The sequence below is a fragment of the Streptomyces sp. NPDC006476 genome (genome assembly GCF_040612015.1).
GTDB lineage: Bacteria > Actinomycetota > Actinomycetes > Streptomycetales > Streptomycetaceae > Streptomyces > Streptomyces griseorubiginosus_B.
Genome location: NZ_JBEXPK010000007.1, coordinates 57,672 through 112,976, shown reverse-complemented (window position 1 = coordinate 112,976; position 55,305 = coordinate 57,672). Strand labels below are relative to the sequence as shown.

The following is a 55,305-nucleotide window of genomic DNA, read 5'->3' as shown; positions in this document are numbered from 1 at the left end:
GCTCCTGAGCCCGACGTTTCACGGCGCCGTCTTGATCGGGAGTTGTGGCGGGACCTCGGAGACCTCGGGTTCTTTTCGTTGCGGCTGTCCGAAGCCGAGGGGGGTGCCGGACTCGGGCTGCCCGAAGCCGTGTTGGCGTTCGAGGAGGCTGGGCGGGGGCTCGTGCCCGGGCCGTTGGTCGCCACGCACCTTGCCGCCGGGGTCGTGCCCGGTGCGGCTACCGGGGAGACCGTTGTCGCGGCTGTCGACGGGCGGCTGGTGGAGTGGATGGAGGAGGCTGACGTCGTGCGGGCGGGGGCCGAGGGGGCCGTGCCTGTGCGGTCCGTGGATCCGTTGACGCCCTTGCACCGGGTGCCCGCGCCCGGGCGTATCGATCCTGTCGCCGTTCTGCTCACGGCCGCCGAGCAGTTGGGTACCGCCACGCGCGTGTGTGAGCTGGCCGTGCAACACGCCCGGACGCGCGAGCAGTTCGGGCAGCCGATCGGGGCCTTCCAGGCGGTGAAGCATCTGTGCGCGCAGATCCTGGTGCGCGCCGAGATCGCCCGCGCCGCCGTCTACGCGGCCGCCGTCACGGCCGACGCGGCCGACATCGCCGCCGCGCGGCTGCTGGCCGACGAGGCGGCCGTGCACGGCGCCCGGGACTGTCTCCAGGTGCACGGCGGTATGGGCTTCACCTGGGAGAGCGAGGTTCATCTGCATCTGAAGCGGGCCTGGGTGCGGGCGCAGCGTGCGGGTGGCGGTACGGAGAGTGAGGAATTGCTCGCGGCGCAGCTGACGAGCTGACGGTGTGAAAGGCGGCTGGGCTGGGGATCGTCGCCGACACGCGCGCGTGTGTGTCGCGGATCGTGGCATACCGGAATCACGGAGCGTTGATATCGGGTTGTGTCCTATGCGTGACCCGTCACGGCCCGGAGTCGGCTGCGCGCTCCGGTACCTTCTGTGGGATGCGAGTGGTTCCGAGCACGCGCCACGCCGGTGTTGCCCCTGGGGCGAGGCCGGACCAGGCCTGTTCGACTGCTTGTGGTGAGCGTCGCACAGTATGCCGTACGGGTACTCCTTCCCGCTGGAATATGCCCGAAGCGCTTGTTGGGGTGACTGTACGTCAACCATGCTGTCGTGCAAGGGATTCACGTTCCGTGACCCCTGCCTTGGGCTCTGTTCTGGCTGTTGTTCTGGCCATGCAGAAAATGGCTACGATCGTGGCCCTCGTCGCGGTGCGTGCGTGGCGTGAGGTCATGTGTCCGCCGGTTCGGATGGTGTGAGCGGTGCAGGTGCTTCAGGTGCAGTTGGAAGTGAGGCCCGACCCCGCAGAGGTGGGGCGAGCCCGGAAATGGGCGCGTTCGCGTCTCGCCGGGCCCGGTGTCGGGGTCGACGACTCCCTTGCCGAGACGCTGATCCTGCTCGTCTCCGAACTCGTCACCAACGCCGTCGTGCACACCGGCCGGCCCGCCGTGCTGCGGCTGTCCCTGCCCGGCAGCGGGGCCGGTTCGGCCACCGTCCGCCTCGAGGTGGCCGACGCCAGTTCCCGGGCGCCGGTGCCCCGCTGTGTGGACGGCGACGCGACCGGCGGCCGGGGGCTCGCCCTCGTCGACGGGCTCGCGGACCGCTGGGGCTGGAGCCCCGACGGCGCGGGCAAGCGCATCTGGTGCGAGCTGGACCGGTGCGACGGGGCCGCGCGAGCCGCCGTGGCGTACCCCGGGAGCGCGTCGGCCTATGAGGGGCTGGCGTTCGAGGCGGTGTGACCGGACCGGTACGTCCGGTACCTCCGGTGCGTGGGTGCCGGTGCACGGGTGTCGGTGCGCGGGTGCGGCGAACGCCGCCGTACCCCGTACCGCGACGACCGTGCGCCGGGGTGTGCCTCCGTGCGCGGCGCCCGCAAAACGGGACATAAGTGGCAAATCTCCGAACGGGTGTTGACGCCCTGTGGCCGTCTGATCACGCTTGAGGGCATCGATTCGCCGCGAGGGGACGGCGAGGTCCCCGGTGACGGGTGCCCTCGGCGAGTGCGGGTCGTGGATCGGCGTCGGCGGTGCGCGGTGCGGTGCTCGGGGCGGGCAGCGCGCGCCGCCGTCCGGTGCGGGTGCGGGTGTCGGCGCTAGAGAACGGCGACGGGGGCCACCGGGGTTCCGGTCGCGCCGACGAAGGGTTCGGGCATCGCGGACAGCAGGAACGCGTACCGGCCGGTTTCTCCACAGGCTGTGGACAACTCCTCGAGATTCCAGTTCTGGCCCTGCAGCATCCCCATCTCCACCAGGTCGAGCGCGTGTACGGGCAGCCAGAGGTCCTCGATCTCGGGCGGGAAGATCTCGAACGTGAGGGTGTCGTTGGCGACCGCGGCCACATCGCGCGCGTGGAACCACTCCGGTGTACGCACCGACAGCCCCGGCGACGGGTAGCCGTACCCGTCCCGGTCCCCGGCGAGATACACCTGGATCTGCCCGGTCCGTACGAGCACGACGTCCCCGGCGCGCACGCGCGTACCGGCGAGGTCCTCGGCCGCCTCCAGGTCCTCCGGCGTGACGGCGTGCCCGCCCTCCAGCCGGTCCACGCCCCGCGCGCGGGCCACGTCCAGCAGCACCCCGCGCGACACGACGTGCCGCGCTTTGTCGATGCCGGCGAACTCGGCGCCGCCGTGGGCGGTCACGGTGTCGGCGGGGCGGCCGTTGTAGAGCTTCCCCGAGTGCGAGGCATGGGTCAGCGCGTCCCAGTGGGTGCCCGCCTGCAGGCCCATCGTCACGGCGTCGTCGCTGCACGCCACCGTGCCCGGGCCGAACAACTCCTGGTTGATCTGCACCATCGCGTGCAGCGGATTGACCCGGCCCGGGATCATCCCCGACTGCACCCCGTCCTGCTTCAGGGGCAGGGCGAGCGGGACGCGGCGGCCGGTGCGGACGGTCGCGGCGGCCTCGCGGACGACCTCGTCGGTGATCAGGTTGAGGGTGCCGATCTCGTCGTCGGCTCCCCAACGCCCCCAGTTGTTCACGCGCTTGGCGATCTCATGGAACTCGGCGGGCAACGACATCGGCCCTCCCCGGGGCTTGTCTCCAGGTATCTGACGCGCCATAAAATCTAACGGTCCGTCAGAAATCGCGGGAAGGGGCCGGGCGTGGGGAACTTCTTGGCAGGCAAGGTGGTCGCCGTGACCGGTGCCGGGCGGGGCATCGGCCGGGCGGTGGCGCTGGCCGCGGCGGCCGAGGGAGCGCGGGTCGTGGTCAACGACTACGGCGTTTCGGTGGACGGCGCGTCACCGACGAGCGAGGTCGCCGAAGCGGTCGTCAAAGAGATCGAGGCGGCCGGCGGGGAGGCGGTCGCGGTCGCCGACGACGTGTCCACGATGGCCGGCGGCGTGCGGGTCGTGGAGGTGGCGCTGTCGTCGTACGGACGGCTGGACGGGGTGGTCTGCGTCGCCGGGATCCTGCGGGAGCGGATGCTGTTCAACATGTCCGAGGCGGAGTGGGATCCGGTGGTCGCCACGCATCTCAAGGGCACGTTCACTGTTTTTCGCGCCGCGTCCGCCGTCATGCGGAAGCAGCGGGCCGGGACGATGATCGGGTTCACCAGCGGCAATCATCAGGGGTCCGTCTCGCAGGCGAACTACAGCGCGGCGAAGGGCGGGATCATCTCGCTGGTGCGGAGCGCCGCGCTGGGCCTGAACAAGTACGGGGTGACCGCGAACGCGGTGGCTCCTGTCGCTCGTACGCGGATGTCGGCCAATGTGCCGATGGAGCTCTCTGAAATCGGGGAGCCGGAGGATGTGGCCGCGCTGGTCGTGTATCTGCTGTCCGAGCGGGCTCGGGAGGCCGGGGTGACGGGGCAGGTGTACACGGTGGCCGGGCCGAAGATCGCGGTGTGGGCGCAGCCGAGGGAGTTGCGCGCCGCGTATGCCTCCGGCGGTTGGACGCCGGAACGGATTGCGGAGTTCCTGCCGGGGTCGGTGGGGGTGGATCCGATGCCGATGCTTGAGCGGTTGCGGGAGATGGAGAGGGCTGCTCGGGATGGGGCTCGGCCGAACGCCTGAGACCTCGGGGGGTGTTCTGGGCTGGCGGGTGCGGGTTGTTCGTGGCTTGTCGCGCAGTTCCCCGCGCCCCTGGGTGGGCGAAGTCGACCGGTGTTGAGAGGGGACGTCAGTGGAATTTGGATTCTCTGCTGAGGATGACGTGTTCCGCGACGAGGCCCGTGCCTGGCTCGCCACACACACCTCGGACTCGGATGACCGGCGTTCTTGGGAACGCGCCCTGGGCAAAGCCGGATGGATCGGGCTGGGGTGGTCCGAAGGGGGCTATGGGAACCGGACTGCCACCCTCACCCAACAGGTCGTCTGGGCCGAGGAGTATGCGCGGTCCGGGGCGCCTGTGCGGTCCGGGCACATCGGGGAGAAGTTGCTCGCGCCCACCCTCATCGCGCACGGCAGTGACGAGCAGAAGAGCCGCTTCCTCCCCCCGGTCGCCGCAGGGGAGGAGCTGTGGTGTCAGGGGTACAGCGAACCCGGGGCCGGGTCCGATCTGGCCGGGGTGCGGACCTCCGCCGTGCGGGAAGGGGCGGAGTTCCGGATCAGTGGGCAGAAGATCTGGACCTCGCTCGCCCATGAGGCGGACTGGTGTTTCGTGCTCGCCCGGACGGAAGTCGGGTCACGTCGGCATCACGGGCTGAGTTTTCTGCTCGTGCCCATGGATCAGCCGGGGCGGATCGAGGTGCGGCCGATCCGGCAGATGACCGGGACCAGTGACTTCAACGAGGTCTTCTTCGACGGGGCACGCGCGCGGGTGGAGCATCTGGTCGGGGGGGAGGGGCGGGGCTGGCAGGTGGCGATGAGCCTGCTGGGGTTCGAGCGCGGGGTGTCGACCCTGGCCCAACAGATCGGGTTCGCACAGGAGTTGACGGAGGTTGTGCGGGGCGCCCTGCGCAGTGGTGCGGCGGGGGATCCGGTGGTGCGGGAGCGGATCGTGCGGCTGTGGGCCGAGTTGCGGGTCATGCGGTGGAACGCCCTGCGCACGCTGGGGGGTTCCGGTGACGCGGGCGCGCCGAGTGTGGCGAAGCTGCTGTGGGCGAACTGGCATCAGCGGCTGGGGGAGTTGGCGGTGCTGGTGCGGGGGGCCGGGGCGGCCGTGAGTGGTTCGCACTGGTCGGCTTCGGCGTCGTACGAGCTCGACCCGGATCAGCACCTGTTCCTGTTCTCGCGGGCCGACACCATCTACGGCGGCTCGGACCAGGTGCAGCGCAACATCATCGCCGAGCGGGTGCTCGGCCTGCCGAGGGAGCCCAAGGGGGTCGTCTGATGCGCGGTGTGGTGTTCGACGGTAAGCGGGTCGAGGTCGTCGACGACCTGGAGGTGCGGGACCCGGGGCCCGGGGAGGTGCTGGTCGCGATCTCGGCCGCCGGGCTGTGTCACAGCGATCTGTCCGTGGTCGACGGGACCATCCCCTTCCCCGTGCCCGTGGTGCTGGGGCATGAGGGGGCGGGGGTCGTGGAGGCCGTGGGGGCCGGGGTCACGCACGTGGCGCCGGGGGACCATGTGTCGCTGTCCACGCTCGCCAACTGCGGCGCCTGCGCCGAGTGCGACCGGGGGCGGCCCACCATGTGCCGCAAGGCGATCGGGCGGCCGGGGCGGCCCTTCACGCAGGGCGGGCGGGAGGTGTACCAGTTCGCCTCCAACTCGGCCTTCGCGGAGCGGACCGTGGTGAAGGCCGTGCAGGCGGTGCGGATCCCGAAGGACATTCCGCTGCCGTCCGCCGCGCTCATCGGGTGCGGGGTGCTGACCGGGGTCGGGGCCGTGCTCAACCGGGCGCGGGTGGACCGGGGGGACTCGGTGCTCGTCATCGGGACCGGCGGGATCGGGCTGAACGTCATCCAGGGGGCGCGGATCGCGGGGGCGCTCAGGATCGTCGCCGTCGACGCCAATCCGGCGAAGGAGGAGGTGGCCCGGCGGTTCGGGGCCACGGACTTCCTGACCTCCACCGACGGGGTGAAGGAGATCCTGCCGGACGGGGCCGACCACGCCTTCGAGTGCGTCGGGCGCATCGAGCTGATCCGGCAGGCGATCGACCTGCTCGACCGGCACGGGCAGGCGGTGCTGCTGGGGGTGCCGGCAGCCACCGCGGAGGCGTCCTTCCTCGTCTCCGCCATGTACCTCGACAAGTCCATCCTGGGCTGCCGCTACGGCTCCTCGCGTCCGCAGCGCGACATCGCCCTCTACGCCGAGCTGTACCGGGCGGGACGGCTGCTGCTGGACGAGCTGGTGACCGAGACCTACCCCGTCGAGGACTTCGAGAAGGCGAAGGCCGACGCGGAGGCGGGGCGGGTGGCGCGCGGGGTGCTCACGTTCTGACCGCGCGGGGTGCTCAGGCCCTGACGCCGGTGCGGAAGGTCCGGCGGTACGCGGTCGGGGTCACCCCCAGGGCCGCCTGCAGATGCTGGCGCATCGACTGGGCGGTGCCGAAGCCGGCCTCCTGCGCCACCTGGTCCACCGACAGATCGCTCGACTCCAGCAGTTGCCGGGCCCGCTCCACGCGCTGCTGGGTGAGCCACTGGCCGGGACTGACGCCGACCTCCTCGCGGAAGCGGCGCGTGAAGGTCCGTACCGACATCGCTTCCTGGGCGGCCATGTCGCGCAGCTGGATCGGCTCGTGCAGCCTGCCCAGCGCCCAGGCGCGGGCGCCGGTCGTGGTCGCCACCTGGGGCTCGGGGACCGGGCGGTGGATGTACTGCGCCTGTCCGCCGTCGCGGTGCGGCGGTACGACCGTGCGGCGGGCCACCTCGTTGGCGACCGCCGTGCCGTGGTCGCGGCGGACCATGTGCAGGCACAGGTCGATGCCGGCCGCCACCCCGGCCGAGGTCAGGACGTCGCCGTCATCGATGAACAGCACGTTCGGGTCGACGTCTACCTTCGGGAAGAGGCGCTGGAGCTGGTCGGTCTCCGCCCAGTGCGTGGTCGCGGGGCGGCCGTCGAGGTAGCCGGCGGCGGCCAGTACGAAGACGCCCGTGCAGATCGAGGCGAGCCGGGTGCCGAGGCGGATGTGGGCGAGGGCGGCGGCCAGCTCGTCGGTGAGGACGCCCTCCTCGAAGACCGGGCCGAGTTCGTACGACGCCGGGACGATCACCGTGTCGGCGGTGGCCAGCAGCTCCGGGCCGTTCTCGACCTGGATCGAGAAGTCGGCGTCCGTGCGCACCGGGCCGGGTGGCCGGACCGAGCAGGTGAGAACCTCGTAGAGGTGGCGGCCCAGGGTGTCCTTGGGACGGCCGAAGATGCGGTGCGGGATGCCCAGCTCGAAGGGGAGCAGGCCGTCCATGGCGAGGACGACGACACGGTGCGGGCGGAACTCCATGGATTCCATGGCCGTACCCCTGTCGGGACTCATGGCCCGATTCTAACGAATGCTGTCCTTCGGGCCAGTGGTGACGACCGGTTCCGGCCAGGATGCTCTATGTCGTGACCCAGACAACCGAGGCGGCAGCCGCCGCAGAGGAAACCCCGTCCACCGGAAAGACCCACCGCATCCACCGCGCCTGGTTCGTCGCCGCCGTCACCTTCGTGACGATCATCGGTGCGGCCGCCTTCCGCTCCCTGCCCGGGCTGCTGATCGACCCGCTGCACCAGGAGTTCGGCTGGTCGCGCGGCACGATCGGCGCGGCCGTCTCGATCAACCTCGCGCTGTACGGCCTGACCGCGCCCTTCGCGGCGGCGCTGATGGACCGCTTCGGCATCCGCAAGGTCGTCGCGGTGGCCCTGACGGTCATCGCCCTCGGTTCCGGTCTGACGGTGTGGATGGACTCGGCCTGGCAGCTGCTGCTGTGCTGGGGCCTGCTGGTCGGCCTGGGCTCGGGCTCGATGGCGCTGGCCTTCGCGGCCACGGTCACCAACCGCTGGTTCACCGAGCGGCGGGGCCTGGTGACGGGCATCCTGACCGCCGCGTCCGCCTCCGGCCAGCTGATCTTCCTGCCGGTGCTGTCGTGGATCGTCGAGCACCACAGCTGGCGTCCGGCGGCGGTCACGGTCGCCCTCGCGGCCCTGGCCGTCGTGCCCTTCGTCTGGCTGCTGCTGCGGGACCATCCGGCGGACGTGGGGGTGAAGCCGTACGGCGCGAAGGAGTTCGTGGCGAAGCCGCCGCCCGCGCAGGGCGCCGCCCGCCGCACCGTGCGGGTGCTGGCCTCGGCCGTCCGCACCGGCCCCTTCTGGCTGCTGGCCGGCACCTTCGCGATCTGCGGCGCCTCCACCAACGGTCTGATCCAGACCCACTTCGTGCCCGCCGCGCACGACCACGGCATGCCGGTGACGGCGGCGGCCTCGCTGCTCGCGGTGATCGGGGTGTTCGACGTCGTCGGCACGGTCGCCTCCGGCTGGTTCACCGACCGCTTCGAGCCGCGTCGCCTGCTCGCGGTGTACTACGCCCTGCGCGGCATCAGCCTCCTGTTCCTGCCGATGCTCCTGGCGCCCTCGGTCCACCCCCCGATGCTGTTCTTCATCGTCTTCTACGGCCTCGACTGGGTCGCCACCGTCCCGCCCACCGTCGCCCTGTGCCGCGAGCACTACGGCGACGACAGCGCCATCGTCTTCGGCTGGGTCCTCGCCTCCCACCAGGTCGGCGCCGCCCTCGTGGCCTTCCTGGGCGGCGTGGCCCGGGACGTCTTCGGCTCCTACGACATGGTCTGGTACGCCTCAGGAGCCCTGTGCGCGGCGGCGGCCCTGATGGCGTTGGTGATCAGGCGGAGGCCGACGGCGAAAGTGCCGCAGCTCGCGTCGGTCGCTGCTTAAGGACCCCTTAGTCCTGCAGGCGGCCGAAGTGGCCCCGGTGGAAGAGCAGGGGGGTGGGCTCGGTGTCGGAGGTGCCCAGGGCCTCCACCCGGCCCACCACGATCAGGTGGTCGCCCCCGGTGTGGACCGCGTGGATCGTGCAGTCGATCCAGGCGACCGCGCCGGTCAGGCGGGGTGAGCCGGTGGCCGGGGCCGGGTCGTGGGGCACGCCCGCGAACTTGTCGGCGCCCCTCACCGCGAAAGCGCGGCACAGGTCGCCCTGGTCGGCGGCGAGGATGTTGACGCAGAAGACGCCGGCGCGGGCGATGCGGGGCCAGGTCGTCGAGGTACGGCCGACCATGAAGGCGACCAGGGGCGGGTCGAGGGAGAGCGAGGAGAAGGACTGGCAGGCGAAGCCGGCCTCGGGGGGCGCCGTCACGATGGTGACGCCGGTCGCGAAGGTGCCCAGAACGCGGCGGAACTCGGTCTGGTCGACGGGGGCGCGCTCGTCCTCGCCGACGCACCGCAGCTCAGGGCGCGGCAGCGGCTCCACGGGGGCCGTGGCCCCGGTCGACCTGAGGTATCGGACGGCGGCCGCGGCCGCTCCTGCGTGTCCCATCACCCCTCCATTGAAGCTGACGGTTCGTCAGATGGGAAGGTCAACGACCCTGGTAGTCGGGGCTTCTGCGCTCCACGAAGGCGCGTACCCCTTCCTGGGCGTCCCGCGTCGTCATGTTGATCTCCTGCGCGGCGGCCTCGGCGGCGAAGGCGGTCGCGCGGTCGGTGTCCAGGGAGGCGTTGACGAGCTGTTTGGTGAGGGCGAGGGCGCGGGTGGGGCCGGTGGCGAGGCGTTCCGCCCAGGCGCGGGCCGTCTTCTCCAGCTCCTCGTCGGGGACGACCCGGTTGACCAGGCCCAGGCGTTCGGCGTCGGTGGCGGAGAGCGCGTCGCCGAAGAACATCAGCTCCTTGGCGCGCTGCGGGCCGATCAGACGGGGGAGGAGGTACGCCCCGCCGCCGTCCGGGACCAGTCCCCGGCGTACGAACACCTCGATGAACCTCGCCGACTCCGCGGCCAGTACGAGGTCGCAGGCGAGGGCGAGATGCGCGCCCAGGCCGGCCGCCGTACCGTTCACCGCCGCGATCACCGGCTTCTCGCAGTCCAGGACGGCGGCGGTCAGCCGCTGGGCGCCAAGACGCAGGACGCGGGCCACATCCCCCGCCACCCGCTCACCGGCCGCCGCGCCACCACGCAGGTCCGCGCCCGCGCAGAAGCCGCGCCCGGTCCCGGTGATCACCACCGCCCGGACCTCCGGGTCGGCCGACGCGTCCGCCAACAGCTGGATGAGCAGGTCCCGTTGGTCGGGGGTGAGGGCGTTGAGGGCCTCGGGCCGGTTGAGGGTGAGGTGGGTGACGTGGCCGTCGGTCGTGTGCAGGATCCCGGTCACCGGCACACCGCCAGCGCGTCCAGCGCCACCGCCCCCTGCCCCCGGGGCAGCACCATCAGCGGGTTGATGTCGAGCTCCGCCAGCTCGTCCCCGAGTTCCATCGCCATGCGCTGCACCCGCAGGACGACCTCCACGAGCGCGTCCACGTCCGCCGGCGGCCGCCCCCGCACCCCCTCCAGCAGCGCCCGCCCGCGCAGGTCGGCCAGCATGGCGTGCGCCTGGTCCTCGCCGAAGGGCGGCACGCGTACGGCGACGTCGTGCAGCACCTCCACCAGCACCCCGCCGAGCCCGACGGTCACCGTCGGTCCGAAGAGCTCGTCGTGGGTGACGCCGACGACCATCTCCACGCCCCGCTCGACCATCTGGCAGACCAGGACACCGTCCAGCGAGACGCCCTCGTAGCGGGCGATGTCGGTCAGCTCGCGGTAGGCGTCCCGGACCTGGCTGGCGGAGGTCAGGCCCACCTTCACCAGGCCCAGCTCGGTCTTGTGGGCGATCTGCGCGCCGGACGCCTTCATCACCACGGGGTAGCCCACCAGCCCGGCCGCGCGTACGGCCGCCGCCGCGCTGGTCACCAGTTGCTCGCGCGGCACACGGATGCCGTACGCCCGCAGCAGCTGCTTCGCCGCGTGCTCGCTGAGCTGCTGCCCCGGGCGCATCAGCGCCTGCGCCTTGCGGAAGGAGGGCGAGGTGGTGCGCGGGGCCTCGTCGAAGGGGGAGCGGTAGTGGGCGACGAAGCGGTGGTGGTCGAGGTAGGCGCGGACGGCGGTGATGCAGTTGGCGACCGTGCGGAAGGTCGCGACGCGGGAGGAGCCCAACAGGACCTCGCGGTACGCCGGTTCGGTGCCGACCGGGGATCCCCACACCACGCAGACCAGCTTGTCCGTCCGCTCGGCCGCGTCCACCAGGTCCTGGACGAGCTTGTCGCTGAGCGGCGGGAAGGGGCCCGTGATCGGACAGATCAGCACGCCGACCGCCGGGTCGTCGAGGATCGCGTCGATGATCTTCCGGCCGCGTTCGTCGCCGACCGGGTGCCCGCCGTTGTCGACGGGGTTGGCCACGCTGAGGTACTCGGGTATCCACTGGTGCAGCTCGGTCTGTTTGGCTGCGGACAGCTGCGGCAGCGACAGCCCCGCCTCCGTCGCCAGGTCGGCGAAGTGCGCGCCGGTGCCGCCCGAGATGGAGTAGACGACGACCCCGTCGGCCCGCGGCGGCTTCGCCCGGGCCAGCAGGGCGGCGGTGTCCTGGAGTTCGTCCAGGCCGTCCACCCGGATCACGCCGAACTGCCGCATCGCCGCGTCCACCACCGTGTCCGCGCCGGTCAGCTTGCCGGTGTGCGAGGCGGCCGTGCGGGCGCCGGTCTCGGTGCGGCCCACCTTCACGGCGACGACCGGTACCTTGCGCCGGGCGGCGCGGTCGGCGGCGAGCAGGAAGGAACGGCCGTCCTTGAGGCCCTCGACGTAGCAGGCGATGGCGCCGACCTCGGGCCGCTCGGCGAAGTAGGAGAGGAAGTCGGCGGTCTCCAGGTCGGCCTCGTTGCCGGTGGGCGCCCAGTGGGAGAGCCGGATGCCGAGTTCCTGGAGGGAGAAGACGGGTCGGCCCTGGTGTCCCGACTGGGTGATCAGGGCGATCGCCGGTCCGTCGAGGTCGTCGCGGAACCGCTCGAAGGCGTTGAGGTTGGTGTTGGGCCCGAGCAGCCGCATCCCCGAGCGCCGCACGGCGAGCGCCAGCCGCTCCTGCGCGGCCGCGCCCTGCGCTCCCGTCTCGGCGAACCCGGAGGCGAAGACCACCGCGAACCTCACCTTGGCCTCGGCGAGTTCCTCGACCACGGGAAGCGGGTCGGCGACCAGCAGCACGGCCAGGTCGACCTGTTCGGGCAGGTCGGCGACGGACGGGGAGCAGGGTATGCCGAAGACGGACGCGCGGTGCGGGTGAACGGGGTGCAGCCGGGCGCCGACCCGCTCGGCCCAGGCCACCAGCTGCCGGGTGATGCCGGTGTTGGGCCGCCCCTCGGTGTCCGAGGCGCCGATGACGGCGACGGACTCGGGGCGGAAGAACCGGTCCAGGTCGGGGACGTCGGCGTACAGCGGTCGCCCGCCGACGTCCAGATCGTCGACCTCGGCGGGCCTGCCGTGGACGGCGGGCCCGGGTTGCTCGCCGCAGGCGATGACCCGGGCCCGGCGGGAGTCGGTGGTGAGGGTGCCGTGGGTTGATCCAAGCATCGGTCCGCCCGCTCCTCTGAGACAGCCAAATAACTGACGCTCTGTCAGATTACTGAACTGACGCAGTGTCAGGAATGGGCGTGCACCCAAAGTTGGTGAACCCGCAACCGATCAACCGGCTCAGAGCTCGGCCAGCACCTCCTTGGCCACCCGCTCGCCCGACCGCACGGCTCCGTCCATGTAGCCGTTCCAGTAGGTGGAGGTCTCCGTGCCCGCCCAGTGGATGCCGCCGACCGGCTTGCGCAGGGAGGTGCCGTAGTCGGTCAGGACACCGGGCGGGGCGAAGGCGACCGGGCCGCCGCGGGAGAAGCCCTCGTTGTTCCACCGCTGCAGCACGAAGGAGGTCGGCGACTTGGCCTTGTCGCCGAAGTAGTTGACGTAGTCCTTCAGGACGGCCGCCTTGACCTCGTCGACGCTCGAGGCGTCGTACGCCCGCATCTCGTCGGCCTCGATGAAGCCCATCAGGGCGCCGTAGGAGGCGTCCGGCGGGGAGTTGTCGAAGGTCGAGCGGACCACGCCGGAGTCGCTGACGACCTGGCCGTTGAGGCCGTCCGCGCGCCAGAAGGGGGTGTCGTAGACCGCGATCGCCTTGCCGATCGAGCCCATCGGCAGCCGCTGGCTGAGCTGGTCCCGGGCGGCGGGGAGCAGGGGGTCGTAGGTGATGCGGGCCGCCAGCGGGGGCGGTACGGCGACGACGACCTTCTTCGCCGTCACCGTGATCCCGTCGGCCGTGACGACGTACTTGGCGCCGGACTGCGCGATCGAGCGCACCGGCGCGCTCAGCACCACCCGGTCGCCGAGGGTGGCGGCCAGCTTGATCGGGACCTGCTGGGAGCCGCCGACGAAGCGGGACTCCTGGGCGCCGTTCGCGGTGTCGGTGAGGCGTTCCAGGGTGCCGACGTTGTTCTCGTCGCCGGCGGCGGCGATGTAGAACAGCACGTAGAGCAGGGAGAGTTCGCGGGGCTGCGCGGAGAAGATCGACGTACAGGCCACGTCCAGCAGGAACTTGGCCGAGGGGATGACCGCGTTGGCGTTCAGCCAGCTCTCGAAGGTCTGCTTGTCCCATTCGGCCGCCTTGGCGGCCGTCCAGGGCGCGTCCACCGGCACCTTCTTGGCCATGTCGTCCAGCGAGGCCTGCACGATCGCCGCGTTGGCGAGCCCGGCCACGTCGACCGGCGGGACCGAGCCGAGGACGCCGTCGGTGGCGTACGGGGTCCGGGTGCCGTCCTTGTACAGGAGGTTCTTGCCGGTGTTGTAGGTCGTGAAGGTCGCCACGCCCAGGGAGTCGGCGAGGGCCTTGATGCGGTTCTGAGTGGGGCCGATGAACTCGCCGCCGCCCTCGGTGAACCCGCCGCCTGGCAGTTGCAGGTTGACGACCCGGCCGCCGACACGGTCCCGGGCCTCCAGGACGGCGACCGTCTTGCCTCCGGCCACCAGGTCACGGGCCGCGGTCAGTCCGGCGAGGCCGCCGCCGACGATCGCCACGTCGACGTCACGGCTGGTCGCCGCCGACGCGGTTCCGGCGGCGGTGCCGGTGAGGGTGACGGCGCCCGCCGCCGCGGCGGCACCGCCGAGCAGGGAGCGCCGCGTCAGGGCGCGGGGGTGGGGCTGTCTTTCGCGTGCCACGTGCATCCTCCATATGGAGAGAGTGGGGAGAGAATGTGGAGCCGGAAAGCTGAGCAGTGTTCACATTCTGGCCCCGGAAGACGGCACGCTTCAACGCTTCCGCCACATCTGACACACAAGTAACGCGTATATGGATGAAGGAAGTTGAGGGTCGTGCAGGTCAGGAGGGCATCAGCCGGGCAGTCGGGACAGCGAGTTCCCGCCGGCCCGCACGATCGCCTTCGCGATCTTCTCGGCGTCCATCGCGACCTCGCGCAGGGTGCCGCTGATGGGTGTGGTGAACCCGGTGAAGTGCAGGCCGGGCGCCTGTTGCGGGGCGCGGGCGCCATGCGCCACCGGTCTGCCCCGCTCGTCCAGCACGCCCAGATGACCGACCAGGCCCTCCAACGCACGGACGTATCCGGTTGCGGCGACCACGGCCTCCGGGGAGACGAGGGTGCCGTCGGCGAGGACCACCTTGCCGCCCTCGAAGCCGTCGACGGCGGCCACGACCTCGACCTTCCCCTTGCGCACGGCGTCGATCAGACCGACGTCCTGCACGGGGATGGCACCCTCCTTGGCGCGGCTGTAGAGCCCGGAGTCCGGGCGGGGCAGCCCCTGCGCGGACAGGTCCGGCACGCTGAGCTTCGCCATCGGCCGGGCCAGCCGGTCCACGAGCCCGACCGGCAGCCGCCGCACCAGGACGCCCGTGTACTGGGCGGCCCAGCCCGCGGTGGAGCGGCGGACGATGTGCGGGGTCGTGCGCACGGACAGCCGTACCCGCGATGCGCCGCCCTCGACCAGGTCCACGGCGATCTCCGCGCCGGTGTTGCCGACGCCCACGACCAGGACGTCCCGGCCGGCGTACGGCTCGGGGTTGCGGTAGTCGCCGGCGTGCACGAAGTCGCCGGTGTACTGGCCGAGTCCGGGCCACTCGGGCACGTACGGCGTGTGGTTGTACCCGGTGGCGACGACCACGGCGGCGCCGGTCAGCTCACGGCCGCCGGTGGCGTGCAGCAGCCAGCCCGTGCCGTCGGGTGTGCGCTCGATCCGGGACACCTCGACCCCGGTGACGATCTCCAGCTCGTGCACCTCGGCGTACTTCTCCAGGTAGCGCACGACGTCGTCGCGGGCGACCCAGCGGCCGAAACGGCGCGGTATCGGCAGTCCGGGAAGGGCGGACAGCCGGCGGGTGGTGTGCAGGTGCAGCCGGTCGTAATGGCGCCGCCAGGCAGCGCCCACCTGGTCCGACTTCTCCAGGACCACCGCACGGATCCCCTTGGCCCGCAGCGCGTATGCGACGGAGAGCCCCGCGGGTCCGCCGCCGACGACGTAGACGGGACGGTCCGAAGGGCTCGGGGAGGGTGTGGAGTCGGCCATGAGCGCGAGCGTAATCACGCACCAGCTTGATGGGTCTCGGTCAAGACCGGAATTGGTTGCGGATTGATCACGCCTGTAGGAGGAGTGGGTGGGGCTTGTGGCGTAGGACACCTGGTTGTGGTCGTACGGCGATCGGCCCGGCCCCTGGCCCGGAACCGTGCGGATCCCGGGTTCCGGGAACGCGAGACCTGACGTACCGTCAGATGCATGACCCGTCACGATCTCCCGGAGGCCGACGCCTTCACGCGGACGTACTGGGACGCGGCGGCCGAGGGGCGGCTGCTGGTCCGGCGGTGCGGGGCGTGCCGGCGGGCGCACCACTACCCGCGGGAGTTCTGCCCGCACTGCTGGAGCGAGGACGTGGCCTGGGAGCCGGCGTGCGGCCGGGCCGCGCTCTACACGTGGTCCGTCGTCCACCGCAACGACCTGCCGCCCTTCGGCGATCGCACCCCGTACGTCGCCGCCGTCGTCGACCTCGCGGAGGGGCCGCGGATGATGACGGAGATCGTGGAGTGCCCGGCGGAGCGGCTGCGGGCCGGGATGGAGCTGGAGGCCGTGTTCCGGGAGGGGGTGCCGGTATTCCGGCCGCGTGGCTGAGGCGGGCGCGTTTGAATGGGCGCATGACCGGCATACACGAACCCACCCTCGCCCTCGAATCCACCGAAGTGCTCGGACACGGACTGCGGCTGCGCCCGTGGGACGCGGACTCCGGCGCCGACGTCGAGACCTTCTTCCGGGGCTGCGCGGACCCGGAGTTCCTGCGCTGGAACACTCCGCTCACGCCGGTCGCCGACCTTGCCGTGGCCCGCGCCTCGATCGCCGCGAAGACGGAGGACGCGCGGACGGGGACGGGAGTGGCGTTCTGCGTCGAGGACGCGGGCGACGGTACGAGGCTGGGCCACATCAGCGTCAGCGACATCCACACCCTCCTCAGCCACGCCCGCATCGGCTACTGGGTCCTGCCCGAGGCCCGCGGCCGGGGCGTCGCCACCCGCGCCCTCGCCCTCGCCGCGCACTGGGCCCACACCGACCTCCGGCTCAACCGCCTCGAACTGGGCCACGCCGTCGGCCACCAGATCTCCTGCAAGGTCGCCGAACGCTGCGGCTTCCGATACGAGGGCACCATGCGCGGCCAGATGTTCGAAGCAGACCGCCAGGACGCCTTCCGAGACGCCCACCTCCACGCCCGCCTGGCCACGGATCCGGAGCCCGAGGGGCTGTGAAGCGGGCGTAATTCGGAGGCGTTCCGGGGGGAGTGCGCGGCAGCATGAGGTATGGGATCCGATGACTGGTACCGCATCGACGACCTGGGCGTCTTCCTCTCCCGTGCCGGGGACTTCCTGCGCTCCCGGCCCGCCCCGCACACCCTTGCGCTGACGGTGACCGAGCAGTTGAGGACCCGGGGGACGGGGGTCTACGGGGACGAGGCGCCGTACTTCGGAGTGCTGGAGCGGCGGGAGACGGTCCGGGCGGTGTACTTCCGTACGCCTCCCTACCGCCTCAACGTCACCTCCCTCACCCCCGAGGAGGCCGGCGCCCTCGCCGCGCACCTGGCCGCCGACGGCCGTCCGCTGCCCGGCGTCTCCGGCGAGCGGGCTTCCGTCGCCGAGCTGGCGCGGGCCTGGGAGCGGCGCACGGGCGCGAGGGCGGCGGTGCGCCAGCGCCAGCGGCTGTACCGGCTCGACACCCTGACCGCGCCGGGCCCGGTGCCGAGGGGCCGGGCGCGGGTCGCGGGGGAGGCGGACCGGGAGCAACTGGTGCGCTGGTACGGCGAGTTCATGGCAGCCGTCGGCGAGGGCGCCGGGCAGCGCGCCGAGGGCTGGGCCGACGCGCGCATCTCCTACGGCGGCGTCACGTTCTGGGAGGACGCCGACGGCACCCCGCTCGCCATGGCCGGCGTCACCCCGATGGTCGCCGGGCAGGTGCGGGTGGCGCCCGTCTACACGCCGGCGCAACTGCGCGGCCGGGGCTACGCGGGCGCGGTCACCGCCGAGGTCAGCCGGGCGGCGCGGGCGTCGGGCGCCGACGAGGTCCTGCTCTTCACGGACCTGGCCAATCCGACCAGCAACGCCCTCTACCAGCGCATCGGTTACCGCCCGGTGGCCGACTTCGACCTGTACGACTTCGACGGGCACGACGTCACGCGCTGAGGACGTGGTGTCACGGCCAGAGCAGTTCGCGCTGCCAACCTGCGCCCTCCCGGCGGTAGTTCAGCCGTACATGCCGGCGTTGCTCGTCGCCCTGGAAGAACTCCGCCTCTTCAGGGCGCAGTCGGTACAGCGTCCAGGTCGGCACGGGTGCGTCCGGCTCCCGCTGGGCCCGTTCCCAGGCGGCCTGTGAGACCTGCGCCAACTCCTCGAGGGAGCCCAGGACCTCGCTCTGCCGGCCGGTGAGCGCGGCGGCGAGGGCGCCGGTGGAGCGGGCGTGCAGATCGCCCTGGGACGCGGCGGCCGGCGCGGCGGTGACGGTCCCACGCAGCCGCACCTGGCGGCCGAGGGCGGCCCAGTAGAAGCACAGGGCCGCCTGCGGGCGCTGTGCCAGCTGCCGGCCCTTGCGGCTGCTCGCATGCGTCGCGAAGGTCCAGCCCCCGGCGTCCGCGCCGTGCAGCATCACGATCCGTACGTCCGGGCGCCCGTCCGCGTCGGCCGTGGCGAGGGACATGGTGTGCGGCTCGCGCTGCCCGGCCGTGACCGCCTCCGCGAACCACGCGGTGAACAGGTCGAGGGGGTCGGCGGGGGCGGCCGCGGGGTCGAAGGGGCGCAGTTCGGTGACCGCCGGGTCCCACACCCGCAGCGACCTCAGCACCTCGTGTAGATCCGTTCCCATGCCTCAGACGGTACCGAGGTCCGAGGACAGCCACCGTTCGGGCCGCATCCGCAGGAACACCTGCTCGCCGTGGTTCTTCGAGGCGAAGTCGACGTACTCGTCCACCTTCTCGGCCGGCAGATACCGCGCGCTCATCTCCCGCAGCCGCTCGATCGTGCCGGGCGCGGTCTCGATCACCGGGCCCTCCACCGACACGTACCTGATGGTGGGCTCCAGCCGGTCGACCATCAGGGAGAAGCGGCCCGCGGCCTGGATCAGCTCGTACTTGCGGGAGGTGAGCCCGGTCAGGATCCACATCGTCCCGTCGGCGTCGTCGTACTGGTACCAGATCGGCAGCGTGAGCGGCGCGCGTCCCTCACCCGCGTCCACCGACAGGGCGGCGATGTGGGGCTCGGCCAGGAACTGTGCGCGCTCTTCACGGGTCAGGGCCATACGGGTCTCCTCCGGTGACTGGGCGGTACGCTGCGGGCCGGGAAGGGGCTCCCGCTGCAGCCTACGACCACCGTCACCAAGTGACCCCGGTTCACTCGCGCCCGAGCACCACCGTCCCGGCAGAGCAGAACCATCCGCCGGTCCCGGACGCCACTCCCAGCCGCGGCAACTCCCCGTCGCTCGCGCGTACTTGCCGGGCGCCCGCCTCCCCGCGCAGCTGCCTTACCGCCTCCACCAGCAGGAACAGCCCCCGCATCCCGGGGTGTTGGGCCGACAGCCCGCCCCCGTCGGTGTTCACCGGCAGTTCCCCGCCCTCGACCCGCAGCCGCCCCTTCTCCACGAACGCCCCGCCCTCGCCCTTCCCGCAGAACCCGAGGTCCTCCAGGGTCACCAGCGTCATGTACGTGAACGCGTCGTAGATCTGGGCGAAGTCCATCTCCGCCGGCCGCACCCCGGCCCGCTCGAAGGCCAGCCGCCCGCTCACCGCGGCCGGGGACACCGTGAAGTCCGGCCACTCGGACATCGCCGCGTGCGAGACGTGCTCCCCGGTGCCGAGCACCCAGACGGGGGCGGTACGGCAGTCCCGCACGTACTCCTCCGCGGCCAGCAGCACCGCCGCGCCGCCGTCGGAGCGGATGCAGCAGTGCAGCTTGGTGAACGGGTCGGCGATCATCGGGCCGGACAGGACGTCGTCCACGCTGACCGGGTCGCGGAACATCGCGTCCGGGTTCAGGGCGGCGTTCGCCCGTGCCTGCACCGCCACCTCCGCCAACTGCTCGATGGTCGTACCGTGTTCGATCATGTGACGGCGGGCCGCCATCGCGTACTTGGCGATCAGGGTGTGGCCGTAGGGCACCTCGAACTGCAGCGGGCCGCGCGCGCCGAAGGAGAGGTCGCCGGTGCGCCGGCCGGCCCTGATGTCGGCGCGGGCCGTGGAGCCGTAGACCAGGAGCACCGCGTTCGCGTGGCCGGCCGCTATCGCGTCCGCCGCGTGGGCGGCCATGACCTCCCAGGTGGAACCGCCGACCGAGGTGGAGTCGACCCAGGTGGGGCGCAGGCCGAGGTACTCGGCGACCTCGACGGGGGCGAGCGTGCCGAGACCGGCCGAGGCGAAGCCGTCGACGAGCCCGCGGCCGAGACCCGCGTCCGCGAGGGCGCGGCGGGCCGCCTGGGCGTGCAGGGCGTACGGGGTCGCGTCGTCGACGCGGCCGCAGTCGGAGAGGGACACCCCGACCACGGCCACTTTCCGGCTCCCGCGCGTCATGAGAGGCCACCTTCCCCTGGGCATATCGTTCCCGGACTCCTAATATGACGGCCCGTCAGATCCGGAGGGAAGAGCCATGGACGCCCGCTTCACCGCCGAACAGGACGAGATCCGCCGTACCCTGCGCGAACTGCTCACCAAGCGCTGCGGCCCGCGGGAGCTGCGGGCCGCCCTCGACACCCCCGACGGTCACGACCCCGTCCTGTGGACCGCGCTCGCCGACCAGCTCGGCCTGCCGGGGCTCGCCCTGCCCGAGGCCTACGGCGGTGTCGGCTGTTCGGCGACCGAGCTGGCCCTGGCCTGCGAGGAGACGGGACGGGCGCTGGCCCCCTCGCCGCTGCTCGCCACCGCCGTCCTCTCGGGGCCCCTCATCCTCGCCCTGGGTTCGGACACCCAGCGCGCCTCGCTGCTGCCCCGTCTGGCCTCCGGTGCCGTGACCGCCGCCCTCGCCGTGCCCGGCACCGCCCTGACCACCGCCCTCGCCCTGACCGGTGACAACGGCGGGGAGTGGGCCGGTGGCGGACGGGCCGGGGGCGTGCAGGCCAGACGGGCGGGTGAGGGGTGGCGGCTGTACGGGCAGGCCGAGCAGGTGCTCGACGGGCACAGCGCGGGGGTGCTGCTCGTCGCCGCGCACACCGGGGGGTTCGCCCGCTCCCGGACGCTGCTCTTCCTGGTGCCGGGGGATGCGCAGGGGGTGGTGCGGGTACGGCAGACCGCGCTGGACGCCACCCGGCCGCAGGCCCGCGTCCAGCTGCGGGACGTCGAGGCAGAGTTGCTGGGGGACGAGGGCGCCGACGTACTGGGCGCCCTCGCCGCGCTCGGGGACACCGTCGCCGCCGTGCTGGCCTGCGAGGCCGTCGGGGCCGCGGACCGGGCGCTGGAGCTGACGGTGGAGTACGTGGGACAGCGGGAGCAGTTCGGGCGGGCGATCGGCTCCTTCCAGGCGGTCAAGCACCGGCTGGCGGACGTGTACGTGCAGGTGCAGGCGGCGCGGTCGGCGGCCTACTACGCGGCCTGGGCGACCGCGAAGGGGGAGCGGGCCGGCGGGCTCGCGCTCGCGCAGGCCCTGGAGGCCCTGCGGGTGGCGTCCGCCGAGGGCATCCAGCTGCACGGGGGGATCGGTTTCACCTGGGAACACCAGGCGCATCTGTACTTCAAGCGCGCATCGGGCGACGAACTGCTCTTCGGGCCGGTGCATCGGTTGCGGGCGCGTGCCGCTCAGACGGCGCGGCTCTTCGAGGGCCGGGAGGTGGCGGTGTGATCGGCGAACGTGTCGTGCAGCGGGTGTCGTCGACGCGGGGTTTCGCGAAGGTGGCCCCGCATGTGATTCCGGCGCTGGACCGCGCCGTCCACCGGCTCACCCGGGGGAAGATGCTGCTGAGCGCGCAGATGCTGCCGGGGGTGATCCTGACGTCGACCGGGGCGAGGAGCGGGCAGCGGCGCCGTACGCCGCTCGCGTGCATGCCGGAGGAGGGCGGCCGCAGCTGGCTTCTGATCGGCTCGAACTTCGGCCGCACGGACCACCCGGCCTGGACCCACAACCTGCTCGCCCACCCGGACGCGGAGGTCAGCTGGAAGGGTGCGGACATCCCTGTCCGGGCCCACCTGCTGGAGGGCGAGGAGCGGACGGCGGCCTGGAAGGCACTGCTGGCCTTCTGGCCGCCGTACGCCACCTATCAGGCGCGGGTCGAGAGGGAGATCCGGGTCTTTCGGATCACCCGTCGTGATCAGTGAGCCGAGACCTGGGCGCAGGCCACGTCGTACTGGGAGACCGAGGCCGGGTTCTTGGAGTTCTGGGGCTGGGAACCGGCGTACTTGCTGCCGGCGACACCGCCCGGGTCCTCGTTGAACGCGGAACCGGGGGCGCTCGAGGCGTGGCCGGGGCTCGCGGGCTCGGCCTGGCAGGACTGGTTGGGCTGACCCGTCGCGAAGGCGGGCCCGGCGGCGATCCCTCCGACGCCGGTGAACAGGGCGACCGAGGCCACGGCGACGGCCGACGATGTTCAGCGGGTACGAGGTCAGGGGCCGGGCGGGGTCCGCACAGCGGAGCAGGCGGTGGCTCACGGAGTCGTCCGTGAACCACCGCCTGCAGACAGGACTTGGGGGGCCTGGAAAAAAGGGGGCGCGTTACTTCGTCGGTTTCTTGCCCGTCACGCCCAGGTGCACCAACAGGGCCAGGTTCGGCTTGAGTTCGGCCTGCTTGACGCCCCAGGTCTGGAAGCCCTTCTGGTGCGAGGCCACCGCCGCGAGCATCGCGACGAGCGAACCGGCGACCGCGGCCGGGTTCACGTCCTTGTCGACCCTGCCCTTGGACTGCAACTCGGCGACGGAGTCCGCCAGGGAGTTGTTGACCGAGTTCAGGATCTTCATGCGGATCTTGTAGAAGCGTTTGTCGCCCTCGGCGGCCCCGAGATCGACCACGCGCAGGATCGCGTCGTTCTTCCGCCAGAACTCCAGGAACCCGTCCACGAGTTCCTGCGCGGTCTGCCAGCCGGCCTTGCCGACCCATGAACGGCCCTCGAGCAGGGCGGTCAACTGCCCTCCCTCGGTGGCCATTTGCTCGGCGATCTCCAGGACGGCGCCCTCGACGTCCGGGAAGTACTGGTAGAAGGTCGCGGGCGAAGTGCCCGCCTTCCGGGCGACATCGATGACTTTGACGTCCCGGTACGGGGAGGAGCTGAGCATCTCGCTGAGGCAGTCGAGCAGCTTCTGCCGGGTCGCCTGCCCACGCCGACCCGCCACACGGCCGTCGACGGTACGCACTTGTCCTGTCATGCCGTCAGCTTACCGAGGGGTGATCGGAGCGCGATTCGGCCGACTGCAAATGGGGTGCATGGGGGTGCGGGGACAGGTGTGCCTGGTCCTGCGGGGGGCGCGAGGCGCCGTTAGTTTGGCGGTATGGCCGAAAACAGGGCATCCGCGTACGGAGAGGGCGTCCCCTGCTGGGTGGACGCGCAGCTTCCCGACGTCGAGGCGGGCAAGCGGTTCTACGGTGAGCTCTTCGGGTGGGACTTCGAGGACGCGTACGGGGGATCCGTCTGGGCGCGCAAGGACGGCGAGCCGGTCGCCGCGCTCGCCCGCAAGACGGACGGGCGGCTGCCCACCGTGTGGACAGTCTATTTCGCCACCCCGGACGCGGAGTCCCTGGCCGACCGGGTCTGGGCGGCCGGCGGACAGGTCGTCACCGCGCCCGTCCCGCTCGGTGACCTGGGGACGACCGCGCTGGTCACCGACACCGAGGGAGCCGTTTTCGGCCTTTGGGAGCCCGGCTCCCACCCGGGCTTCGGCAAGCGGCACGAGCCGGGCACCTTCGGCTGGGCCGAGCTGTACGCCCGTGACACCGAGGCCGCCAACACCTTCTACGGCGAGCTCTTCCACGACGCCCTGTTCGGACCGGACGCCCGCCCCGACTTCGGCCGCGCGCCCGTCTCCGATGTCTTTCCGGCCGAGATGCCGCCCCATTTCCTCGTCCACTTCGCCGTCGAGGACTGCGAGGCGGTCCTCGGCACGGTGAGCCGGCTCGATGGCCGTATTCAGGCACCACCATTCGAGACGTCGTACGGAAAGGTGGCGGTCGTCACAGACAATCAAGGGGCGTCGTTCGCCGTACTGGAGCGGCCCGAGCCCTGAGTCATGCGGTGAAACGCCCCGGTTTGCGGGGAGACACCCCGATTCGGGCCCGGGTTCGCAACCGGTGCTCCGGCCAGGAAGAATCGGGGTGCGTGCCGCCATGGCGGTGCGGTGGTGAGACGCTGCACTTCGGTCGCGTACATATGTGGGTGGCGCGGCTTGTACGGGGAGGTGGCAGGCAAGTGGTGGATCAGCTGACGCAGCACGATCCGCGGCGGATCGGGCCGTTCGAGGTGCTGGGACGGCTGGGTGCCGGCGGCATGGGGCTGGTCTATCTCGCGCGCTCGGCGTCCGGCCGGCGCGTGGCGATCAAGACGGTCCGGACCGAGCTGGCCGAGGACCAGCTCTTCCGCGTCCGTTTCACGCGTGAGGTGGAGGCGGCGCGGGCGGTCTCCGGGTTCTACACGGCGGCCGTCGTCGACGCCGACCCGCGTGCGGCGGTGCCCTGGCTGGCCACCGCGTACGTGCCCGCGCCCTCGCTCGAGGAGATAGTGAACGAGTGCGGGCCGCTCCCGGCCCAGGCCGTGCGCTGGCTCGCGGCGGGCGTGGCGGAGGCGCTGCAGTCGATCCACGGCGCCGGGCTGGTCCACCGCGACCTCAAGCCCTCGAACGTGCTCGTGGTCGAGGACGGCCCCCGGGTGATCGACTTCGGTATCGCCTCCGGCGTCTCGAACACCCGTCTGACCATGACGAACGTGGCCGTCGGCACCCCCGCCTACATGTCCCCCGAGCAGGCCAAGGACTCGCGGTCGGTCACGGGCGCGAGCGACGTCTTCTCGCTCGGCTCGATGCTGGTCTTCGCCGCCACCGGCCACCCGCCCTTCCACGGCGCCAACCCGGTCGAGACGGTCTTCATGCTGCTCCGGGAGGGGCCGGACCTGGAGGGCCTGCCGGACGAGCTGCGCCCGCTGATCGAGTCCTGCATGCAGATGGAGGCCACGGCCCGCCCCAACCCGGCCGACCTCCAGGCCAACCTGGCCCCCCACCTCTTCGGCTCCGGCTCCGACGACAGCGGTACGGCCTCGGCATGGCTGCCCGAGCGGGCGGTGAGCCTGATCGAGGCGCGCCGCAACGGCCGCCCGGCGGCCAAGCCCGGTCAGCAGGGCGGCGCCCGCAGCGGCGGGGGCCGCCCGCCCCTGCCGCCCCCGCCCTCGCACGACCCGGTGATCCCCACGGCGCCCCCGGTACCGGTCGGCGCCCCCGACACCGGCCCGGTCCGCCTCGCCGGCGCCCAGGTGCCCATCGGCCCCGGCCCCCGGGTCGCCGACGTGCGCGCCGCCGCCGTGAAGGCGCCCCCGCCGGAGGCCGCCCTGGCCGCCTCCTGGGCCAAGCCCCGCCCCGGCGTCAACGGCGCCGACCCGGCCGTGCCGGCGCCCCCCGCCCCCGCCCCGGAGGCCGCCGGCTGGCGCCCGTGGCGCTTCCGCATGTCCAACGACGTGTGGGGCACCCCCTCCGTCTTCGGCGACCTCGTCTACGTGACCTCCTTCGAGGTGCACGCCCTGGACGTGGCCACCGGGCGGCGGCGCTTCAAGACCCGGGACGTGGCCTGGTCGATGGCGGTCGCCGACGGCCGTATCCACGCCTCCGACGGGCCCACGCTGTTCGCCCTGGACTGCCGTGAGGGCGCCGACCTGTGGCGGCTGAACACCGACGCCTGGGTGTACTCCCTGCACGCCGACCGGGGCACGGTCGTCACCGGCACCCGCGGCGGCGGCGTCCAGGCCTGGGAGGCCGCGAACGGGCGGAAGCTGTGGGAGCTCACCGGCGCCCAGACCGACTTCGAGTCCCCGGAGGCCGGGCCCGCCGTGCACGAGGGCACGGTGTACGTCTGGCAGGACGCCCGGCTGCGCGCCCTGGACGCCCGTACGGGTGACGAGCGCTGGTCCTACCCGATCGGCGACGCCGCCTCCTGCGGCGGTGTGCCGATCCGGCTGACGCACGCCCCGGACGGCTACGTCTACGTCTCCGCCGGCACCCGTGTGCTGGCCCTCGACGTCGCCGGCGGCCACGTCAGGTGGCACTTCGAGGCACCGGCGGTGTTCCTCTCCCCGCCCACCTTCGCGCCGGGCCCGGCCGTCACCGGCGGCGGCATCTACCTCGCCGACTACCTCGGCACGGTCTACGCCCTCGACGCCACCGACGGCCGCGACCGCTGGCGCATCGCCACCGAGTCCCGGGCGTCCGTCGACCCGGTCCTGGTGGCCGCGGGCCATGTCCACGTCGGCAGCGGCAAGGGCCTCTACACCCTGGACGCGGTCACGGGCACGCCCAAGTGGCGCTTCCAGGCGGGCGGCGACATCGTGGGGGCGCCGGCCGTGGCGGACGGCCGTATCCACTTCGGCTCCACCGACCACCTCCTGTACACCCTGAAGGCCGACGACGGCCGGCTGCGCTGGAAGCTCGCGACCGGCGGCGAGATCACCGGGGCGCCGGTGGTCAGGGACAGGGTCGTGTACGCGTGCAGCAAGGACCGCTGCGTGTACGCCCTGGACGCCGAGAAGGGCACGGGCACCGCGCGCACCACCTGAGACCGAGCGGGGGGACGGCCGTCGTACCAGCTGCACGGAAGGGTGTGGACGGCGGCCGCCCGTGCCGACGCTACGCCCGCTGGGCGATGACCGCCATGCGGTGACCCGATCGGCTCAGCGGGTCCGGTGGGTGCCGCCGCGCCGCGCGAACAGCTCCGCCTGGCGTTCGCCCGGCAGATTCCCGAGCGCGACCAGATGGGCGGCCTGCGCGAACCCGGCGGCCACGGCGCCCTCCCGGGCCGCCCACAGCGCCCGCACGGTGCCCTGCACGCCCTCCGGCGGATACCCGGCGATCACGGCCGCGCACTCCGTGGCCGCCGTCAACGCCCCGCCGGGCTCGGTGAGTTCGGAGACCAGGCCGATCTCGTGGGCGCGTCTCGCCGAGATCCGTTCCGCCGTGCCCATCAGCATCATCCGCGCGACCTCCCCGTACGGCATCCGCTGGGCCAGCAGCACGGACTCGTAGGCGCTGACCATGCCGTAGGTGGTGTGCGGGTCGAAGAAGGCGGCCGTGGGGTCGGCGACGACGAAGTCCGCCTCGCCGAGCAGGTAGAAGGCGCCCCCGCAGGCCATGCCGCGTACGGCGGCGACGACCGGTTTCCACAGGTCGTTCGACTTGGGGCCCACCCGCAGCAGCGGATCGTCCGCCATGAAGGGCGAGCCGGGCTGCGGAACGACGGCGTCGCGGTCCAGGCCGGTGCAGAAGGCCCGCTCGCCCGCACCGGTGAGGACGACCGCGCGCACGGCGTCGTCGAACCGCAACTCCCGCCAGGTCTGCCGGAGTTCGTCCCGCATGGTCAGGTCGATGGCGTTGAGCCTCTCGGGCCGGTCGAGGGTGACGGTCGCGACGCCGGTGTCCTTGTCGACGGAGACGGTGATGGCCCGGGTCGTGGTCACGGCCGCTCCAGGACCCACTGCGGCAGACCGTCGTTGGTGAAGACGACCTGCACCCTCGCCCCGATCCGGATGCGCTCCGGCGCCACCGAGTCCAGGCGCGCGCCGGCCTCGGCGACCACGTTGCCGACCATTCGGATGCGCGGGGCGTCGGCGAGTTCGACGACGACCACGTTGTACGGGGCCTGCTCGGCGTAGTCGGGGAGGAGCGGCGGGTGCGGGAGGACGTAGGACCAGATGCGGCCCTGGCCCTCCATCCGGCGCCACTCGGCGGCGAAGGACTGGCAGTGCGGGCAGCAGGGCCGGGGCGGGAAGCGCGGCTCGCCGCAGTCGGAGCAGGCCTGGACGCGCAGTTCGCCCTGGCGGGCGTAGCCCCAGAAGGGGGCGCCGTCGGCGTCGGTGACGGGGCTCAGCATGTCAACTCCTCAGCAGCAGTGCGGACGTCGGGACTCCCTCACCGGCGGTGACCAGGCAGGTGGCGGCGTCCGGGACCTGGGCGGTACTGGTGCCGCGCAGTTGCCGTACGCCCTCGTTGATGAGGTTGAAGCCGTGGACATAGGCCTCGCTGAGCCCGCCGCCGCTCGTGTTGAGCGGGAGCCGCCCGCCGATCTCCAGCGCGCCCTGCTCGGTGAACGCACCGCCCTCGCCGCGCCCGCAGAAGCCGTAGCCCTCCAGGGACAGCGGGATCAGCGCGGTGAACGCGTCGTAGATCTGGGCGACATCGACGTCCTGCGGGGTGAAGTCGGCGTGTTTCCACAGGTGTCGGGCGGCGGCCCAGGCGGGGCCGGTGAGCGGGTCGTCGTTCCAGTAGTTGACCATGCCGTGGTGCTGGGCGGGCAGGCCCTGCGCGGCGGAGTGGACGTACACGGGGGTCTGCCGGCAGTCCCGGGCACGCTCGGCGCTGACGACCACGCAGGCCAACGCCCCGTCCGTCTCCAGGCAGTTGTCGAAGAGGCACAGGGGCTCGCTGATCCAGCGGGCGGTCATGTACATCTCGCGGGTCAGGGGCCGTTCGTACATCACGGCGGCGGGATTCTGGTTCGCCCGGTTGCGGCAGGCGAGCGCCACGTTGAACAGATGGTCCCGGGTGGCGCCGTACTCGTGCAGGTAGCGGCGGGTGAGCATGGCTATCTCGTCGGCGGGCCGGAGCAGGCCGAAGGGGCGGGTCCACTGGGCCGGGGTGGGGAGCTGGACGGTGGTGTTGGTCCAGGGCCGGGGACCCGAGCCGCGCTTGCGGGACCGCCAGGCGACGCCGACCGTCGCCTGGCCGGAGGCGATGGCGGCGGCGAGATGCGCGACGGTGGCGCACGAACCGCCGCCCCCGTAGCCCACTTTGCTGAAGAAGGTCAGGTCCCCGAAGCCGACGGCCTTGGCCAGCTCCACCTCGTCCGTCTCCTCCATGGTGTAGGAGGCGAGCGCGTCGACCTCGCCGGGCGCGATCCCGGCGTCGTCGAGGGCGGCGAGGACGGCACGGCAGGCGAGGGTTCTCTCGTCGTCCTCGAGATGCTTGGCGAACGGTGTCTGTCCTATGCCGACGATCGCGGTGGCGTCCTTGACTCCGCCCATGCTGGTGCACCTCCGCCTGCTGTCCCCTGAGCTGACAGGGCGTCAGGTTACAGCTAATCTGACGGTCAGTCAGCTACTGGTAGGGGGCTGTTGTGCGCGGTGACGTGGAGTGGGGGACGATCCCGGGCCTGGTCCGCTCGGCCGCCGAGCGGTACGCGGACGTCGAGGCGGTGGTGGACGGGCGGGTCCGGGTCTCTTACGCGGAGTTGGGTGCCCGCGTCGACCGGGCCGCCGCGGCCTGTATGGCGAACGGGATCGCGGTCGGCGACCGGGTGGGGATCTGGGCGCCCAACTCCCTGGACTGGATGGTCGCCGCGCTGGGCGCGGTGTCGGCGGGCGCGGTGCTGGTGCCCCTGAACACCCGGTTCAAGGGCGGCGAGACGGCGGACGTGCTGCGGCGCAGCGGGGCGCGGCTGCTGTTCGTGACCGGGACGTTCCTGGGCACGTCGTACGTGGCCTCGCTGCGCCGGGCGGCGGGAGAGGGACCGGGGTCCGGCCCCCTGCCCGGACTCCCTGACCTGGAACAGGTCGTGGTGCTCTCGGAGGACGCCCCGGCCGACTTCCGCACCTGGAAGGACTTCCTGGCGAGCGGGGAGGGCGTGGGTGAGCCGGAGGTACGGTCGCGCGCCGCGCTGCTGTCCCCGTCCATGCCCTCCGACATCATCTTCACGTCCGGGACGACGGGCCGCCCCAAGGGCGCGGTCATCACCCACGCGCAGACGCTGCGGGGCTACGAGATCTGGAGCGACCTCGCGGGACTGGTCCGGGGCGACCGCTATCTGATCGTGAACCCCTTCTTCCACACCTTCGGCTACAAGGCGGGGGTGATCGCCTGCCTGATGCGGGGTGCGACGATGATCCCGCAGCCGGTGTTCAACGTGGACACGGCCCTCGCCAACATCGCGGCGGAACGCGTCTCGGTCCTGCCGGGCCCGCCGACCCTGCACCAGTCGCTCCTGGACCACCCCGCCCGGGACGCCCACGACCTGTCCGCGTTGCGGCTGGTGGTGACGGGCGCGGCGGTCGTGCCGCTGCGGCTGGTGGAGCGGCTGCGCGGCGAACTCGGCGTCGGCACGGTCCTGACCGCCTACGGTCTGTCCGAGGCGAGCGGCATCGTCACGATGTGCCGCCGGGGCGACGAGCCGACGGTGATCGCGTCGACGTCGGGTCGGGCGATACCGGGCACGGAGGTGCGGGTCGAAGCGCCGGCCGGGGAGCCCGGGGAGGTCCTGGTCCGGGGCTTCAACGTGATGCGCGGCTACTACGAGGACGAGGCCGCGACCGCCGAGGTCCTGACGGAGGACGGCTGGCTGCGCACCGGTGACGTCGGCGTGCTCGACCCGGCCGGCAACCTCCGTATCACCGACCGCATCAAGGACATGTTCATCGTCGGCGGCTTCAACGCGTACCCGGCGGAGATAGAGCAACTGCTCGGCCTGCACCCCGACGTGGCGGACGTGGCCGTCATCGGCGTCCCGGACCCGAGGCTGGGCGAGGTCGGCAAGGCGTACGTGGTGCGGCGGCCGGGCTCCGTCCTGACGGCCGACGACCTGATCGCCTGGGCGCGGCGAGAGATGGCGAACTACAAGGTGCCGAGGACGGTGGAGTTCGTGGGGGAGCTGCCGCGGAACGCGAGCGGGAAGGTGGTGAAGGGGGAGTTGCGCAGGGCTGGTATCACCGGATAGCGAGGGTTGGTATCTGCTGATACCATCCCGGCATGGCCAAGACGCAGATCAACATCCGCATGGACGACGAGACGGCGGAGATGGCCCGACAGGCCGCAGCCACGCGGCGGATACCCGTCAACGAGTATGTCGAGCAGCTCATCCGGGACGACAACGAGCACCTGCGCGCCGTGTTCATGGCCGCCGCGCAGGAAGTGCTCGACGAGTACGGCGATCTCATCGATGAGATCGAGGGGGAAACCGGGGCGTGAATCCCAACGTGGACCTCGCCTGGATCCTGGAGGTCGCGCAGCGGGCGGGTCAGGAGGACCCTGTCATCGACGACTACGGCGTTCCCGTGGCCGCGGTCGAGCGTCATCGGGCGGTGCTGGTCGGGCAGGAGGTCTACCAGGGGATGCATGCGAAGGCGGCGGCCCTGGCGCATTCGCTGGGGCGTATGCGCTGGCTGGAGCGTTCGAACCTGCGGGTGGCGGTTGCCGTCGCTCATGCGTATCTGACCGCCGCCGGGGTCCCGGTCAAGCTCGATCAGCAGCGGGTTTCCGCGCTGGCGCGGGAGCTCAAGCGGCCGGAGAGCACGGTGCGCAGTGTGGCGGCCGTCCTCAAGGAGTGGACCGTGTGACGACGGGAACGAGTCGGCCGCGGCAACTCCCCTCCGGGCTGCCGCGGCCGTTCCCCGTCGGGGTGGTGGTCGTCAGGCCTTCTCGTCGGTGACGTGGATGTTGTCCGTCGTCACCTTGCCCGAGTCCTTCGCGGTGGCCGCCGTGAGCGGCTCGTCCGTGACGTGGATGTTGGCCGGGTTCACCTCGGCGCCGGCCGGCTCGTCGGTGACGTGGATGTTGTCGGTGGTGTTCTCGTCGCTCATCTGGTGCTCCCCTGAAAGGCTCGTGCGGTGGATGGACGAGACCCGCCCGGCAGCTCCCCCGAGGGCCGCCGGACGGATCATGAGGCCGGTTCACCTTAGGCCTGTCCGACAATTCCCGTCTGCCGCGCGCCGCCTGGCACGCCCGCTCGCCGCGATCGCACGCTCCCCCCACGCTCGAACAACCTCGCGCGGGGGACCCCCGTGACGCCGCGCGGCCCGCCCTCCGGGCGGACGACGGGAATTGCCGGACAGGCCCTGGAGGCCCGCCCCCGTGCCGTTCCGTCTGCCCCCCGACGCGACGGCCCGGCACGAGCAAGACTGCACTGGGGCGATAAACGAACGATGAACGCCCGCTCAGGCGACCGACGCCGGCGTCAGCAGTGCCCGGACCTCGTCCGCCTCCGGCGCCCCCAGCGCCTCGAAGATCTCCAGCGCCTCCCGCCAGCACACCTGAGCCCGGTCCAGCTGGCCGACGCCGTTGAGGGCACGCCCGAGCACCGTGAGGACGTTGCCCCGCCGCCACTCGCCGCCGATGCCCCGCAGCAGCGTCAGCGCGGTCTCCGCGTCCGCCGCCGCCTGCGCGGGCCGCCGGGCCGCGAGGTCCAGCTCGGCGAGCCGGAAGAGGGTCATCCCCTCCCACAGCCGCTGCCTGCTCTCCCGGAACACCTCCAGCGCCAGCTGAAGGCACCGGGTGGCCTCCGCCAGTTTCCCGCTCTGGGTGAGCGCGAGCCCCAGCGCGTACCGCCCGTTGGCCCCCTTCAGCGCGTGCCCCATGTCGTCGTACATCGCGGTGCCCTGCCGGGCCAGCGCGACGGCCGTGTCCGTGCGGCCGGTGGCCAGATAGGTCCGCGACAGGTTGCACAGCGCGCTCGCCTCGCCGGAACGGTCGCCCACCGAACGGAAATCCTCGAGCGCCCGCCTGAAGTACCGCTCGCCGTCGTCGTGACGGCTCTGGTACAACGCGATCGCGCCGAGGATGTTGTACGACCAGCAGCCGGCCAGCGGATCACCGGCCCCGTCCCCGGTCAGCTCCCGGGCCCGGCCGGCCTCCTCGTCGGCCAGGTCGAACCGGCCGGTGATGCTGTGCGCGTAGGCCAGCGAGATCAGCGCCCGGGCCTCCGCGCGCGAATCCCCGGCCTCCCGCGCCGCCTCGCGCAACGCCGACGCCACCGCCTCGTACTCCTTGGAGTTGGTCCCCGACTCGGCCAGGTCGACCGCCGCCCACAGCACGTCGACCGCGTGCCCGATCATTCCCGGGTGCGCGGACTGCCGTACGCAGGCCAGCAGGGAGACCGCCTCCGCGTACAGCCAGTCCTGCGCCGCGTGCCGGTCGGAGAAGGTCAGCCCCGGGTACTCCGGTGTCGCGAGGTGGTCGACCAGGCGGTCCCCGGGCCGTTCGATGAGATAGACCCCGCCGACGGTGGCCAGGTAGAAGTCCAGCAGCCGCGACAGCGCGGCCGCACGCTCGCTCGGCGGCCACTCGTCGCGCTCGGCGCACGCACGCGCGTAGAGCCGCACGAGATCGTGGTACCGGTAGCGGCCGGGCGCCGCCGACTCCAGCAGCGAGGTGTCGACCAGGGACTCCAGCAGGTCCTCGGTCTCCTCGACCGGGAGGTCCAGCACCGCCGCCGCCGCGGCGAGCGAGATGTCCGGGCCGTCCGCGAGGCCCAGCAGCCGGAACGCCCGCTGCTGGGCCGGCTCCAACTGGCCGTAGCCCAGCTCGAAGGTGGCCTTGACCGCGAGGTCGCCGGCCTGCAGCTCGTCCAGGCGCCGGCGCTCGTCGCCCAGCTTGGCGGCCAGCACCGAGACGGTCCAGGTGCGGCGGGCCGCCAGCCGCGAGGCCGCGATCCGGATCGCCAGCGGCAGGAACCCGCACGCGGCCACGACGTCCAGCGCGGCCTCGCGCTCCGCGGCCACCCGCTCCTCGCCCACGATCTTCGTGAAGAGCGCCAGCGCCTCCTCGGGGGACATCACGTCCAGGTCGACGAGATGGGCGCCGGCGAGGTCGACCATCCGCACCCGGGAGGTCACCAGCGCCGCGCAGCCCTCGGTGCCCGGCAGCAACGGCCGCACCTGCGCCGCGTCCCGGGCGTTGTCCAGCAGGACCAGCACCCGGCGCCCGTCCAGCACCGACCGGTACAGCGCCGCGCGCTCGTCCAGGGAGTCCGGGATCGCCGAGTCCGCCGTGCCGAGCGCGCGCAGGAAGGATCCGAGGACGGTCTCTGGTTCGGCCGGCCGAGGACCGGCGCCCTGCAGGTCGACGTACAGCTGTCCGTCCGGGAAGGCGGCCCGCGCCTGGTGGGCCACGTGCACGGCGAGGGTCGTCTTGCCGACGCCCCCGATGCCGGCCAGCGCCGAGACCGCCATCACGCGGCCCTCCGCCGAGGCCAGCACCTCGCCGAGCTCCGCCACGAAGGCCGCGCGGCCGGTGAAGTCAGGGACGGTGGCGGGGAGTTGGGCGGGGCGTACGGGGACGGCGGCGGGCTCGGCCTGCGGGGCGGAGGGCTCCGCGAGCCCCGGGTCCGCCCGCAGGATCCGCTGCTGGAGTTCGCTGAGGCCCGGGCGGGGGTCGACGCCCAGCTCCTCGGCGAGCAGCCGGCGGGTGTCGGCGTACACGGCGAGCGCCTCCGCCTGCCGTCCGCTGCGGTACAGGGCGAGCATCAGCAGCTCCCGCGGGCGCTCCCGGAGCGGATGCGCCGCCGTCAGCGCCGTCAGCTCGGAGACCGCCTCCGCGTGGCAGCCCTGCTCCAGGTCCATGTCCAGCCGGGATTCCAGCAGTTGCAGCCGCCACTCCTCCAGGCGCACGCGCTGCGCCTCGGCGTACGGCCCCGGCACTCCCGCCAGCGTCTCCCCGTCCCACAGGGCGAGCGCCCGGTTCAGCACCTCGCGCGCGTGGCACAGATCCCCGGAGGCTCGCGCCTTCTCCGCCTCGGCCGCGAGGTCCTGGGCGACGGCCAGGTCCAGCGCGCCTTCGCCGAGCCCGCGCACCGCGTACCCGCCCGACTCGCTGACCAGGACCCCCGGGTCCAGCACCTTGCGCAGCCGGGAGGCGTACGTGCGCAGCGCCGCCAGCGCCTGGGAGGGCGGCTCCTCGCCCCACAGGGCGTCGATCAGCTCGGCGGCGGTGGCCGTACGGCCCTCGCGCAGCAGCAGGGCGGCCAGCAGGGCGCGCTGTTGCGGTGAGCCGGTGTTCAGGGCCTCGTCGCCGCGCCGGGCACGCACCGGACCGAGCACGCCGAAGCACAGTTCCGTCGGCTCAGCCGGGCCGGGGCGCCTCTGCTCCGGCACCCGCGGTACATCGTCCATCGCCGTGTCCCCCTAGACCCCTGTGAGCAACCCCGTCAGTTTGCCTTGTTCCCGGCGGATGCGTCAGCTGTGGAGAGCTCCGTCACAGCCCGGCACGCGGGATCTCACCGAGCCCTCACCTCTTCTCCCCACTCGGCGACCCCCGGCACAGGGAGCTGACGGGTCGTCAGATCAGCGCTACCGTGAGCGCCATGGACTCCGAACTGACGCTCCCTCAGATCATCTCCGTCGACGACCACACCGTGGAACCGCCGAACGTCTGGCAGGACCGGCTCCCGAAGAAGTACCTGGACGTCGGCCCCCGCATCGTCCGCGCCCCGCTGAAGGAGATCAGCTTCCTCGGCGGCCGCTTCAAGCCCGTGATGGGCGCCCCCGGCGACGACGGCCCGATCGGCGACTGGTGGCTGTACGAGGACCTCCAGCGCCCGCTGACCCGTCTGGACACCGCCGTGGGCTACAGCAGGGACGAGATCAAGCTCGAGGTCATCACGTACGAGCAGATGCGCCCGGGGTCGTACGACGTCCCCCAGCGGCTGGCCGACATGGACGTCAACCACGTCCAGTCCGCCGTCTGCTTCCCGACCTTCCCGCGCTTCTGCGGGCAGACCTTCACCGAGGCCGCGGACCACGAGCTGGGGCTGCTGTGCGTGCGCGCGTACAACGACTGGATGGTGGAGGAGTGGTGCGGGCCCAAGGCCCAGGGCCGCCTCATACCGTTGACCCTCATCCCCCTCTGGGACGCCGAGCTCGCCGCCGCCGAGGTCCGCCGCAACGCCGCCCGCGGGGTCCGCGCGGTCGCCTTCTCCGAGATACCCCCGCACCTGGGGCTGCCCTCCGTCCACTCCGACGACTGGGACCCCTTCCTCGCCGCCTGCGACGAGACCGGCACGGTCGTCGCCATGCACATCGGCTCCAGCAGCCGTATGCCCTCCACCTCCAAGGACGCCCCGCCGGCCGTCGGTTCGACCATCACCTTCGCCAACTGCTGCTTCTCGATGGTCGACTGGCTGATGAGCGGCAAGTTCGAGCGCTTCCCGAACCTCAGGGTCATGTACGCCGAGGGCCAGATCGGCTGGATCCCGTACATCCTGGAGCGCGCGGACGTCGTCTGGGAGGAGAACCGCGGCTGGGGCGGGGTCGCCGACAAGGTGCACCGGCCGCCGTCCGAACTGTTCGCCGAGCACGTCTACGGCTGCTTCTTCGACGACGCCTTCGGCCTGAGGAACCTCGACTCGATCGGCCTCGGCAACGTCCTGTACGAGACCGACTACCCGCACTCCGACTCCACCTGGCCCAAGTCCCGCGAGGTCGGCGAGGCGCAGATGGGCCACCTGGACCCGGACGTGGTGGAGCGGATCGTCCGCGGCAACGCCATCGACCTGCTGGGGCTCACCCCCGAAGGGCTCTGGCGGCCATGAGCGCCCTGGCGTACGGGATCCAACTGCCCGTCCAGTCCCAGAGCACGATCTACGCCGAGCCCTGGGAGGCCACGGCCGGCCCCGCCGACCTGATCGCCATCGCCCGCGCGGCCGACCGGGCGGGCTTCGCCTACATCGCGAGCTGCGACCACGTGGCCATCCCGCGCCGCCTCGCCTCCGCGATGAGCACGGTCTGGTACGACCCCGTCGCCACCCTCGCCTTCCTGGCGGGCGCGACGGAACGCGTCCGCCTGCTCAGCCATGTGGCCGTCGTGGGCCTCAGACACCCCCTGCTGACCGCCAAGCAGTACGCCACGCTCGACCACCTCGGCGGGGGGCGCCTGATCCTCGGGGTCGGGGCCGGGCACGTCCCGGAGGAGTTCGCGGCGCTGGGCGTCGACTTCGAGCACCGCGGGGCCGTGCTCGACGAGTCCATCGACGCCCTGCGCGCGGCCCTCGGCCCCGAGGAGTTCCCCGAACACCACGGCAAGCTCTACGACTTCGAGGGACTGGGGCAGAAGCCCAGACCGGCGCAGGAGCACGTGCCGATCTGGGTCGGCGGGTCGTCCCCCGCCGCCGTCCGCAGGGCCGCGCTCAAGGGCGACGGCTGGCTCCCGCAGGGCGACCCGCGCGACCGCCTCCCCGAGCAGATCGCCCGGCTGCGGCGGCTGCGCGAAGAGGCCGGTGTCGAACGCCCGCTGACCATCGGAGCCATCACCGAGCCCCTGTACGTCGGCACGCCCGCCTGGGAGACCGGCCGCCGCACCCTGACCGGCCCCCCGGACGCGCTCGCCGAGTCCCTGCGCGCCTACCGCGCGATGGGCGTGCACCAGATCCAGGTCCGGTTCCGCTGCCGGAGCCGCACCGAACTCACCGACCAGATGGCGGCCTTCGGCGCCGACGTGGCCCCACACCTCTAGGGAGTTACCGCATGGGCAAGCTGGACGGACGTGTCGTCGTCGTCACCGGGTCGGCGCGGGGGCAGGGGGAGCAGGAGGCCCGGCTGTTCCGGGCGGAGGGCGCGGAGGTGGTCGTCGCCGACGTCCTCGACGAGCAGGGCGAGGCGCTGGCGCGGGAGATCGGCGCCCGGTACGTCCACCTCGACGTGGGCGAGGAGGCGGACTGGCGGGCGGCGGCCCGGACCGCCAAGGAGACGTACGGCCGGGTGGACGGTCTGGTCAACAACGCCGGCATCCTGCGCTTCAACTCCCTGGTCGACACGCCGCTGGAGGAGTTCATGCAGGTCGTGCGGGTCAACCAGGTCGGCTGCTTCCTGGGGATCAAGACCATGGCGCCGGTCATGGAGGACGGCGGCACGATCGTCAACACCGCCTCCTACACGGCCGTGACGGGCATGGCGGCCGTCGGCACGTACGCCGCCACCAAGCACGCCATCCTCGGCCTCACCCGCGTCGCCGCCCTGGAACTCGCCGACCGGCGCATCCGGGTCAACGCGATGTGCCCCGGCGCGATCGACACCGCGATGTCGAATCCGGCCCAGCTGGACCCGGAGGCGGACGCGGAGGAGACGAGCCGGGCCCTGGACGAGCTCTACCGCAAGCTCGTGCCCCTCGGGCGGATCGGGAGGCCGGACGAGGTGGCGCGGCTGGCGCTGTTCCTCACGTCGGACGACTCCTCGTACATCACGGGTCAGCCCTTCGTCATCGACGGCGGCTGGCTGGCGGGAGTCAGCATCATCTGACGGGCCGTCAACTATTGACCTTTCTGACGGTACGTCAGAAAGTCGTAGGACTCAGCAGACTCACCTGACTTGGGACGGTGAACCGCCGTGGAATTCGGGCTCTTTGTACAGGGATACGTGGGTAAACGCGCCGAGACAGATCCGCTCGCCGAGCACAAGGCGCTGATGGAGGAGACCGAGTACGTCATCCAGGCGGACAAGTCGGGCTTCAAGTACGCGTGGGCGTCGGAACACCACTTCCTGGAGGAGTACTCGCACCTCTCCGCGAACGACGTGTTCCTGGGCTACCTGGCGCACGCGACGGAACGCATCCATCTGGGCTCCGGCATCTTCAACCCGCTGGCCCAGGTCAACCACCCGGTGAAGGTGGCCGAGAAGGTCGCCATGATGGACCACCTCAGCGAGGGCCGCTTCGAGTTCGGGTCCGGTCGCGGGGCCGGCTCGCACGAGATCCTCGGGTTCATCCCCGGGGTGACCGACATGAACTACACCAAGGAGATCTGGGAAGAGACCATCGCCGAGTTCCCCAAGATGTGGCTGCAGGACGAGTACGTCGGCTTCCAGGGCAAGTTCTGGCAGCTGCCGCCGCGCAAGGTCCTGCCGAAGCCGTACGGCAAGTCCCACCCGGCGATGTGGTACGCCGCCGGGTCGCCGCCGTCGTACGCGATGGCCGCGAAGAAGGGGCTCGGGGTGCTGGGGTTCAGCATCCAGAAGGTGTCCGACATGGAATGGGTGCTGGAGCAGTACAAGACGGCGATCGTGAACGCGGAGCCGGTCGGGGACTTCGTCAACGACAACGTGATGGTGACGACGACGGCGATCTGCGCGCCGACACACGCGGAGGCGATCGACATCGCGGTGCACGGGGGGCTGCACTATCTGCCCTCGCTGGTGTTCCGGTACCACGACACGTTCCCCCGGCCCGAGGGGTTCCCGGTGTGGCCGGAGACGCTGCCGGAGTACACGCCGGAGTTCGTGGAGCTGCTGATCGAGGAGGAGCTGTTGATCTGCGGTGACCCGGACGAGGTGCTCACGCAGTGCAAGCGGTGGGAGCAGGCGGGGGCGGACCAGTTGAGCTTCGGGTTGCCGGTGGGGGTGCCGAAGGAGGAGACGTTGCAGACGATCCGGTTGATCGGGGAGCACGTGATTCCGAAGATCGACACGGATCCCGTTCATCGGACGTCCCGGTTCCGCCAAGCTGTGTGAAGGGGTTCGCGGACCATGCTCGACCACCTCATCAAGGGTGCGACCGTCGTGGACGGCACGGGCGCACCCGCGTACACCGCCGACGTCGGCATCCGGGACGGCCGTATCGCCCTCGTCGGTACCGTCAGCGAGGAGGCCCGGACCAGTGAGGACGCCTCCGGGCTCGTTCTCGCGCCCGGGTTCGTCGATCCGCACACCCACTACGACGCCCAGCTGTTCTGGGATCCGTACGCGACGCCCTCGCTCAACCACGGTGTCACCACCGTCGCCGCCGGGAACTGCGGGTTCACCCTGGCGCCCCTGAATCCCACCCGCCCTGACGACGCCGACTACACGCGTCGGATGATGTCCAAGGTCGAGGGGATGTCGTTGGTGGCGCTGGAGGAAGGGGCGCCGTGGAACTGGAGCTCCTTCGGCGACTACCTCGACGCCCTCGAAGGGCGGATCGCCGTCAACGCGGGGTTCATGGTGGGGCATTGCGCCCTGCGGCGGCACGTCATGGGGCCGGACGCCATCGGGGGGCAGCCCAGTGAGGAGCAACTGGGTGAGATCGTGCGGCTGTTGCACGAGGCCATGGACGCGGGGGCCTGGGGGTTCTCCACCACGCAGTCCTCGACCCACTCCGACGGGGACGGAAAGCCCGTGGCCTCCCGGCACGCGAAGCCGGCGGAACTGCTGGCGCTGTCGCGGGCCGTGGGGGAGCACGAGGGCACGCAGATCGAGGCGATCGTCGCAGGGTGCCTGGACCAGTTCAGCGACGCCGAGATCGAACTGTTCGCGGAGATGAGCGCCGCGGCCGGGCGGCCGCTGAACTGGAACGTGCTGACCATCGACGCGTCCGTCCCCGAGCGCGTGCCCCGGCAGCTGCAGGCGAGCGAGCAGGCCCGGAAGGCCGGCGGCCGGGTCGTCGCGCTGACCATGCCGATCCTCACGCCCATGAACATGTCGCTGGGCACCTTCTGCGCGCTGAACCTGATACCGGGGTGGGGCCCGATCCTGGGGCTGCCGGTGCCGGAGCGCATCGCGCGATTGAAGGACCCGGCCGTGCGTGCCGAGATGCTGCGGCGCGCCGAGTCCAAGGAGGCGGGCGTCTTCCGGCGGCTCGCGGACTTCGGGCGGTACGTCATCGGCGACACCTACAGCGAGGCGAACCGCGGGCTGACCGGCCGGGTGGTGCGGGACATCGCGGCGGAGCGGGGGCAGGACCCGTTCCAGTGCCTGGTGGAGATCTGCGCGGCCGACGAGCTGCGTACGGTCCTGTGGCCCATGCCGACCGACAACGACCCGGCGTCCTGGGCCCTGCGCGCCGAGACCTGGCAGCACGAGGACGTGATGCTGGGCGGGTCCGACGCCGGGGCGCATCTGGACCGGATGTGCGGGGCGCCGTACACCACCCGCTTCCTCGGCGACTGTCTGCGCGGGCGCAAGCTGGTGGGGCTGGAGCAGGCGGTGAAGATGCTGACGGACGACCCGGCGCGGCTCTTCGGCCTGCGCGAGCGGGGCCGGGTGGCGGAGGGCTTCCATGCGGACCTCGTGCTCTTCGACCCGGAACGGATCGGCGCGGCCTCGGCCACCCTGGTGCACGACCTGCCGGGTGACAGTCCGCGGCTGGACGCCAAGGCCCTCGGGGTGCGGGCCGTGTGGGTCAACGGGACCGAGGCGATCCGGGACGACGTGGTGAGCGGTGCCGTACCGGGGAAGGTGCTGCGCTCCGGGCGGGACACGAGGACGGTGAGCACCCGTTGAACGGCGATGAACAGCGGCTGTTCGTCGGGGGGCGCTGGGTCGAGCCGGACGGCGGGTACTACGCCGTCGTCGATCCGGCGACGGAGGAGACCGTCGGGTGGGCTCCGGAGGCCTCGCGGGATCAGGTGCACGCGGCCTGCGCCGCGGCCCGCGAGGCCTTCGGGCCGTGGTCGAGGACCTCACCGGAGGATCGCGCGGCGATCCTGGGCCGGGCCGCGGACATCATCGCCAGCCGCTTCGTGCCGTACGCCGAGCTGGCGCAGGCGGAGACCGGGGCGACCACCGGGACGGCCCGGGCGATGCAGGTCGGGGTGGGCGTGGCCCGGTTCCGGCGGTACGCGCGCGTGGAGCCGGCCGAGTGGGCGATCCCGCCGCAGATCAACGAGGCCGGGCCGATGGGACGGGCCGGGGTGTTCGGTGCGCTGGCCGTGCGGCAGCCGGTGGGGGTGGTCACCTGCATCACGTCGTACAACAACCCGTGGGCCAACCCGGCCGGGAAGGTCGCGCCCGCCCTGGCCATGGGCAACACGGTGGTGGTGAAGCCCGCCCCGCAGGACCCCCTGTCGGTGTACCGGATGGCGGAGGCGCTGGAGGCGGCGGGCGCGCCGGCGGGTGTGGTCAACGTCGTCTCCGGGCGGTCGGCGTCCGTCGGCGAGGAGGCCGTCGCCTCCCCTGACGTGGACATGGTGAGCTTCACCGGGTCCACGGCCGTCGGGCAGCGCATCGCCGAGGTGTGCGGGCGGGACATGAAACGGCAGCTGATGGAGCTGGGCGGGAAGGGCGCGGCGGTCGTCCTCGACGACGCGGACGTCGCCTCGGCGGTCGCCGGGATCGGCACGACCTTCTCCTTCTACAGCGGCCAGATCTGCACGGCACCGACGCGGGTGCTGGCGCAGCGCGGGGTGTACGACCGTCTGGTGGACCAACTTGCGGCCTACGCGGGCCGGTTGAAGGTGGGCGACCCGAGGGAGCCGGACACGGTGGTCGGCCCGGTGATCACCGCGGCCCACCGGGACCGGGTGGAGTCGTACGTCGAACTGGGCCGCAAGGAGGGCGCGGTGGTGATGGCGGGAGGCGAACGCCCGCCGCTGGACCGCGGCTTCCACGTCTCCCCGACCCTCCTTGCCGACTGCACGAACGACATGCGGGTGGCCCGGGAGGAGATCTTCGGCCCGGTGGTCGTCGTCATCCCCTTCGACGAGGAGGACGAGGGGGTCGCCCTGGCCAACGACAGCGACTACGGGCTCATCGACTACGTCTGGTCGGGAGACGTGGCGAGGGCGTTCCGGGTGGCTCGGCGGCTGCGGGCGGGGGGAGTGGGCGTCAACACGGTCGGCCGCAACATGGAGGCCCCGTTCGGCGGCTTCAAGAGGAGCGGGGTCGGCCGCGACGTGGGCTCGTACGCACTGCACGCGTACGGGGAGGTGCAGTCGATCGTTTGGCCGGGGTGAGCTGAGCTCGGCTCAGGTGTCACAGACGGTTTGGTCCTCACTCACGCCGCGCTCCGTCACCCCGTGCCAACGTCTCCCGCATGACGTCCTCGATGCCGACGGACTCCCTGGCATCTGCGTCATGGGCCGAGTGTGCCGACTGTGCCATGTGGGCACAATGTGCCGGCGATGGGTCCCGGCGCTTCACCGACGCGCCACTCGGCTCCACCGGTCCAGAAGCTCCTCTTCGTTCTCGTCCGCGTCGTCGGCCGTTGTCGTGATCCCGGCTTCGGCGCGCAGTCGCGCTGACCGCTTCAGTTCTTGGGCGAGATGCTGTCGGCGCATGATGCGAGCCGCGTCGGCGTGAGTGGTGTCCTTCGACTTCACGTAGGTGTCCCTCCTGGGCGATTCGGTCATTCCCGATCCAGATCAATCCGCACCGTCAGCAACCCCGCCCCGATCGCCCGTACCGCCACGCTGTTCAAGGAGCGGAGGGCGCGCAGGCGGGCGGCGGGGTCGTCGTCGGGGAGGAGGTGGGCGGTGCCGGTGTGCCAGCGGCCCCGGATGCGGACCCGCACCCTCGGATCGGCCTTGATGTTGCGGATGTACTGAGCCCGCTCCCCGAACTCCGACACCAGCCAGAACGAGTCCCCGACCCGCCGGCCACCCACCGGGGTGCGCCGGGGGAGCCCGGAGGTGCGGCCGGTCGTCTCGAGTAGCGTCTGGAGCGGCAGACGGCGCATGATCGGATTGAGGCGGCGCTGGAACGCGGTGGCACGCCGGTACTTGGTCTCGTGGTCACGGGTCATGTGCGCGGATCTCCGTCTCGTCGTGCTGCCGATGCTCTTCAATGTCTCTCACTCGAACTCGAACAATCGCCGGAACCTCGAACGGTTCCGCTACGAGAGACGGTGGCCCGATGCGCATCGTGACCTGGAACCTGTGGTGGCGCTTCGGGCCCTGGGCCGAGCGGCAGAAGGCCATCCTGACCGTCCTGCGCGATCTGTGCCCCGACGTCGTGGGCCTGCAGGAGGTGTGGGCCGTCGGTGACGACAACCTCGCCGGATGGCTCGCCGACGAGCTCGGCATGCACTGGACCTGGGCCCCCTCACCCGCCTCCGACCGCTGGCAGCGGCGCATCGGCGAGCCGGGCGTCGAGATCGGCAACGCCGTACTGAGCCGCTGGCCGCTGCTGGAACGGGACGTGCTCCGCCTGCCGGCCCCCGAGGACATGGACGACGGCCGCCTCGCCCTCTATACGCGCATAGCCACCCCCGGCCCGCAACTCCCCTTCTTCACAGCTCACTTGACGTCCCGCCCGACCGCCTCGGCGATCCGCTGCCGCCAGGTCACCGCCCTCGCCGGGTTCGTCGCCGCGCACCGTGGCGGCACCGACTTCCCGCCCGTGGTCACGGGCGACTTCAATGCCGGCCCCGACTCCGACGAGATCCGCCTGTTCCGCGGCACGGATGCCTTCGCCGACGCCTGGGACCACGTCGACGCGTCCGCCCCTTCCACGACCCTGCACCCGGACCGCGGCCCCGGCGCCCGCATCGACTACATCCACGTCGGCGCCCCGGCGGACCCGGCCGGCCTCGGCACGGTGAGAAGGGCGTGGCGGGCGGGCGACGGCCCGGTCGACGGGGTGTGGCCTTCCGATCATGCGGCGGTGGTGGCGGATCTGACCGGTTCAGCGACCGCCGGATGACTTCAGCTGCTTGACCAGGGCTCCGAAGGCGACGGGGCTGACCGTGAGGACGGTGCGGGGCGGGTCGTCGTCGGCGATGTGAATGGCGGTGGGGGTGGCGGATATGTGGACGCAGGCCTCTCCCTCTTGGCAGTGGGAGGACTTCCGCCAGGCGTGCGGGGGCATGTCGGCTCCTTCACATGTTCTGGACGATGGCGAGGATCAGATCCCGGGACTTCGCCGGGCCGAGGGACATGGCTTCGACGACGTCGAGAAGTCGCCGGTAGACCCCCGCCGGCCGGGAGGCCATCCTCCTCCAGGGCGCCCGTATCGCTCTCGCCGACGGGCCGTACACGCCTGCCGAACGGGAGACCCTCGCTACGGTGGGCGCTGCGCTGACGATCTGTGCGGATGATGTGACGCGATTGCTCACGGCGGCGCAGACGCCGTCGTGAGCCCCGGGTGGGCCCGGGCCCCTCGCGCCCTCCCGGCGGGGGATTGATTTCTGCTGCGGGTCGGTGAGGGCTGGTCGCGCACACGCGGCGGTAGCCGCAGATCGAAACAGCCCCGCGCCCCTTCCGGGGCGGCGCGCCGTCCGCCGACTACTCCCCAGGGAGTAATCCGCACCCGCCGTCGCCCCCGGCAGTACGCGTCACCTCGCCCTCTCGCCCGACGAAAGCCGTGGTTCTCACCGGAAGTCTGGGGACCGAAGCAGACGTCAGCCGGAGGGAGATCGGTCAATGAGGGCCGCAGAGACAACCGCTACGACGAGGCTGGGGCCGGGACGCAGGCGAGCCGTTCCATGGGCGGTGCTCGGGCTGTGGATTGCCGTGATCGCGCTCGTCGGGCCGTTCGCGGCGAAGCTCGCCGACGTGCAGCACGACAAGGTCACCGACTACCTGCCGGCGAGCGCGGACTCGACGCAAGCGGCGAAGATCGAGGACAAGTTGCCCGGGGGCGAGACCACCGAGATGGTGCTCGTCTACCACCGGGACGGCGGGCTCAGCGCCGCCGACCGGAAGACCGCGGCCGGGCAGGTCGCGGAGATCACCCGGCAGCACGAGCTGATCGGCGGTGCTCCCAAGGGGATTCCGTCCAAGGACGGCACGACCCTGATGTACCCGGTCGCCAGCAATGAGCCCGGGGCGAACGAGGAGCAGCGGGACAAGCTCGTCAACGACGTCCGCGAAGTCGCCCAGGACGAAGGCGGGTTGAGCGTCGACGTGGGCGGCACCGGCGCGCTGGCCACCGACTCCGGCGCGGTCTACGACTCGCTCGGCGGACCGCTGCTCTACACCACCGTCGCCGTCGTCGCCGTACTGCTGATCCTGATCTACCGCAGCCCCGTGCTGTGGCTCGTGCCCCTCGTCGTCGCCGGGATCGCCGACTACATGTCGATGGGTGTCGCCTACGGCCTCAACCAGGCCTTCGGCACGACCGTCTCGGGGCAGAGTTCGGGTGTGATGACGATCCTCGTGTTCGGGGCGGGCACGGACTACGCGCTGCTGCTCGTCTCGCGCTACCGGGAGGAGCTGCGGCGCTTCGAGCGACCGTACGAGGCCATGGTTGCCGCCCTGCGCGGCTGCGGGCCCGCCGTGCTCGCCTCCTCAGGCACCGTCGCCGCCGGACTGCTGTGCCTGCTCGCCGCCGACCTCAACAGCAGCCGGGGAATGGGCCCGCTCGGCACCGTCGGTGTGCTGTGCGCGCTGATCGCGATGATGACCCTGCTCCCCGCCATCCTCGTAGTGGTCGGACGGCGTGTGTTCTGGCCGCTCGTGCCCGTCTTCGGGAGCACGCCCAAGCAGCGGCGGAGCCTGTTCTCGGCGATGGGCAGCTCTGCCGGACGCAGGCCGCTGACCGTACTCGCGAGCGGTGCCGTACTGCTCGGCGCCCTCGCCCTGGGTTCGCTCAACCTGCCGGGACCGCTCAAGCAGGAGGACTCCTTCGTCAACAAGCCGGAGGCTGTCGTCGCGATGGAGACCCTTGCCAAGTCCTATCCCGGGCAGGGCAGCCAGCCCATCGACGTGATCACCCCGCAGGGGCGCGCCGACGAGACCCTCGCGACCGTCCGTGGCACACCGGGCGTCGACAGCGCGGAGAAGGGGCGTACGGGAGACGGCTGGACCGAGATCTCCGTCTTCGCGAAGAGCGCACCCCAGTCGGCGGGGGAGACCGCCACCATCAAGTCCCTGCGGGACGAACTGAAGGGCTCCTACGTCGGCGGGGACAGCGCCCAGCAGATCGACCTGGAGGTCACCAACGCCCGGGACACGAAGATCGTTGTACCCCTCGTCCTCGTCTCCGTGATGCTCATCCTGATCGGGCTGCTGCGGAGTCTGGTCGCACCGCTGCTCCTGGTGGTTGCGGTCGTCGCGGTGTGGGGCGCCTCCCTCGGGATCGGCGGACTGGTCTTCGAACCGCTCCTCGGCCTCAAGGGCACCGATCCGGGGCTCGGACTGCTGTCCTTCGTGTTCCTGGTCGCCCTTGGCGTCGATTACGGCATCTTCCTCATGCATCGGATGAGGGAGGAGTCCCTGGCGGGAGCAGAACCGACCGCGGCGGCACTCACCGCGCTGCGCACCACCGGCGGCGTCATCGCCTCCGCCGGACTGGTCCTCGCCGCGACCTTCGCCGTGCTGACGAACATGGGCCTCGTGCAGCTGGTCCAGCTCGGCTTCATGATCGCCGTCGGCGTCCTGCTCGACACCTTCCTCGTACGGACGTACCTCGTGACCAGCGCCAGCGTCGCCCTGCGCCGGAAGGTGTGGTGGCCGGGCGTGCTCTCACGGGAGCCCGACCCGGCCGAACGGACCGGACCGGCCGGACCGACCGAGCCGCCGCGGCAGGCGGAAACCGTCGGCGCACCCTGAGCACGCTGATCGAACGCCTCGATCGAGCAATCTGATCGAACGCCCTGATCCAGCACGCCGATCGAGCACCTTGATCCGGCGGGCCCGCCTGGGTGCCTCTCCTTCCGGAGGGGCGCCCGGGTTCCCGCACGAGTACCGGAAGATGGAGCCGTGGAAGAACGGGGAACGACCACAGGGGTGCGCGACCGGTCGGCGGCGGAGACGGCGGCCGGTGGCGGCGGGCGGTCCCGTCGCGTCGAGCGCATCATGTCCGCCATCAACCGCGAACCGCTGACCGCACCGCACCGCACCCGCAACGACGCGGTCCTCGCGCTGGGCGTCGCCGTGCTCGCCGTAGCCATCGCCCTGATGGGCGGCGAAGGGATCCCGCCCGACCATCTCGGCTGGACGCTGCTGCTCGCCGGGCATGTGCCCCTCGTATGGCGGCGCCGCCGTCCGGTGGTGGCCCTGCTCGGGGTGGTGGCCTGCGTGGCTCCGTACTACGCCCTCGACTACAACCCCGCCCTGCCCATCCCCGCGACCATCCTGGCGCTCTACACCGTCGCGGCGACCGGCACCGTACGGCGCACGCTGATCACCGGTGTCGCCGTCCTCGGCCCGACAGTGATCAGCGACGGCCTCACCAACCCGAAGGGGGCGCCGGAGTCCCTGGAGATCTCCGGCTGGATCATCGCGGTCCTGTTCATCGGTATCGATGTCCGCTACTACCGCTGGTACGTCGCCTCCATTGTCGAGCGGGCCGAACGGGCCGAACGCACCCGGGAGGAGGAGGCCAGGCGCCGCGTCGCCGAGGAACGGCTGCGGATCGCCCGTGACCTGCACGACCTGCTCGCCCACAGCATCACCCTCATCGGCGTGCAGACGTCCGTGGCGGCCCACGTCCTCACCGCCGACCCCGATCGCCTCGACCGCAAGGCCGTCGCCCAGGCACTGGACGACATCGCGGGGACCTGCCGGACCGCCCGGGGGGAACTGCGTACGACGCTGGAGGTGCTGCGGGCGCATGACACGGTCGTGGGAGTGGGCGCGGATCTGGGAGCGGGGGCCGGTTCCATGTCCGGTTCTGTTTCCGGGGCCGAGGACATGCGGGGCCCGCTCCCCGGGATCGACGGACTGGCCGGTCTCGCGGAGACCGGCCGAGTGGCCGGGGCCAAGGTCGAATTGTCCGTCCGTGCGGACGGCATCCCGCCCTCCGTGGGCGCCGCCACGTACCGGATCGTGCAGGAGGCGCTCACCAACGCCGTACGTCACGGTGGCCGCGAGGACCTCACCGTGCGGGTGGGTCTGTGGACCGCGGACGGCGCACTGCGGGTGAGTGTCAGGGACGACGGGACGGGTGGGGACGCCGGCTCGGGCGGCGGGGTGGGCCCGTCCGACGGCAGGCCGGGGTTCGGGCTCATCGGAATGCGGGAGCGGGCCCGTAGCGTGGGCGGGACACTGGACGCCGGTCCGGGGCCCGCTGGGGGCTTCGAGGTGACCGCCACACTGCCGCTGTCCGGGGATGACGAGGTTCGATGACCATCCGCGTACTGCTGGCTGACGACCAGAACCTCGTACGGGCCTCCTTCGCGATGCTCGTTTCGTCGGCCGGGGACATGGAGGTCGTCGCCGAGGCGGGCACCGGGCGGGAGGCTGTGGCGCTGGCCCGGTCGGCGCGGGCGGATCTCATCGTGATGGACATCCGCATGCCTGACCTCGACGGGATCGAGGCGACCCGGCTCATCGCCGCCGACGAGGATCTCGCGGGGGTGAAGGTGCTCGTCCTGACGACGTACGAGACCGACGAGCACATCGTCGAGGCACTGCGGGCCGGGGCGTCCGGCTTCCTCGTGAAGGACATCAGACCGGCTGAACTCCTCGACGCCATCCGGACGGTGGCCGCGGGGGAGTCCCTCCTCTCGCCCGGTCCCACCTCGCGACTGATCGCCCGCTTTCTGCGCGCGCCGAACACCGCGACGACATCCGCAGTGGGCGGGCCGAGCGGGCTGTCCGAACGGGAACGGCAGGTGCTCGCGCTGGTCGCGCGCGGTCTCAACAACTCCGAGATCGCCGACGCGTTGGGACTCAGCCCGCTGACCGCCAAGACCCATGTCAGCCGGATCATGGGCAAGTTGGGGGCGCGGGACCGGGCACAGCTGGTGATCGTGGCGTACGAGTCGGGGCTTGTGATACCCGGGACTGCCTGAGTTCGGGCCGACTCCGGGTCGACTCCGGGTCGGGTTCGGGTTGCGTTCCGGGGGTCTGTTGTGTGGTCCCTCAACTCCCTGTGGTTGCAGGGGCATTGCTCTGTCCCTCGGTGCGCAGGAGGTCGGTGATCCAGATCATCGAGGCGCGGAGGTGGAGGCCGGCGAGGTAGCTTTCGGGCGTCTTGTCGTATCGAGTAGCGATGCCCCGCCAGGCCTTCAGCTTGTTGATCAGGCGCTCAACGGTGTTCCGCTCCGGGTGCCTTTCTTCTTCCGGTTGCAGCACGCTCAGCCGGTACGGTTTCCCGGGCGACCGGGAGCGGTTCGAGGACGAACTCGCAGCCACCGTAGGAGCCTCCCCAGCCAACGACTTCGCGGGCGCAGTAGCCGTGATCCGGGCCTACCGGCACCGGCTGCTGATCAGGAACGCGCCGGAGATCATGGCGGCCCTGGAAGACGCGAGGGCCGGAGGCTCCTAGTGGCGCCCAAGAAAGATCGGGTTCGTGAACGCCGCCAGCGCCCCCGGCACCGGCCCCGCCGCCGTCTCGTGCCGGAGTTCCGCCCGTACGTACGCCGCGTACGCCGGTGTCGTACGCCACTCCGCCACCCCGGATCCCCCCACCGGGAGCGGGTCGCTCGTGTACAGGACGCCCTGGTCCGTGACCAGGCGGATCGTGCAGCGGGGGGCGCCCGTGGCCTCCACGCGGACGGTGACCGGGGTGTCCGCGGGCACCTTCAACCGCTCCCCGATCCCGGCGTGTTCGCCCCGGGCGCCCGATGCCGTGAAGGTAAGGGTGACCTTCGCGGACTCGGCGACGTAGGAGCGGCCCGCTCGGATGCCGGCCTGGATCGCCTCCCGGGTCAGGTCGTCCGCGAGGACCACCGTCTGGGGCAGGCCCACGGCGTCCGGGTCCCGATGCGCGTCGCTGTTGCCCATCGCCGGGATCCAGGCACGGCCCTCCCGGACGGAGGCGACCAGCATGTTGTCCCACTCCGCCAGCGTCACCTCGTCGTCCGGCGTGTACGGGCCGTTCCACACCTCCACCGCGTCCGCCTCGCCGAACCCGAACTTCCAGCCGCAGCCGATGCAGGTGGCGTGCGGATGGGCCGGGACCACCAGGCCGCCGGCCCGGTGGATCTCGCGGGCGAAACGGCCGAAACGGTTGTCGCGGGCCCGGTAGCGCCAGTCGATGAAGGTCCCGGGGTCCGTTCCCAGTGCCACGACATGGCCGTTGCGGGTCGTGACCTCCTCGCCCAACAGGATCAACAGGTCGTCGGCCGCCTCCTCGGCCCAGTGGGGGTGGGAGGCGTGTGTGTTGTGGTCCGACGTGTTGATGAAGTCCAGGCCCGCCGCACGGGCCAGCGCCGCGATCTCGGCCGGGGTGCGGCGGCCGTCCGAGTACCAGGAGTGCAAGTGGCAGTCGCCCCGGTACCAGGCCCGGCCACGGCCCCGGGCACGGGACGGCGGGTACACCGGCCGCGGTGTCTCGCCGGGCTCCCCGTACGTCAGCGTGATCGTCAGTTCGTACGACAGGCCCTGCGGGGCCACCGTGTACGGGCCCAGTGCCACGTGCCAGGTGCCCTCCTGGACAGGGCCCGGCACATAGCCCGGCGTCGCGTCGTCCGCGCGGAGGAAGAACTCCGAGCGCGCCCCGCCCGACCAGCCCCGGAAGCCGCGGCCGCCCAGCTCGGTGCCGTGCTGGTCGAAGATGCCGATGTCCAGGGCGTTGCCCTGCGTGCCCGCCGGGACGGACGGCTTGTCGTAGGTGTACGCGACCCTGATCTCCCGTACCCCGGACGGGACTTCGACGGGTACGTAGACGAAGTCCGGCGAACCCGGGGGCAGGGTGCCGCGTACCGTCCTGGTCTCCTGGTCCTGGCCGTCGGCCGCCGCGAAGCTCACGCTTCCCAACGTAAGGGCGGCGGCCGCGCCCGTCACGAACAGAGCTCGTCGTCCGATGCCGTGCGCGTCCTCACACATGGAGGCCACCTTCCCGTACGGGTGTGAACTGCCGTGGAAGAGAAGGGAATCGGGGATCGACGGTATGTCATGTACGCGGACAGGGGCAGTCTGCATACGGTCACTGTGACCAAGGTGCCGACCGGTCGGTATGGACATCCGCACCCCCGGCCGGTACAGATGGGTCATGCGTATCGCCGTAACGATCTTCCTCACCGACGAGACCATCACCCCGACCCGGCTCGCCCGTGAGCTGGAGGATCGGGGCTTCGCCGGCCTCTATCTGCCCGAGCACACCCACATCCCGGTCGAGCGGGTGACGCCCTACCCGGCGGGCGGTGAGCTGCCGCCCGAGTACGGCCGCACCCTCGACCCCTTCGTCGCCCTCGGGCAGGCCGCCGCGGTGACCGAACGGCTCGGCCTCGGCACCGGTATCACGCTGGTCGCCCAGCACGACCCGATCGACCTCGCCAAGCAGATCGCCACCCTCGACCACCTCTCCGGCGGCCGCTTCACCCTCGGCCTCGGCTTCGGCTGGAACGTCGAGGAGGCCGCCGACCACGGCGTGGAGTGGCGCACGCGGCGGGAGCTGGTGCGGGACCGGATGGCGCTGATGCGGGCGCTGTGGACGGACGAACCGACCGCGTACGAGGGGCAGTTCGGGAGCGTCCGGGCCTCCTCCGCCTACCCGAAGCCGGCGCAGAAGCCGCGCGGACCGGTGGTCGGGCCCCGCACGCTGATCGGCGGGGCGGCCGGTCCCAAGCTGTTCTCGCACATCTCCGAGTACGCGGACGGCTGGCTGCCCATCGGCGGCCGCGGGCTGACCGAGTCCCTGCCCGTGCTGCGCGCCGCCTGGACCGACGCAGGGCGCGACCCGGCCACCCTCCAGGTCGTCCCGTACGCCGTCTTCCCGACCCCGGGCAAGCTCGCCCACTACGCGGACCTCGGCATCGAGGAGGTCGTGGTCCAGCTACCGCCGGAGGGGGAGGCGGAGGTACTGAGGGCGCTGGACGGCTGCGCCGCCTTCCTGGACTGACCTTGGAGTGACCTTGGGCTGACCATGGACTGGCCTCCGGGCACTGATCAGGTCGAGCTTATGCTCGAAGAATGACGACTTCCGCGACCCCCGGAACCGGCCCCACCGAGAACTCCATGCGTCGCGCCCTCAAACGCGCCCGGGACGGCGTCGCCCTCGACGTCACCGAGGCCGCCGTCCTGCTCCAGGCCCGCGGCGAGGCCCTCACCGACCTCGCCGCGTCCGCCGCCCGGGTGCGTGACGCGGGCCTCGAGGCGGCCGGCCGGCCCGGCGTCATCACGTACTCCAAGAGCGTCTTCATCCCCCTGACCCGGCTGTGCCGGGACAAGTGCCACTACTGCACCTTCGTCACCGTCCCCGGCAAGCTGCGCCGCACCGGGCACGGGATGTTCATGTCGCCGGACGAGGTCCTGGACATCGCCCGCAAGGGCGCCGCCCTCGGCTGCAAGGAAGCCCTGATCACCCTCGGCGACAAGCCGGAGGAGCGCTGGCCCGAGGCGCGCGAGTGGCTGGACGCGCACGGCTACGACGACACCATCGCCTACGTCCGCGCCATATCCATCCGCATCCTGGAGGAGACGGGGCTGCTGCCCCACCTCAACCCCGGCGTGCTGTCCTGGACCGACTTCCAGCGGCTCAAGCCCGTCGCGCCGTCCATGGGCATGATGCTGGAGACCACCGCCACCCGTCTGTGGTCCGAGCCGGGCGGGCCCCACTACGGCTCCCCGGACAAGGAGCCCGCCGTGCGGCTGCGCGTGCTTGAGGACGCCGGGCGGTCCTCCGTGCCCTTCACCTCCGGCCTCCTCATCGGCATCGGCGAGACCTACGAGGAGCGGGCCGAGTCACTGTTCGCGCTGCGGAAGGTCTCCCGCGCCTACCACTCCATCCAGGAACTGATCATCCAGAACTTCCGCGCGAAGCCGGACACCGCGATGCGCGGCATGCCGGACGCGGAGCTGGACGAGCTGGTGGCGACGATCGCCGTCGCCCGGCACATCATGGGCCCGGCCGCCTGTCTGCAGGCCCCGCCCAACCTGGTCGACAGCGAATACGAGCGGCTGATCGGGGCGGGCATCGACGACTGGGGCGGGGTCTCCCCGCTGACCATCGACCACGTCAACCCCGAACGCCCCTGGCCGCAGATCGAGGAGCTGGCCGTACGGTCGAAGGCGGCCGGGTTCGCGCTGCGGGAACGTCTCTGTGTGTACCCGGAGTTCGTCCGGCGGGGCGAACCCTGGCTGGATCCGCGGCTGCGCCCGCACGTACGGGCCCTGGCGGACCCGGAGACCGGGCTGGCCCTGCCGGACGCCGTGGTCGAGGGGCACCCCTGGCAGGAACCCGAGGAGGCCTTCACCGCCTCCGGCCGCACCGACCTGCACACCTCCATCGACACCGAGGGACGTACGTCCGACCGCCGCGACGACTTCGACGAGGTGTACGGCGACTGGGCGGAGCTGCGCGAGGCCGCGGCGCCCGGCATGGTGCCCGAGCGCATCGACACCGACGTCCGGGCCGCCCTGGCGACCGCGGCCGACGACCCGACCCGTCTCACCGACGCCGAGGCGCTGGCGCTGCTGCACGCGGACGGGCCCGCGCTGGACGCCCTGACCCGGATCGCGGACGACGTGCGCCGGGCGGCGGTCGGCGACGACGTGACGTACATCGTCACCCGCAACATCAACTTCACCAACGTCTGCTACACCGGCTGCCGTTTCTGCGCCTTCGCCCAGCGGCGGACGGACGCCGACGCCTACACGCTCTCCCTGGAGCAGGTCGCCGACCGCGCCCAGCAGGCCTGGGACGTCGGCGCGGTGGAGGTGTGCATGCAGGGCGGGATCCACCCCGACCTGCCGGGGACGGCGTACTTCGACATCGCGAAGGCGGTGAAGGAGCGGGTGCCGGGCATGCATGTGCACGCCTTCTCCCCGATGGAGGTGGTCAACGGCGCCACCCGCACCGGCATGTCGATCAGGGAGTGGCTGACGGCGGCGAAGGAGGCCGGCCTCGACACCATCCCCGGGACGGCCGCCGAGATCCTCGACGACGAGGTCCGCTGGATCCTGACCAAGGGCAAGCTGCCGACCGCGACCTGGATCGAGGTCGTCACCACCGCGCACGAACTCGGCATCCGCTCCTCGTCCACGATGATGTACGGCCATGTCGACCAGCCCCGCCACTGGCTCGGCCACCTGCGCACCCTCGCCCGCATCCAGCAGCAGACGGGCGGCTTCACCGAGTTCGTGACCCTGCCGTTCATCCACACCAACGCGCCCGTCTACCTGGCCGGGATCTCCCGCCCCGGACCGACCGTCCGTGACAACCGCGCGGTGACGGCGATGGCCCGTCTGCTGCTGCATCCGCACATCCCCAACATCCAGACCAGCTGGGTGAAGCTGGGCACGGAGGGGGCGGCGGAGATGCTCCGCTCGGGCGCCAACGACCTGGGCGGCACGCTCATGGAGGAGACGATCTCCCGGATGGCCGGGTCCTCCTACGGCTCGTACAAGTCGGTCAAGGACCTCATCGCCGTGGCCGACGCCGCCGGACGGCCGGCGAGGCCGCGGACCACGCTCTACGGCGAGGTGCCGGAGGAACGGCAGCGGGCCGCGACGGTCTCCGACGGGCACCTTCCGGAGCTGCTGCCCGTGCTGGACTGAGGACCGGAAGCCTCACAGTACGATGATCGGACCCCTGTTCCGACAGGTTCCAGGGGTCCTGTAACCGAGGAGATGCGTGCCGTGCCAGCCCCGAAGGTCTGGGTGACCGGTCTGACGGTAGGAGCGATCGCCGCTGTCGCCGTCCTGGCCGTGCAGGCCGACAAGGGAACGAAGCCGCACGTGGCCGCCTCCCGGCCGCACGCGTCGGCCTCGGCGGGCGCGCACCCCTCCGCCACGAGGACCGCGGCCCCGGCCAAGGTGCCGGACGGCTCCGGGACCGGGCGCCGGATCGTGTACTCGCTCGGGCAGAAGACGGTCTGGCTGGTCGACGCGAGCGACGCGGCCCGCCGCACCTTCGCCGTCTGGCCGGGCACGGTGAGCCCGGCCGTGGGCACCTACACGGTCGGCACCCGCACCGAGGGCCCGATCACCGGATCCGACGGTGTGAAGATCGAGCACATCGTGTACTTCTCCGCCCAGTCCGGCGTCAACATCGCCTTCTCCAACGCGGTCGACGGCTCCTCACCGCCGCCCGCGTCCGGCGTCCGTACCGGCGGTGTCCGGATGCGGACGGCGGACGGGGCGGCGCTGTGGACCTTCGGGACCGCGGGCACGAAGGTCGCGGTCGTCAAGTAGTTGCGTCGGTACGGCGGTTGTCGCTCAGCAGCACGACGAGCAGCGTGATCCCGGCGAACACGAACACCCGCAGGGCGGCGTCCAGTCCGTTCCAGGTCTTCGACTGCCACATGGAGAACCACTCACCGCCGATGGCGATGAACCCGGCGCCGAAGAGCAGCAACAGCATCAGCAGACCGTAGACGGACAGGGTGCGGGCACGGGCGTGGTCGCGCCGGGCCCAGAGCCAGGTCGCGTAGATCAGCACGAGCGCGGCCAGGGTCTCCCAGACGATGATCAGGACGTAAGCGGTGTTCTGCAGGCCCTTGTTGGTGATCGCCCGCCACATCAGGTCGTCGTCCTTGAACGTGGTGTCCATGGCGAGGACGTGCTGCACGAACGCCTGGTTCGTCCCGAAGTCG

Annotated in this window: 51 protein-coding genes and 2 pseudogenes (2 of these 53 running past the window's edge); 30 read left to right on the top strand and 23 right to left on the bottom strand. The window is 71.8% G+C overall.

The window, feature by feature from the left end; genetic code table 11:
- Together ABZZ74_RS10140 and ABZZ74_RS10135 are read left to right on the top strand one after the other, a co-directional pair.
- Positions 1-783, top strand: the 3' portion of a protein-coding gene (locus ABZZ74_RS10140; RefSeq protein ID WP_356763061.1) for an acyl-CoA dehydrogenase family protein. Its footprint begins 147 nt before the window's first position; 783 of the gene's 930 nt are visible here — the last part of the coding sequence; its start codon lies off the left edge, out of view; it ends in the stop codon at positions 781-783.
- A gap of 497 nt (positions 784-1,280) precedes the next feature.
- Complete coding sequence (locus ABZZ74_RS10135) at positions 1,281-1,742, top strand: ATP-binding protein (protein WP_356763297.1); 462 nt, start codon at positions 1,281-1,283, stop codon at positions 1,740-1,742.
- A 353-nt stretch (positions 1,743-2,095) separates the two neighbouring features.
- On the opposite strand, the gene ABZZ74_RS10130 is transcribed toward ABZZ74_RS10135, so the two are convergent.
- Entirely contained in the window at positions 2,096-3,022 is a 927-nt protein-coding gene (locus ABZZ74_RS10130) for a cyclase family protein (RefSeq protein ID WP_356763059.1), read from the bottom strand.
- Positions 3,023-3,106: 84 nt separating this feature from the next.
- Between ABZZ74_RS10130 and ABZZ74_RS10125 the strand changes: the two genes are divergently transcribed.
- The 3 genes from ABZZ74_RS10125 (at position 3,107) to ABZZ74_RS10115 (ending at position 6,325) form a co-directional block, all read left to right on the top strand.
- Positions 3,107-4,018: an SDR family NAD(P)-dependent oxidoreductase gene (locus ABZZ74_RS10125; RefSeq protein ID WP_356763057.1), complete on the top strand. Its 912-nt coding sequence runs from the start codon at positions 3,107-3,109 to the stop codon at positions 4,016-4,018.
- Positions 4,019-4,127: 109 nt separating this feature from the next.
- Positions 4,128-5,276: an acyl-CoA dehydrogenase family protein gene (locus ABZZ74_RS10120; RefSeq protein WP_356763055.1), complete on the top strand. Its 1,149-nt coding sequence runs from the start codon at positions 4,128-4,130 to the stop codon at positions 5,274-5,276.
- Positions 5,276-6,325 carry a Zn-dependent alcohol dehydrogenase gene (locus ABZZ74_RS10115; RefSeq protein ID WP_356763053.1) on the top strand — a complete coding sequence of 350 codons (1,050 nt, stop codon included), beginning with the start codon at positions 5,276-5,278 and terminating at the stop codon, positions 6,323-6,325. The genes ABZZ74_RS10120 and ABZZ74_RS10115 overlap by 1 nt, the downstream gene beginning before the upstream one ends.
- Before the next feature lie 13 nt (positions 6,326-6,338).
- Here the strand turns inward: ABZZ74_RS10115 and ABZZ74_RS10110 are convergent, their stop codons facing one another.
- Positions 6,339-7,355 (bottom strand): helix-turn-helix domain-containing protein, encoded by a 1,017-nt coding sequence (locus ABZZ74_RS10110; protein WP_356763051.1) that lies wholly within the window; start codon positions 7,353-7,355, stop codon positions 6,339-6,341.
- Positions 7,356-7,426: 71 nt separating this feature from the next.
- Here ABZZ74_RS10110 and ABZZ74_RS10105 point away from each other — a divergent pair, with 71 nt between their 5' ends.
- Positions 7,427-8,749, top strand: a complete 1,323-nt coding sequence (locus ABZZ74_RS10105) for an MFS transporter (RefSeq protein ID WP_356763049.1) — start codon at positions 7,427-7,429, stop codon at positions 8,747-8,749.
- A 7-nt stretch (positions 8,750-8,756) separates the two neighbouring features.
- Here ABZZ74_RS10105 and ABZZ74_RS10100 read toward each other — a convergent pair whose 3' ends face one another.
- The 5 genes from ABZZ74_RS10100 to ABZZ74_RS10080 all read right to left on the bottom strand — a co-directional run bounded on the left by ABZZ74_RS10100 (position 8,757) and on the right by ABZZ74_RS10080 (position 15,380).
- Positions 8,757-9,347, bottom strand: a complete 591-nt coding sequence (locus ABZZ74_RS10100; protein WP_356763047.1) for a flavin reductase family protein — start codon at positions 9,345-9,347, stop codon at positions 8,757-8,759.
- Between the two features lie 40 nt (positions 9,348-9,387).
- Positions 9,388-10,179: an enoyl-CoA hydratase-related protein gene (locus ABZZ74_RS10095; RefSeq protein ID WP_356763045.1), complete on the bottom strand. Its 792-nt coding sequence runs from the start codon at positions 10,177-10,179 to the stop codon at positions 9,388-9,390.
- Positions 10,170-12,395 carry an acetate--CoA ligase family protein gene (locus ABZZ74_RS10090; RefSeq protein ID WP_356763043.1) on the bottom strand — a complete coding sequence of 742 codons (2,226 nt, stop codon included), beginning with the start codon at positions 12,393-12,395 and terminating at the stop codon, positions 10,170-10,172. The genes ABZZ74_RS10095 and ABZZ74_RS10090 overlap by 10 nt, the downstream gene beginning before the upstream one ends.
- Positions 12,396-12,515: 120 nt before the next feature.
- Positions 12,516-14,027, bottom strand: a complete 1,512-nt coding sequence (locus ABZZ74_RS10085; protein WP_356763041.1) for an FAD-dependent oxidoreductase — start codon at positions 14,025-14,027, stop codon at positions 12,516-12,518.
- A gap of 165 nt (positions 14,028-14,192) precedes the next feature.
- Positions 14,193-15,380 (bottom strand): NAD(P)/FAD-dependent oxidoreductase, encoded by a 1,188-nt coding sequence (locus ABZZ74_RS10080; RefSeq protein ID WP_356763039.1) that lies wholly within the window; start codon positions 15,378-15,380, stop codon positions 14,193-14,195.
- Positions 15,381-15,587: 207 nt separating this feature from the next.
- Between ABZZ74_RS10080 and ABZZ74_RS10075 the strand changes: the two genes are divergently transcribed.
- The 3 genes from ABZZ74_RS10075 to ABZZ74_RS10065 are packed head-to-tail and all read left to right on the top strand — an operon-like array spanning position 15,588 to position 17,530.
- The gene (locus tag ABZZ74_RS10075; RefSeq protein ID WP_356763037.1) at positions 15,588-15,977 is read left to right on the top strand and encodes a Zn-ribbon domain-containing OB-fold protein; all 390 of its coding nucleotides are present in this window, start codon (positions 15,588-15,590) and stop codon (positions 15,975-15,977) included.
- A 23-nt stretch (positions 15,978-16,000) separates the two neighbouring features.
- The gene (locus ABZZ74_RS10070) at positions 16,001-16,603 is read left to right on the top strand and encodes a GNAT family N-acetyltransferase (RefSeq protein WP_356763035.1); all 603 of its coding nucleotides are present in this window, start codon (positions 16,001-16,003) and stop codon (positions 16,601-16,603) included.
- Positions 16,604-16,654: 51 nt separating this feature from the next.
- Positions 16,655-17,530: a GNAT family N-acetyltransferase gene (locus tag ABZZ74_RS10065; protein ID WP_356763033.1), complete on the top strand. Its 876-nt coding sequence runs from the start codon at positions 16,655-16,657 to the stop codon at positions 17,528-17,530.
- 10 nt (positions 17,531-17,540) lie between these two features.
- Here ABZZ74_RS10065 and ABZZ74_RS10060 read toward each other — a convergent pair whose 3' ends face one another.
- From ABZZ74_RS10060 to ABZZ74_RS10050, 3 genes are all read right to left on the bottom strand, one after another.
- Positions 17,541-18,206, bottom strand: a complete 666-nt coding sequence (locus ABZZ74_RS10060) for a pyridoxal 5'-phosphate synthase (protein WP_356763031.1) — start codon at positions 18,204-18,206, stop codon at positions 17,541-17,543.
- Between the two features lie 3 nt (positions 18,207-18,209).
- Entirely contained in the window at positions 18,210-18,638 is a 429-nt protein-coding gene (locus tag ABZZ74_RS10055; protein ID WP_356763029.1) for a pyridoxamine 5'-phosphate oxidase family protein, read from the bottom strand.
- 91 nt (positions 18,639-18,729) lie between these two features.
- Complete coding sequence (locus ABZZ74_RS10050) at positions 18,730-19,902, bottom strand: acetyl-CoA acetyltransferase (protein ID WP_356763027.1); 1,173 nt, start codon at positions 19,900-19,902, stop codon at positions 18,730-18,732.
- Positions 19,903-19,978: 76 nt separating this feature from the next.
- Between ABZZ74_RS10050 and ABZZ74_RS10045 the strand changes: the two genes are divergently transcribed.
- Positions 19,979-21,163, top strand: coding sequence for an acyl-CoA dehydrogenase family protein (locus tag ABZZ74_RS10045; protein ID WP_356763025.1), 1,185 nt, complete (start codon positions 19,979-19,981; stop codon positions 21,161-21,163).
- On the top strand, positions 21,160-21,636 hold the full coding sequence (locus ABZZ74_RS10040; RefSeq protein WP_356763023.1) for a nitroreductase/quinone reductase family protein: 477 nt from the start codon (positions 21,160-21,162) through the stop codon (positions 21,634-21,636). The genes ABZZ74_RS10045 and ABZZ74_RS10040 overlap by 4 nt, the downstream gene beginning before the upstream one ends.
- Here the strand turns inward: ABZZ74_RS10040 and ABZZ74_RS10035 are convergent.
- Together ABZZ74_RS10035 and ABZZ74_RS10030 are read right to left on the bottom strand one after the other, a co-directional pair.
- A complete protein-coding gene (locus tag ABZZ74_RS10035; protein WP_356763021.1) occupies positions 21,630-21,887 on the bottom strand; it encodes a hypothetical protein in 258 nt (85 codons plus the stop codon). The genes ABZZ74_RS10040 and ABZZ74_RS10035 overlap by 7 nt on opposite strands.
- Positions 21,888-22,029: 142 nt before the next feature.
- A complete protein-coding gene (locus ABZZ74_RS10030) occupies positions 22,030-22,665 on the bottom strand; it encodes a TetR family transcriptional regulator (protein WP_208781408.1) in 636 nt (211 codons plus the stop codon).
- Between the two features lie 135 nt (positions 22,666-22,800).
- Between ABZZ74_RS10030 and ABZZ74_RS10025 the strand changes: the two genes are divergently transcribed.
- Both ABZZ74_RS10025 and ABZZ74_RS10020 read left to right on the top strand, forming a co-directional pair.
- Positions 22,801-23,532: a VOC family protein gene (locus tag ABZZ74_RS10025; RefSeq protein WP_356763019.1), complete on the top strand. Its 732-nt coding sequence runs from the start codon at positions 22,801-22,803 to the stop codon at positions 23,530-23,532.
- A gap of 182 nt (positions 23,533-23,714) precedes the next feature.
- Entirely contained in the window at positions 23,715-26,060 is a 2,346-nt protein-coding gene (locus ABZZ74_RS10020; protein ID WP_356763017.1) for a serine/threonine-protein kinase, read from the top strand.
- Between the two features lie 114 nt (positions 26,061-26,174).
- On the opposite strand, the gene ABZZ74_RS10015 is transcribed toward ABZZ74_RS10020, so the two are convergent.
- From ABZZ74_RS10015 to ABZZ74_RS10005, 3 genes are read right to left on the bottom strand one after another with little or no spacing between them, the layout of a single operon-like run.
- Entirely contained in the window at positions 26,175-26,957 is a 783-nt protein-coding gene (locus ABZZ74_RS10015) for an enoyl-CoA hydratase/isomerase family protein (protein ID WP_356763015.1), read from the bottom strand.
- A complete protein-coding gene (locus tag ABZZ74_RS10010; RefSeq protein ID WP_356763012.1) occupies positions 26,954-27,370 on the bottom strand; it encodes an OB-fold domain-containing protein in 417 nt (138 codons plus the stop codon). The genes ABZZ74_RS10015 and ABZZ74_RS10010 overlap by 4 nt, the downstream gene beginning before the upstream one ends.
- Before the next feature lies 1 nt (position 27,371).
- Complete coding sequence (locus ABZZ74_RS10005) at positions 27,372-28,520, bottom strand: lipid-transfer protein (protein WP_356763010.1); 1,149 nt, start codon at positions 28,518-28,520, stop codon at positions 27,372-27,374.
- Between the two features lie 92 nt (positions 28,521-28,612).
- On the opposite strand from ABZZ74_RS10005, the gene ABZZ74_RS10000 reads away from it, so the two are divergent.
- Genes ABZZ74_RS10000 through ABZZ74_RS09990 form a run of 3 tightly spaced genes read left to right on the top strand, consistent with a single transcriptional unit; the run spans position 28,613 to position 30,824 of the window.
- Positions 28,613-30,205, top strand: a complete 1,593-nt coding sequence (locus ABZZ74_RS10000; protein WP_356763008.1) for a FadD3 family acyl-CoA ligase — start codon at positions 28,613-28,615, stop codon at positions 30,203-30,205.
- A 32-nt stretch (positions 30,206-30,237) separates the two neighbouring features.
- Complete coding sequence (locus tag ABZZ74_RS09995) at positions 30,238-30,456, top strand: hypothetical protein (RefSeq protein ID WP_356763006.1); 219 nt, start codon at positions 30,238-30,240, stop codon at positions 30,454-30,456.
- Positions 30,453-30,824 (top strand): fic family toxin-antitoxin system, toxin component, encoded by a 372-nt coding sequence (locus tag ABZZ74_RS09990; RefSeq protein ID WP_356763004.1) that lies wholly within the window; start codon positions 30,453-30,455, stop codon positions 30,822-30,824. Before ABZZ74_RS09995 ends, ABZZ74_RS09990 begins: the two co-directional genes overlap by 4 nt.
- Positions 30,825-30,896: 72 nt before the next feature.
- Here the strand turns inward: ABZZ74_RS09990 and ABZZ74_RS09985 are convergent, their stop codons facing one another.
- Positions 30,897-31,067 carry a hypothetical protein gene (locus ABZZ74_RS09985; protein ID WP_356763002.1) on the bottom strand — a complete coding sequence of 57 codons (171 nt, stop codon included), beginning with the start codon at positions 31,065-31,067 and terminating at the stop codon, positions 30,897-30,899.
- Positions 31,068-31,421: 354 nt separating this feature from the next.
- On the bottom strand, positions 31,422-34,373 hold the full coding sequence (locus ABZZ74_RS09980; RefSeq protein WP_356763000.1) for a BTAD domain-containing putative transcriptional regulator: 2,952 nt from the start codon (positions 34,371-34,373) through the stop codon (positions 31,422-31,424).
- Positions 34,374-34,564: 191 nt separating this feature from the next.
- On the opposite strand from ABZZ74_RS09980, the gene ABZZ74_RS09975 reads away from it, so the two are divergent.
- The 6 genes from ABZZ74_RS09975 to ABZZ74_RS09950 all read left to right on the top strand — a co-directional run bounded on the left by ABZZ74_RS09975 (position 34,565) and on the right by ABZZ74_RS09950 (position 41,896).
- Positions 34,565-35,791, top strand: coding sequence for an amidohydrolase family protein (locus ABZZ74_RS09975; protein WP_356762998.1), 1,227 nt, complete (start codon positions 34,565-34,567; stop codon positions 35,789-35,791).
- A complete protein-coding gene (locus ABZZ74_RS09970; protein ID WP_356762996.1) occupies positions 35,788-36,711 on the top strand; it encodes an LLM class F420-dependent oxidoreductase in 924 nt (307 codons plus the stop codon). Before ABZZ74_RS09975 ends, ABZZ74_RS09970 begins: the two co-directional genes overlap by 4 nt.
- 11 nt (positions 36,712-36,722) lie before the next feature.
- Positions 36,723-37,493 (top strand): glucose 1-dehydrogenase, encoded by a 771-nt coding sequence (locus ABZZ74_RS09965; protein WP_356762993.1) that lies wholly within the window; start codon positions 36,723-36,725, stop codon positions 37,491-37,493.
- An 87-nt stretch (positions 37,494-37,580) separates the two neighbouring features.
- Positions 37,581-38,699 (top strand): LLM class flavin-dependent oxidoreductase, encoded by a 1,119-nt coding sequence (locus ABZZ74_RS09960; RefSeq protein WP_356762990.1) that lies wholly within the window; start codon positions 37,581-37,583, stop codon positions 38,697-38,699.
- Between the two features lie 15 nt (positions 38,700-38,714).
- Complete coding sequence (locus ABZZ74_RS09955) at positions 38,715-40,445, top strand: D-aminoacylase (RefSeq protein WP_356762988.1); 1,731 nt, start codon at positions 38,715-38,717, stop codon at positions 40,443-40,445.
- Positions 40,442-41,896: an aldehyde dehydrogenase family protein gene (locus tag ABZZ74_RS09950; protein WP_356762986.1), complete on the top strand. Its 1,455-nt coding sequence runs from the start codon at positions 40,442-40,444 to the stop codon at positions 41,894-41,896. Before ABZZ74_RS09955 ends, ABZZ74_RS09950 begins: the two co-directional genes overlap by 4 nt.
- Positions 41,897-42,079: 183 nt before the next feature.
- Here the strand turns inward: ABZZ74_RS09950 and ABZZ74_RS09945 are convergent, their stop codons facing one another.
- On the bottom strand, positions 42,080-42,292 hold the full coding sequence (locus ABZZ74_RS09945; protein ID WP_356762984.1) for a hypothetical protein: 213 nt from the start codon (positions 42,290-42,292) through the stop codon (positions 42,080-42,082).
- Positions 42,289-42,684, bottom strand: a complete 396-nt coding sequence (locus ABZZ74_RS09940) for a nitroreductase/quinone reductase family protein (RefSeq protein ID WP_356762982.1) — start codon at positions 42,682-42,684, stop codon at positions 42,289-42,291. Before ABZZ74_RS09940 ends, ABZZ74_RS09945 begins: the two co-directional genes overlap by 4 nt.
- 110 nt (positions 42,685-42,794) lie before the next feature.
- Here ABZZ74_RS09940 and ABZZ74_RS09935 point away from each other — a divergent pair, with 110 nt between their 5' ends.
- The gene (locus tag ABZZ74_RS09935; RefSeq protein WP_356762980.1) at positions 42,795-43,583 is read left to right on the top strand and encodes an endonuclease/exonuclease/phosphatase family protein; all 789 of its coding nucleotides are present in this window, start codon (positions 42,795-42,797) and stop codon (positions 43,581-43,583) included.
- Here the strand turns inward: ABZZ74_RS09935 and ABZZ74_RS09930 are convergent.
- A complete protein-coding gene (locus ABZZ74_RS09930; RefSeq protein WP_356762978.1) occupies positions 43,566-43,748 on the bottom strand; it encodes a DUF397 domain-containing protein in 183 nt (60 codons plus the stop codon). The two genes, ABZZ74_RS09935 and ABZZ74_RS09930, sit on opposite strands and share 18 nt — an antisense overlap.
- A gap of 110 nt (positions 43,749-43,858) precedes the next feature.
- Between ABZZ74_RS09930 and ABZZ74_RS09925 the strand changes: the two are divergent.
- The 4 genes and pseudogenes from ABZZ74_RS09925 to ABZZ74_RS09910 form a co-directional block, all read left to right on the top strand.
- Positions 43,859-44,017, top strand: a pseudogene (locus ABZZ74_RS09925) (TerB family tellurite resistance protein); the annotation flags it as partial.
- Between the two features lie 285 nt (positions 44,018-44,302).
- Positions 44,303-46,432: an MMPL family transporter gene (locus ABZZ74_RS09920; RefSeq protein ID WP_356762976.1), complete on the top strand. Its 2,130-nt coding sequence runs from the start codon at positions 44,303-44,305 to the stop codon at positions 46,430-46,432.
- Positions 46,433-46,678: 246 nt separating this feature from the next.
- Complete coding sequence (locus tag ABZZ74_RS09915; protein ID WP_356763295.1) at positions 46,679-47,950, top strand: histidine kinase; 1,272 nt, start codon at positions 46,679-46,681, stop codon at positions 47,948-47,950.
- The gene (locus ABZZ74_RS09910) at positions 47,947-48,618 is read left to right on the top strand and encodes a response regulator transcription factor (RefSeq protein WP_356762974.1); all 672 of its coding nucleotides are present in this window, start codon (positions 47,947-47,949) and stop codon (positions 48,616-48,618) included. The genes ABZZ74_RS09915 and ABZZ74_RS09910 overlap by 4 nt, the downstream gene beginning before the upstream one ends.
- A 70-nt stretch (positions 48,619-48,688) precedes the next feature.
- Here ABZZ74_RS09910 and ABZZ74_RS09905 read toward each other — a convergent pair.
- A pseudogene (locus ABZZ74_RS09905) lies at positions 48,689-48,877 on the bottom strand (hypothetical protein); the annotation flags it as partial.
- Positions 48,878-49,090: 213 nt separating this feature from the next.
- Positions 49,091-50,596 carry a CehA/McbA family metallohydrolase gene (locus ABZZ74_RS09900; RefSeq protein WP_356762971.1) on the bottom strand — a complete coding sequence of 502 codons (1,506 nt, stop codon included), beginning with the start codon at positions 50,594-50,596 and terminating at the stop codon, positions 49,091-49,093.
- 166 nt (positions 50,597-50,762) lie between these two features.
- Here ABZZ74_RS09900 and ABZZ74_RS09895 point away from each other — a divergent pair, with 166 nt between their 5' ends.
- From ABZZ74_RS09895 to ABZZ74_RS09885, 3 genes are all read left to right on the top strand, one after another.
- The gene (locus ABZZ74_RS09895; RefSeq protein ID WP_356762968.1) at positions 50,763-51,611 is read left to right on the top strand and encodes an LLM class F420-dependent oxidoreductase; all 849 of its coding nucleotides are present in this window, start codon (positions 50,763-50,765) and stop codon (positions 51,609-51,611) included.
- Between the two features lie 71 nt (positions 51,612-51,682).
- The gene (locus ABZZ74_RS09890; RefSeq protein WP_356762966.1) at positions 51,683-54,268 is read left to right on the top strand and encodes a bifunctional FO biosynthesis protein CofGH; all 2,586 of its coding nucleotides are present in this window, start codon (positions 51,683-51,685) and stop codon (positions 54,266-54,268) included.
- 72 nt (positions 54,269-54,340) lie between these two features.
- Positions 54,341-54,904 carry a hypothetical protein gene (locus ABZZ74_RS09885; protein ID WP_208781433.1) on the top strand — a complete coding sequence of 188 codons (564 nt, stop codon included), beginning with the start codon at positions 54,341-54,343 and terminating at the stop codon, positions 54,902-54,904.
- Here the strand turns inward: ABZZ74_RS09885 and ABZZ74_RS09880 are convergent.
- On the bottom strand, positions 54,897-55,305 hold the 3' portion of the coding sequence (locus ABZZ74_RS09880; RefSeq protein WP_356762964.1) for a DUF2165 domain-containing protein. The gene runs 107 nt beyond the window's last position; the window shows 409 of its 516 coding nt (coding positions 108-516); the start codon falls outside the window, past its right edge; it ends in the stop codon at positions 54,897-54,899. The genes ABZZ74_RS09885 and ABZZ74_RS09880 overlap by 8 nt on opposite strands.

What these genes read in the sequence shown, in the direction of transcription:
- ABZZ74_RS10130 (WP_356763059.1), bottom strand. Translation starts at nt 3,022, where the DNA reads ATGTCGTTGCCCGCCGAGTTCCATGAGATCGCCAAGCGCGTGAACAAC.
- ABZZ74_RS10115 (WP_356763053.1), top strand. Translation starts at nt 5,276, where the DNA reads ATGCGCGGTGTGGTGTTCGACGGTAAGCGGGTCGAGGTCGTCGACGAC.
- ABZZ74_RS10110 (WP_356763051.1), bottom strand. Translation starts at nt 7,355, where the DNA reads ATGAGTCCCGACAGGGGTACGGCCATGGAATCCATGGAGTTCCGCCCG.
- ABZZ74_RS10100 (WP_356763047.1), bottom strand. Translation starts at nt 9,347, where the DNA reads ATGGGACACGCAGGAGCGGCCGCGGCCGCCGTCCGATACCTCAGGTCG.
- ABZZ74_RS10090 (WP_356763043.1), bottom strand. Translation starts at nt 12,395, where the DNA reads ATGCTTGGATCAACCCACGGCACCCTCACCACCGACTCCCGCCGGGCC.
- ABZZ74_RS10085 (WP_356763041.1), bottom strand. Translation starts at nt 14,027, where the DNA reads ATGCACGTGGCACGCGAAAGACAGCCCCACCCCCGCGCCCTGACGCGG.
- ABZZ74_RS10080 (WP_356763039.1), bottom strand. Translation starts at nt 15,380, where the DNA reads ATGGCCGACTCCACACCCTCCCCGAGCCCTTCGGACCGTCCCGTCTAC.
- ABZZ74_RS10075 (WP_356763037.1), top strand. Translation starts at nt 15,588, where the DNA reads ATGACCCGTCACGATCTCCCGGAGGCCGACGCCTTCACGCGGACGTAC.
- ABZZ74_RS10070 (WP_356763035.1), top strand. Translation starts at nt 16,001, where the DNA reads ATGACCGGCATACACGAACCCACCCTCGCCCTCGAATCCACCGAAGTG.
- ABZZ74_RS10065 (WP_356763033.1), top strand. Translation starts at nt 16,655, where the DNA reads ATGGGATCCGATGACTGGTACCGCATCGACGACCTGGGCGTCTTCCTC.
- ABZZ74_RS10060 (WP_356763031.1), bottom strand. Translation starts at nt 18,206, where the DNA reads ATGGGAACGGATCTACACGAGGTGCTGAGGTCGCTGCGGGTGTGGGAC.
- ABZZ74_RS10055 (WP_356763029.1), bottom strand. Translation starts at nt 18,638, where the DNA reads ATGGCCCTGACCCGTGAAGAGCGCGCACAGTTCCTGGCCGAGCCCCAC.
- ABZZ74_RS10050 (WP_356763027.1), bottom strand. Translation starts at nt 19,902, where the DNA reads ATGACGCGCGGGAGCCGGAAAGTGGCCGTGGTCGGGGTGTCCCTCTCC.
- ABZZ74_RS10045 (WP_356763025.1), top strand. Translation starts at nt 19,979, where the DNA reads ATGGACGCCCGCTTCACCGCCGAACAGGACGAGATCCGCCGTACCCTG.
- ABZZ74_RS10025 (WP_356763019.1), top strand. Translation starts at nt 22,801, where the DNA reads ATGGCCGAAAACAGGGCATCCGCGTACGGAGAGGGCGTCCCCTGCTGG.
- ABZZ74_RS10010 (WP_356763012.1), bottom strand. Translation starts at nt 27,370, where the DNA reads ATGCTGAGCCCCGTCACCGACGCCGACGGCGCCCCCTTCTGGGGCTAC.
- ABZZ74_RS10005 (WP_356763010.1), bottom strand. Translation starts at nt 28,520, where the DNA reads ATGGGCGGAGTCAAGGACGCCACCGCGATCGTCGGCATAGGACAGACA.
- ABZZ74_RS09995 (WP_356763006.1), top strand. Translation starts at nt 30,238, where the DNA reads ATGGCCAAGACGCAGATCAACATCCGCATGGACGACGAGACGGCGGAG.
- ABZZ74_RS09985 (WP_356763002.1), bottom strand. Translation starts at nt 31,067, where the DNA reads ATGAGCGACGAGAACACCACCGACAACATCCACGTCACCGACGAGCCG.
- ABZZ74_RS09980 (WP_356763000.1), bottom strand. Translation starts at nt 34,373, where the DNA reads ATGGACGATGTACCGCGGGTGCCGGAGCAGAGGCGCCCCGGCCCGGCT.
- ABZZ74_RS09975 (WP_356762998.1), top strand. Translation starts at nt 34,565, where the DNA reads ATGGACTCCGAACTGACGCTCCCTCAGATCATCTCCGTCGACGACCAC.
- ABZZ74_RS09970 (WP_356762996.1), top strand. Translation starts at nt 35,788, where the DNA reads ATGAGCGCCCTGGCGTACGGGATCCAACTGCCCGTCCAGTCCCAGAGC.
- ABZZ74_RS09965 (WP_356762993.1), top strand. Translation starts at nt 36,723, where the DNA reads ATGGGCAAGCTGGACGGACGTGTCGTCGTCGTCACCGGGTCGGCGCGG.
- ABZZ74_RS09955 (WP_356762988.1), top strand. Translation starts at nt 38,715, where the DNA reads ATGCTCGACCACCTCATCAAGGGTGCGACCGTCGTGGACGGCACGGGC.
- ABZZ74_RS09945 (WP_356762984.1), bottom strand. Translation starts at nt 42,292, where the DNA reads ATGACCGAATCGCCCAGGAGGGACACCTACGTGAAGTCGAAGGACACC.
- ABZZ74_RS09940 (WP_356762982.1), bottom strand. Translation starts at nt 42,684, where the DNA reads ATGACCCGTGACCACGAGACCAAGTACCGGCGTGCCACCGCGTTCCAG.
- ABZZ74_RS09935 (WP_356762980.1), top strand. Translation starts at nt 42,795, where the DNA reads ATGCGCATCGTGACCTGGAACCTGTGGTGGCGCTTCGGGCCCTGGGCC.
- ABZZ74_RS09930 (WP_356762978.1), bottom strand. Translation starts at nt 43,748, where the DNA reads ATGCCCCCGCACGCCTGGCGGAAGTCCTCCCACTGCCAAGAGGGAGAG.
- ABZZ74_RS09920 (WP_356762976.1), top strand. Translation starts at nt 44,303, where the DNA reads ATGAGGGCCGCAGAGACAACCGCTACGACGAGGCTGGGGCCGGGACGC.
- ABZZ74_RS09915 (WP_356763295.1), top strand. Translation starts at nt 46,679, where the DNA reads ATGTCCGCCATCAACCGCGAACCGCTGACCGCACCGCACCGCACCCGC.
- ABZZ74_RS09910 (WP_356762974.1), top strand. Translation starts at nt 47,947, where the DNA reads ATGACCATCCGCGTACTGCTGGCTGACGACCAGAACCTCGTACGGGCC.
- ABZZ74_RS09900 (WP_356762971.1), bottom strand. Translation starts at nt 50,596, where the DNA reads ATGTGTGAGGACGCGCACGGCATCGGACGACGAGCTCTGTTCGTGACG.
- ABZZ74_RS09895 (WP_356762968.1), top strand. Translation starts at nt 50,763, where the DNA reads ATGCGTATCGCCGTAACGATCTTCCTCACCGACGAGACCATCACCCCG.
- ABZZ74_RS09890 (WP_356762966.1), top strand. Translation starts at nt 51,683, where the DNA reads ATGACGACTTCCGCGACCCCCGGAACCGGCCCCACCGAGAACTCCATG.
- ABZZ74_RS09885 (WP_208781433.1), top strand. Translation starts at nt 54,341, where the DNA reads ATGCGTGCCGTGCCAGCCCCGAAGGTCTGGGTGACCGGTCTGACGGTA.